At 42.2% G+C, this 54,284-nt stretch carries 34 protein-coding genes, 1 tRNA gene and 1 pseudogene; 14 read left to right on the forward strand and 22 right to left on the reverse strand.

Annotation, left to right across the window (positions count from 1 at the left end; all coding sequences use genetic code 11):
• Positions 1–83 precede the first annotated feature (83 nt).
• Both AC5JMF_RS04705 and AC5JMF_RS04710 read right to left on the reverse strand, forming a co-directional pair.
• Positions 84–2,099, reverse strand: a complete 2,016-nt coding sequence (locus AC5JMF_RS04705) for an ATP-binding protein (RefSeq protein WP_495794568.1) — start codon at positions 2,097–2,099, stop codon at positions 84–86.
• The gene (locus tag AC5JMF_RS04710; RefSeq protein ID WP_495794569.1) at positions 2,096–3,370 is read right to left on the reverse strand and encodes a Pvc16 family protein; all 1,275 of its coding nucleotides are present in this window, start codon (positions 3,368–3,370) and stop codon (positions 2,096–2,098) included. Before AC5JMF_RS04710 ends, AC5JMF_RS04705 begins: the two co-directional genes overlap by 4 nt.
• A gap of 585 nt (positions 3,371–3,955) precedes the next feature.
• On the opposite strand from AC5JMF_RS04710, the gene AC5JMF_RS04715 reads away from it, so the two are divergent.
• The 3 genes from AC5JMF_RS04715 (at position 3,956) to AC5JMF_RS04725 (ending at position 10,922) form a co-directional block, all read left to right on the forward strand.
• Positions 3,956–5,923, forward strand: a complete 1,968-nt coding sequence (locus AC5JMF_RS04715; RefSeq protein ID WP_495794570.1) for a serine/threonine protein kinase — start codon at positions 3,956–3,958, stop codon at positions 5,921–5,923.
• Positions 5,924–6,358: 435 nt separating this feature from the next.
• Positions 6,359–8,590 (forward strand): hypothetical protein, encoded by a 2,232-nt coding sequence (locus tag AC5JMF_RS04720; RefSeq protein ID WP_495794571.1) that lies wholly within the window; start codon positions 6,359–6,361, stop codon positions 8,588–8,590.
• A 13-nt stretch (positions 8,591–8,603) separates the two neighbouring features.
• Positions 8,604–10,922 carry a COG1470 family protein gene (locus AC5JMF_RS04725; RefSeq protein WP_495794572.1) on the forward strand — a complete coding sequence of 773 codons (2,319 nt, stop codon included), beginning with the start codon at positions 8,604–8,606 and terminating at the stop codon, positions 10,920–10,922.
• 477 nt (positions 10,923–11,399) lie between these two features.
• On the opposite strand, the gene AC5JMF_RS04730 is transcribed toward AC5JMF_RS04725, so the two are convergent.
• Entirely contained in the window at positions 11,400–11,951 is a 552-nt protein-coding gene (locus AC5JMF_RS04730) for a peroxiredoxin family protein (protein ID WP_495794573.1), read from the reverse strand.
• 258 nt (positions 11,952–12,209) lie between these two features.
• Entirely contained in the window at positions 12,210–12,821 is a 612-nt protein-coding gene (locus AC5JMF_RS04735; RefSeq protein ID WP_495794574.1) for a peroxiredoxin, read from the reverse strand.
• Positions 12,822–13,014: 193 nt separating this feature from the next.
• Here AC5JMF_RS04735 and AC5JMF_RS04740 point away from each other — a divergent pair, with 193 nt between their 5' ends.
• Complete coding sequence (locus AC5JMF_RS04740) at positions 13,015–15,213, forward strand: amylo-alpha-1,6-glucosidase (RefSeq protein WP_495794575.1); 2,199 nt, start codon at positions 13,015–13,017, stop codon at positions 15,211–15,213.
• 52 nt (positions 15,214–15,265) lie between these two features.
• Here AC5JMF_RS04740 and AC5JMF_RS04745 read toward each other — a convergent pair.
• From AC5JMF_RS04745 to purD, 7 genes and pseudogenes are all read right to left on the reverse strand, one after another.
• Positions 15,266–15,339: transfer RNA gene (locus AC5JMF_RS04745), tRNA-Met, on the reverse strand.
• 239 nt (positions 15,340–15,578) lie between these two features.
• Positions 15,579–17,801, reverse strand: coding sequence for a peptidoglycan DD-metalloendopeptidase family protein (locus AC5JMF_RS04750; protein WP_495794576.1), 2,223 nt, complete (start codon positions 17,799–17,801; stop codon positions 15,579–15,581).
• Between the two features lie 832 nt (positions 17,802–18,633).
• Complete coding sequence (locus AC5JMF_RS04755; RefSeq protein WP_495794599.1) at positions 18,634–19,095, reverse strand: tRNA (cytidine(34)-2'-O)-methyltransferase; 462 nt, start codon at positions 19,093–19,095, stop codon at positions 18,634–18,636.
• 525 nt (positions 19,096–19,620) lie between these two features.
• Positions 19,621–20,760 (reverse strand): glutamate--cysteine ligase, encoded by a 1,140-nt coding sequence (gene gshA, locus AC5JMF_RS04760; RefSeq protein ID WP_495794577.1) that lies wholly within the window; start codon positions 20,758–20,760, stop codon positions 19,621–19,623.
• A 108-nt stretch (positions 20,761–20,868) separates the two neighbouring features.
• Positions 20,869–20,991: pseudogene (locus AC5JMF_RS04765) on the reverse strand (Uma2 family endonuclease); the annotation flags it as partial.
• Positions 20,992–21,009: 18 nt separating this feature from the next.
• Positions 21,010–21,567 carry a recombination mediator RecR gene (gene recR, locus AC5JMF_RS04770; RefSeq protein ID WP_495794600.1) on the reverse strand — a complete coding sequence of 186 codons (558 nt, stop codon included), beginning with the start codon at positions 21,565–21,567 and terminating at the stop codon, positions 21,010–21,012.
• A gap of 380 nt (positions 21,568–21,947) precedes the next feature.
• Positions 21,948–23,231 carry a phosphoribosylamine--glycine ligase gene (gene purD / locus AC5JMF_RS04775; RefSeq protein WP_495794578.1) on the reverse strand — a complete coding sequence of 428 codons (1,284 nt, stop codon included), beginning with the start codon at positions 23,229–23,231 and terminating at the stop codon, positions 21,948–21,950.
• A 263-nt stretch (positions 23,232–23,494) separates the two neighbouring features.
• On the opposite strand from purD, the gene AC5JMF_RS04780 reads away from it, so the two are divergent.
• The 4 genes from AC5JMF_RS04780 to AC5JMF_RS04795 all read left to right on the forward strand — a co-directional run bounded on the left by AC5JMF_RS04780 (position 23,495) and on the right by AC5JMF_RS04795 (position 26,510).
• On the forward strand, positions 23,495–24,343 hold the full coding sequence (locus AC5JMF_RS04780; protein WP_495794579.1) for a TIGR02452 family protein: 849 nt from the start codon (positions 23,495–23,497) through the stop codon (positions 24,341–24,343).
• A 518-nt stretch (positions 24,344–24,861) separates the two neighbouring features.
• A complete protein-coding gene (locus tag AC5JMF_RS04785; RefSeq protein ID WP_495794580.1) occupies positions 24,862–25,116 on the forward strand; it encodes a DUF7219 family protein in 255 nt (84 codons plus the stop codon).
• Positions 25,117–25,160: 44 nt separating this feature from the next.
• The gene (locus AC5JMF_RS04790) at positions 25,161–25,442 is read left to right on the forward strand and encodes a hypothetical protein (protein WP_495794581.1); all 282 of its coding nucleotides are present in this window, start codon (positions 25,161–25,163) and stop codon (positions 25,440–25,442) included.
• Positions 25,443–25,796: 354 nt separating this feature from the next.
• A complete protein-coding gene (locus tag AC5JMF_RS04795) occupies positions 25,797–26,510 on the forward strand; it encodes a rhomboid family intramembrane serine protease (protein ID WP_495794582.1) in 714 nt (237 codons plus the stop codon).
• Between the two features lie 231 nt (positions 26,511–26,741).
• On the opposite strand, the gene AC5JMF_RS04800 is transcribed toward AC5JMF_RS04795, so the two are convergent.
• Positions 26,742–27,575 carry an SDR family NAD(P)-dependent oxidoreductase gene (locus AC5JMF_RS04800; protein ID WP_495794583.1) on the reverse strand — a complete coding sequence of 278 codons (834 nt, stop codon included), beginning with the start codon at positions 27,573–27,575 and terminating at the stop codon, positions 26,742–26,744.
• A 304-nt stretch (positions 27,576–27,879) separates the two neighbouring features.
• Positions 27,880–28,236 (reverse strand): hypothetical protein, encoded by a 357-nt coding sequence (locus AC5JMF_RS04805; RefSeq protein WP_495794584.1) that lies wholly within the window; start codon positions 28,234–28,236, stop codon positions 27,880–27,882.
• Positions 28,237–28,697: 461 nt separating this feature from the next.
• Between AC5JMF_RS04805 and AC5JMF_RS04810 the strand changes: the two genes are divergently transcribed.
• Positions 28,698–29,396, forward strand: a complete 699-nt coding sequence (locus AC5JMF_RS04810) for a class I SAM-dependent methyltransferase (protein WP_495794585.1) — start codon at positions 28,698–28,700, stop codon at positions 29,394–29,396.
• Positions 29,397–29,503: 107 nt separating this feature from the next.
• Here the strand turns inward: AC5JMF_RS04810 and hpnI are convergent, their stop codons facing one another.
• Complete coding sequence (hpnI, locus tag AC5JMF_RS04815; RefSeq protein ID WP_495794601.1) at positions 29,504–30,652, reverse strand: bacteriohopanetetrol glucosamine biosynthesis glycosyltransferase HpnI; 1,149 nt, start codon at positions 30,650–30,652, stop codon at positions 29,504–29,506.
• 80 nt (positions 30,653–30,732) lie between these two features.
• Positions 30,733–32,082, reverse strand: a complete 1,350-nt coding sequence (gene aroA / locus AC5JMF_RS04820; protein ID WP_495794586.1) for a 3-phosphoshikimate 1-carboxyvinyltransferase — start codon at positions 32,080–32,082, stop codon at positions 30,733–30,735.
• A gap of 503 nt (positions 32,083–32,585) precedes the next feature.
• Here aroA and AC5JMF_RS04825 point away from each other — a divergent pair.
• A complete protein-coding gene (locus AC5JMF_RS04825) occupies positions 32,586–33,098 on the forward strand; it encodes a hypothetical protein (RefSeq protein WP_495794587.1) in 513 nt (170 codons plus the stop codon).
• 97 nt (positions 33,099–33,195) lie between these two features.
• Here AC5JMF_RS04825 and AC5JMF_RS04830 read toward each other — a convergent pair whose 3' ends face one another.
• Entirely contained in the window at positions 33,196–33,777 is a 582-nt protein-coding gene (locus tag AC5JMF_RS04830; RefSeq protein WP_495794588.1) for a thioredoxin family protein, read from the reverse strand.
• A gap of 403 nt (positions 33,778–34,180) precedes the next feature.
• Positions 34,181–34,396, reverse strand: coding sequence for a high light inducible protein (locus AC5JMF_RS04835; RefSeq protein WP_495794589.1), 216 nt, complete (start codon positions 34,394–34,396; stop codon positions 34,181–34,183).
• 170 nt (positions 34,397–34,566) lie between these two features.
• Here AC5JMF_RS04835 and thyX point away from each other — a divergent pair, with 170 nt between their 5' ends.
• Positions 34,567–35,289, forward strand: a complete 723-nt coding sequence (gene thyX / locus AC5JMF_RS04840; protein ID WP_495794590.1) for an FAD-dependent thymidylate synthase — start codon at positions 34,567–34,569, stop codon at positions 35,287–35,289.
• 154 nt (positions 35,290–35,443) lie between these two features.
• Here the strand turns inward: thyX and AC5JMF_RS04845 are convergent, their stop codons facing one another.
• Positions 35,444–36,229, reverse strand: a complete 786-nt coding sequence (locus tag AC5JMF_RS04845; RefSeq protein WP_495794591.1) for an AraC family transcriptional regulator — start codon at positions 36,227–36,229, stop codon at positions 35,444–35,446.
• A 241-nt stretch (positions 36,230–36,470) separates the two neighbouring features.
• On the opposite strand from AC5JMF_RS04845, the gene AC5JMF_RS04850 reads away from it, so the two are divergent.
• The 3 genes from AC5JMF_RS04850 to AC5JMF_RS04860 all read left to right on the forward strand — a co-directional run bounded on the left by AC5JMF_RS04850 (position 36,471) and on the right by AC5JMF_RS04860 (position 49,623).
• Positions 36,471–45,992: a DUF4347 domain-containing protein gene (locus AC5JMF_RS04850; RefSeq protein WP_495794592.1), complete on the forward strand. Its 9,522-nt coding sequence runs from the start codon at positions 36,471–36,473 to the stop codon at positions 45,990–45,992.
• A 154-nt stretch (positions 45,993–46,146) separates the two neighbouring features.
• A complete protein-coding gene (locus AC5JMF_RS04855; protein WP_495794593.1) occupies positions 46,147–47,466 on the forward strand; it encodes an HlyD family secretion protein in 1,320 nt (439 codons plus the stop codon).
• On the forward strand, positions 47,467–49,623 hold the full coding sequence (locus AC5JMF_RS04860) for a glycosyltransferase family 2 protein (RefSeq protein ID WP_495794594.1): 2,157 nt from the start codon (positions 47,467–47,469) through the stop codon (positions 49,621–49,623).
• 28 nt (positions 49,624–49,651) lie between these two features.
• Here the strand turns inward: AC5JMF_RS04860 and AC5JMF_RS04865 are convergent, their stop codons facing one another.
• From AC5JMF_RS04865 to AC5JMF_RS04880, 4 genes are all read right to left on the reverse strand, one after another.
• Positions 49,652–50,269 (reverse strand): DNA-3-methyladenine glycosylase family protein, encoded by a 618-nt coding sequence (locus AC5JMF_RS04865; RefSeq protein WP_495794595.1) that lies wholly within the window; start codon positions 50,267–50,269, stop codon positions 49,652–49,654.
• 178 nt (positions 50,270–50,447) lie between these two features.
• A complete protein-coding gene (locus AC5JMF_RS04870; protein WP_495794596.1) occupies positions 50,448–52,076 on the reverse strand; it encodes a protein kinase domain-containing protein in 1,629 nt (542 codons plus the stop codon).
• A gap of 158 nt (positions 52,077–52,234) precedes the next feature.
• On the reverse strand, positions 52,235–52,408 hold the full coding sequence (locus tag AC5JMF_RS04875) for a hypothetical protein (protein WP_495794597.1): 174 nt from the start codon (positions 52,406–52,408) through the stop codon (positions 52,235–52,237).
• 216 nt (positions 52,409–52,624) lie between these two features.
• Entirely contained in the window at positions 52,625–54,133 is a 1,509-nt protein-coding gene (locus AC5JMF_RS04880) for a protein kinase domain-containing protein (RefSeq protein ID WP_495794598.1), read from the reverse strand.
• Between the last annotated feature and the right edge of the window lie 151 nt (positions 54,134–54,284).

The following is a 54,284-nucleotide window of genomic DNA, read 5'->3' on the forward strand; positions in this document are numbered from 1 at the left end:
TCAGCCAGAAAATTTATTTTCTGGCGAGTATCCGACTTTTGCAAGAGGTCTATTAAGTAAATCTCTTCCCCATTCTTTATTCCCTAATTTTCTATCCACCCACCAATTTCTACTTCAGTTAGTGATTTTTCTAACTTAGTATACTCCATTTGAGCGGCGCGTAATACATGTTTCATCTGCACTGATTCGTCGCCATCTGCGGCTAAAAATGCAGCGTTTAATGCGATGTTGCGAATGTTACCACCTGCGACGTTGAGCTGGGCCAATTTATTTGCATCCAAACCAAGGGTAGGGGTATTTTTGGGAAAAATGCGTCGCCAAATCTCGGCTCGTTGAGTGGTGTCAGGGAAGGGAAACTGAACAACAAAGCGAATGCGGCGCAGAAATGCTTTATCTAGGGAACTTTTGAGGTTGGTGGTGAGAATTGCTAGGCCGGGAAAGTTTTCCATACGTTGCAGCAGGTAGCTAACTTCGATGTTGGCATAACGATCATGGCTATCTTTGACTTCTGAGCGTTTCCCAAATAAAGCATCAGCTTCGTCAAATAACAAGATTACCCCGCCTTCTTCGGCGGCGTCAAAGACTCGGCGGAGATTTTTCTCTGTCTCCCCAATATATTTACTGATAACTGATGATAAATCTATACGATACAAATCTAAATGTAATTCGTGGGCCATGACTTCGGCGGCTAGTGTTTTCCCTGTACCGCTAGTGCCGGCAAATAAGCTGCTGATTCCCAGTCCCCGAGAACTCTTACTACCAAATCCCCAAGATTGATAAACTGTGGCTTGTTGGCGGACATGGGCGGTAATTTCACGCAGCAATACTTCTTGTGCTGAGGGTAACACTAAATCTTGCCAATCGGCTGAGGGAATGATGCGTTGGGCTAGTTCATCTAAACGAGGACGTGCTTGTGTGCGGCAAGCGTCCCATAAAATCCTCCCTAAGTCTTGATCTTGTGCTTGACTCAAGTTGCCGGCGGCTTCGGCACAGGCAGCGCGAATGGTTGTCGGACTGAGGTTAAACTGAGCTGTGAGGTTCTTGATTTGGCCGTTTAACTGTGGTGCTAATTCTGCTAGGGTGTTTTGCCAGAGTAGGCTTTGCTCGTTGATGGTGGGTTTGTGAACGTCTAAACTAACTACTGGGCGTTGGAGTATGTTGATTCGTTCGCGGCTGGCTAAGAATAAAAAGCAATTGACGCGCTCGATTAAACGGCTAATGATCGTATTACGGGTAGCATCGGCTAGGTCGATACGATCGCAATCTAGCAATAAGGCACTACCACTTAAAACGGCTTCCCTCTCCCATAGCCGCATAAAGGTTTCCATCTCGCTAGGTACGGTTGGTGCAACCTGAGCCGGGACTAAGTTGAGGCTGACACCTAACATTTTACTCACTGCGGCGGCGATCGCTCGCTTACTTGTGGGTTCAGCCCCGCATAACTGGATAACGGGTAAGATGCCTGTCTTTGGTGTTTGTGACCAAACCCCTGCTATTTGCTGTGCTAGTTTTTGATGGGATGGTACTAATTCTCCAGTGATTTCTACAGGTTCAACGATACCGACTAACCGCTCGTCAAGATAGTGTGTGCCTGCAAGATAGTGTAAAATTCGCTCATCAAGGCGTAGGGGAGAAGTAGTTAAGGCTCGACTATCGCCAACTTCGATTAATCGCCAGTGGCGTAATAGGGCATGGGGGGCGATCGCATCCCAGTGAGAGTTGGGCAACGCTTCCAGTGCTAAACTAAATGTCGGATAAAGACGCTGTGAGTCTCCGCAAGCTGTGGCACACAACCCAGCAAACTCCCCACTAAACTCCATAGACGCGCACATTAGCAATATATCGCGCTCAAAACTCGACAAACCAAAAATTTGACACAGCTGAGCTATAGCTGACGGTGCTGGCATTGCTGCATCAGCTGCTTGTAAAATTTGCTGCCGTAGGACATACTCTTTTTCTCTGCTCTCAATTTGATCTGGTGATCTAAAGGCATGTTTCTCTATCAAAGCGCGCATTGCACCCAGAGCTGCTGCTAGGTAATTCTGGTTTGCTTCTTCCCAATTTTGATTGATTTTTTGAGCATTTTTTGTACTCTTCATATAGTCACCTGTGGTGAATCGTATTCCCCAGATTGATTTTTGTGCAACGGGCTTTCCGCCCCATCCACTTGCACTCGCACTAGATAAGTTCCTGGCTTAACTTTATTTACAGGAATCGTGATTACATCGGTATCTTCATCCCTTGAGGCAACCAAGAAAAAATATCCTACTGGTGGATTGCTAGGTAAAATTTCATTAAGCAGCAAGACCACACGTTGCGCTTTGCCAACTTGGGGATGGAGTTTCACGTTGATTTCTGCTGAGCGTAAATTGTCGTTGCTATCTTGTATTTGAGCAACGGATGCCGTGATTTTGGGATGCAATACAAAAGCTGCAACGTTTGATTCCACCACATGATGCATTTGTCCTGTATGGCTCATTGTCAGGTGTACAACCTGCACACCCTGTACACTAGCAGATAAATTTGGTGGCACTTGTAGGCTAATTTGTGTTTCTTTAATATCTTGAGGTACGAGTAAGGCTTCTGTGTTGCTTAGTCGGACACGCGTCACATCACCGCGTAACTGTTTACCCCGAATAACTAATGTAGTACCTCCCACAATCACTTGATCTGTTTTAGACAAAGCCATCACTTGCTCGATATTTGGTTGAGATAAGGCAACCGAACTAAAACCTTCGGGGTAATCATCATGGCTACTTTCAATCAATACCATTGATGCTAAATAAGTCGCAGAAGGTCGATAGTGCGTTTGTAAGGCAGACCATAACTTGGAAGTTTCTTCCATGTTAAAAAACTCAGGAGATAGTTTGATCTGCCCGATTTGCACAGCTAAATCAGATACAGGTACACCAATCAAAGCTTGGGAGAAAACACTGGAAATATTTGTTGTGGAAGCATTTATTAAAGTATTTTCAATAATATCCGCTGTAATAATAGGTGTTTTATGCAACAATTGCATTGCGTATCCCAGTAGCAGTTCTGCTTGAAAATCTTTTGCCCCATAAGCTGATAGTAGGTAGTGCAAGTCTAGAGCTAGGGGTGGAGTTGTCGCTCGCGAATTACCATTAATTCGCGAGTGTCGCTGACGAAATTCTGGAGACACCCAATCGACGTTGCGATTTTGCGTCACTTGATAGAGAAAGAGGTTGAGTTGGGCACGCTCGTCAGCTTCAACCGAAATCCGGTCGGGTGGAAGGGCAGTTACAACTACATCACCAACACTAGCAGTAATCGGATCACTGACTAGACCATTCTCCAACAAAACTTTTAATACTGCTGTGACAGCAGCTATGGAGAGTGCATTACTCATGCTCATTCCTCATGGCAGTAGCACATATTCATTATTTACGCCAGAGCATATTAACTTAATGTTTTTTGGAAAAATTTAAACATAAGTCGGCAAAAACCATCAGCCAAGCTGGCATCTTTTTCCCAAAGTTTATGTTCAGGTGATGGCGATTCTGGATTGTGTACGATGGAAAATCAGGAGATTGGAGACTGGAGAACTCGGGGCCCCCGCTCCCGCAGGGAGTGGGGATTAGGGGTAATGGGGAAGACGCGGCAACGGGGGAGACGCAGAGAATAATCAATTACAAATGACAAATGACAATTCGCAATTCTCCAGTACCTCCATTGCTTCTGAAAATACTTGCCGAATTGGCGCTAATTTAGCATTACAAGTGGATTTCTACTACCAAAAGTCATAATTTTAAGCATTTTATCAGATGACAGACATAACTTTAAGTTGTCAATATGCTAAGCTGAGTGTAAGTAAATGAATTTTGGTAAATTATATTACTAGTCCTTCATATAATGAAGCAGACAAAAGGTTTCTGATATTAGTACTATTTTTGATAAAATCAACACTTTAAAATTATAGGATGGGTTCCACCAGATGAAATCCCCACCTTCTGCAAATTCTTGGAATGGTCGCTTTATGGGTGATAACCAGCGATACCGTTTGGAAAAACGGTTAGGCGGGGGTGGTATGGGAGAAGTTTACCTAGCAACAGACACCCGTGTAGGTCAACAAGTAGCGTTAAAGTTGCTCAAAGATACGCTGGTGGCATCACAAGAGATGAGAAAGCGTTTTGAGCGCGAAATATCAGTCTGTGCTGCCCTGCAAAGCGATCATATTGTTAAGATTAGTGACTGTGGAGTCACTCCAGAAGGCTATCCATTCTATGTAATGGAATATTTGCGTGGGCAAACTCTACGGGAACTACTGCTGCGTGAGCGACGGTTGTCTGTTGAGCGGACTGTAAAGATTATGGCGCAGGTTTGTAAGGGTCTACAGCTTGCCCATCAAGGAATAAATTTACAACGGGAAGGCACAAAAAGCATCGAGCATATCCAAGTCGTTCATCGTGACTTGAAGCCAGATAATATTTTTTTAATCCCCACAGATTTAGGAGAGTGGGTAAAAATATTAGATTTTGGTGTGGCTAAAATCCGTGATGAGTCTTCAGACCGTAGCAATATCACCAATATCACCAGTACATTCATCGGGACATTTCGCTACGCAGCACCTGAGCAAATCCAAAGTGATAAGAACTTGGATGCTAGGGGCGATATTTATAGCTTGGGGATTATCCTCTATGAAATGCTGAGTACAGCAGATCCCTTTGGTATAGGTAATAAGGGTAATAATGTCAGTGAAGCTTCTTGGGTATTGGCTCATGCTTATGAACCACCAAAACCGCTGCGATCGCAACCAGGATGTCAAGATTTGCCTGTAGAATTGGAAGCTGTAGTCTTAAAATGTCTCCAAAAAAATCCTAATGAGCGGTTTGCATCAGTAGAAGCATTAAATCAGGCTTTGCAAGCCGCAGTTAGACCTATAACTGGGTCTAATTTCCCACCCGCATCCAATAATAGTCAACCCCAGTCTCCCTTGGGCCAAGGTTCCAACCAAGAAACGATTTCTAGACCGTTGAACTCAGCAGAAACCATTCAGCGTCCGCACCCAGGTTCAAATCACGAAACGTTTCCCAGACCGTTGAACCCAGTTGACTATAACCAGCAAGCAGAAACCATTCAGCGTCCGCAACCTTTACACAACCAAGGTTCCAATCACGAAACGCTTCCTAGACCGTTGAACCCGGTTGACTATAACCAGCAAGCAGAAACTATTCAGCGTCCACAACCTTTGCCCAACCAAGGTGCAAATCACGAAACGATTCCCAGACCGTTGAACCCGGTTGAATACAACCAACCTGTGAATCATCCCCAGCCAGGGCAACCGGACGCAACATTATATCAACCCAAACCAGCACCCAACCCCAGCACTCAGCCAGGGCAACCGGACGCAACATTATATCAACCCAAAACAGCCCCCAACCCCAGCACTCAGCCAGGGCAACCGGACGCGACATTATATCAACCCAAGCCAGCCCCCAACCCCAGCACTCAGCCAGGGCAACCGGATGCAACATTATATCAACCCAAACCAGCACCCAACACCAACACTCAGCCAGGGCAACCGGACGCAACATTATATCAACCCAAACCAGCCCCCAACACCAACACTCAGCCAGGGCGACCGGATGCAACATTATATCAACCCAAACCAGCACCCAACCCCAGCACTCAGCCAGGGCGACCGGATGCAACATTATATCAGCCAAGATCAACATCTAACGCTGATACTCCACAAAGGCGACCGGATGCGACCATTTTTCAGCCCAGAAGTCATGACCAGCAACCTCAAAAAACCTCTGGAAGTCTCTTCCGTAATTTAGGAATAGCTGTTGCTGCTCTTTTGGTTGCAATATTGGCGCTCTCTCTCATATACAATTACTTGCAATCCCGTAAAGATTTAGACAACGAAAAAGGTTTGCCGAATACCAATCAGGTACAATAATTTTCGACTGTCGCGGCGATCGCATGGTTAAATTATGTCTACGAACGTGGTGTGGGCCTAAAAACCCGCACCGAACAGGCGAGACGCCCATTCCACAAGAGTTTGGTCATGTATTATTTTTATCTTGTCAAGCCAGTAGTAGTGTGATATAATGTCCGGCTAATCACTTATCATAAAAATTTCTCCGCGTCCCCGCGTCTCCCTATCCCCGCGTCAGCCCAATCATAAGTCTTTAAACAGACATGATACGACCGGCCTAAAATGCTGCGAGAAATTTTTAAGTTTATTTAGCGCTAAAGCACAACTACGAACATTTTCTACTACACTAATTGAGCCTTGCTATGCCAGTGGGAGAAGTTTAGTACTAAACTTCTCTTAGATATTATTTGTTTGTTAATACTACAAGTTCTGCATAATTCTAAACATATAATTAAAATGGATCAAAATGTTATCAATGCTAGCCTTTCTACTCAGAATTTAACCTTTCGTCCAGGCGCTTATCCGAGTACATTTGAGGTAACTGTCAACAATGACAGTAATCAATTTGCCAACTTTCAGATAGAAATCTTGGCAGCGGGAGAAATCCGCAATCCAGAGTATCGCTGGTATAAACTGGAACCAGAAGTTGCAGCAGCTAAACCTCCTGGAAGTAGTACCATATTTCAAGTTTTTATATTTAATACACCTATTCCTGGATTTGTCGGTCTGGTGAATTTGACGGTGAATATTTTTTCACCACAATTAGGACAACAGCGCAGGCTGTTAATGCGTTTGAAAATTGAGGCAGACAACACACCAACACATTTGAGTGTAGAGTTGCCTGTGCGAGAATTTCAAGTATATCCTCGCAATTGCATAGATATACCAGTACGAGTGCGAAACTTGGGTCAACAAAGTACAAATGTTGTACTACGTTTTGTAGGTGTAAATTTATCTTGGTTAGTCGGTAGTGCAGAACGGCGGTTAACGATAGACCCAGTCAGTCAAACAGAAGCATCGTTTCAATGTCAACCGCCATCGGTAGTGCAAGCACCTAGTCAAAATTATCCCTTTACCGTTGAAGCCACAAGCAGTAATGGATACCCTGCCAGTGCGGAAGGAAATCTCGAAGTTTTGCCGGTGGGTTTTATCGAATTTGCCACAACACAAAAATCTCAAACACTCCCCAGCAATGGCCGCTGGTTGCCGAATTGGAAGGCTAATACAGCCTCTTTTGATTTAATATTTAAAAATGCTAGCAACCTGAATCAAGAAATTAATGTGCAGATTCAGGGGCGAGACTGGCGCAAATGTAGTTTTAAGAAGTCGCCGGAAACAGCTAATCTCGGTTCTGGAGAGACAACCAAAATCGTTTTAGATGCCAAAACCAAACGTCCTTGGGTGGGAATAGGTAAAACACTCCTGCTGGAAGCCAAATCGGAACTATCCGACCAACGCCTGGGTAGCACAGACCCCGCAACGCAGACTTTAGAATTGCGGGTTTTGCCAATTATACCTTTATGGTTACAACTAGCAGCGATCGCATTACTAGCAGCACTATTATTATGGTTACTGAATCCAGAGGCAATTACACATACTCGCTCCGTTAACTCAGTGCGGTTCAATGGTACTGGCTTATCTGTGGTCAGTGGCTCAGATGATTGCACAATCAGACTCTGGCGACCAGGAAACAACAGCTTAGAGCCTGATGAAAGAGTAACATATCCTGGGCAACCTATTGCTTGCGATCGCCAGCAAAAGCCCAAAGGCTTAATGGCAATTACCGACGACGCCGTACAAGTCTTGCGTTTTACTCCAGTCGAAAATAATCGTCTGGCCGTTGGTTTAGATAATGGAGTCATCGAACTTAGAGATGTCCCCACAGGTGCAAAAATTAGCGAACTGCAAGACAGCAAAGACCCCAAAGCCAGAGGTGATAGAGTCTTTGACCTAGCATTTACCTCCAACTCACTAAAGTTATTCAGTGGCTATGGCAGTGGCAAAGTCAGAGTTTGGTCAAGACCATCAATTAATCAAGATTTTCAGCCAGAACCACAACAAATACTCGACATCCAAGATAGATTAAGCCTCTCAGGCTTCCAAGTTCGCGCTCTTACTCTCAGTCCAGATGCCAAAACCTTAGCTATTGCTGGCAACTACAAGCGTTTCATGTTGTGGCAGTGGAACCAAAATCAACCTGATGATAAATCTCAAGGTTTATCAGTGCAAAGTCTCGAAAAACTAGACCAAAGAGTCGGCATTCAAGACTTTGTTTGGGCTTTGGCCTTTGCTCCCAACTCACAAGAAAAAATCCTGGCCACCTCTGACTCTGCTGGTTACATCACGATTTGGAATTTAAATCAATGCCAAATTGCACCCAATCCACAACAGCAAGTAAAAGACCTAAATTGCTTACCCTTAGACCGCTGGGCAGCGTCAACAACATCAGTACGGACTCTCATATTTAGCGAAGATGGCCGTACACTAGTCAGCGGCACAGATGATGGACGAGTGGTGGTTTGGAACTTAACTTCTGAATATAAGCTAGACAAAACCAGAGCCGCAGAAGGCAAAACAATTTATAAAACCTCTAAAAAAATTAATAGTGTTGACTTAAAAACTAATCAAACAACCACAGTTGTCAGTGGTAGTGAAGATTTTCAAGTCAAGCTACACCGCATCAATTAAGGGAGTCAATAACATGCAAGCTCAGTTTAATCCACTGAAAGTGATTATCAACCCACCTGGAATACAGTTTGGAATGCCAGGAGATACTATTGAACTTCATGCTGTTGTCATCAACGAGGGAAATCAGAGCGCTGTTATTGACTTATATTTCGCCTTTGATGAGACATTTCAAAACGTCACCGGCTGGTCTAATTCTCCCAGAGAAAGTATCGCGCTAGCCCCGCAACAAAATAGCGATGAAGTCACATTTGAGTTTCAAATTCCTATTGATGCTCTCCCAGGCACCTATGACTACACTCTAGTTATAGATGCTCCTCAGCATTATCCCCAAGATACTCCAATAAATTTCTCCCGCCAATTAAAAATTCTCCTCAAAGAACAGACTGTAATTCGGATAAACGACCCGACATTTTCTATTCAACCTAACACTAACCCCGACAAGCCATTAATTTTTGATCCTAATCAACCTTTACAACTAGAGGTGATAGTTGACAACCGCTCTAATGTAGTAGACCGTTTCCGCTTAAGTTGCCCAGATTTAGACGATGACTGGTTTACAATCAGATATCCCATCACAGGATTTGAGGGATTAGGATTATTGTCTGGGCCGAATGCACTAGAACTTAACCCAGGTTCTCAAGGTCAAATATTATTGCAATTTCATCCACCAGGAGACACCCTCGCAGGAAGCTACTCTCCAACAATTCGCTTACATTCAGAAAGCTATCCAGAACTGGTACTGTTAGATTTAGTTTATATCCAAATCCCCACAATTTATCGCCTCGATATACAACTGAACACTATTTTGGGAAAAGTTAGTCGCAGTCCTGGCAAGTATGAATTATCAGTAGCGAACCGAGGTAATATTGTCCGCGAACTCACATTTGATGCTCAAAGTCGAGATGAAGACGAACTGTGTACATATCAATTTGAGCTTGATGAAGCCAGATTATTACCTAGTAAAGGCACTGACATCAATCTCATAGTCAAACCTAAATCTTGGTGGCGACGGCCATGGTTTGGTAATGGATTATCTCTGAATTTTCAAGTTGATATTCAAGACAAACAAAGTTTACCTTTACCTGATACCTTACCTCAAGGAACTTTGGTATGGAAACCACGTCCTTGGTGGCAACTTTTACTATTAATCTTAACAGCTTTGCTGTTATTAGGGGGCATAGGATATATCATTTGGCGCAGCTTAAATCCTGACCCTTTAAGATTAGAAAATTTCCGAGCCAACGCCCCCCAAATCACTGAGGGTGAGGATGAGGTAGCTTTGAGTTGGGAGATTCACAACTATAAACAACTACAAAAGCTAGTGCTAATAGTCAAAGGCCCAAAACCCGCTCAGCGTACCTATGAAGTCAAAGATGGTATACCTGTTGAACTAGGCAAAAAAAGCGCGAACGAAATACCTGCTTGTCAAATACAAGACCAACAAGAACTAGTTTGTAATAATGTGAAAACTGGAGTCAATACCAGAGGAAGTTATACCTTTGAACTCCAAGCTTCTTATCGCAAAGGATTACCAATTTTTTCCCGGCAAACTCAAGACATCACCCGCAGTACTCAAGTAGAAATAACAGAAAGACCAATTCCCGAAGTCACTGATTTTAAGACAGACAAACCACAATATCAAAAAGGCCAAAATATACTTTTAAGTTGGGCGATCGCTCGTCCATTATTACTTGCACAAGTGCAAATTGCTGGTAATAAAGATGATGGGACATCGTTTGGACAACCAATTATTTATAAATTTAGTCAAGGCAATATTCAAGACCCTAAACTCAAAAATCTTTGCAAGCAAGAAAACCAACAACTACAATGTACAAATGTTCCCATCAATGCCTCTCAAGTCGGGAAATTTACTTTTGAACTCAAAGCTATTCCCAACAACGGTAGCGATAAAGTTAATTCTAAAAAAGCGGAACCTACTGTCGAAATATCACCGAAACCCTTTAAGATCGTCTCCTTCACTATTAATGGTAGCGAGCAACCAAACGTAGTTCTTAAAGAAGGAGAATTTGCAAATTTGGCTTGGAAAGTAGGGGGAGAAGACATCCAGGTGAAACTTCTTCCCTATGGGAATGATGTGTCCCCAACAGGCTCAATTAGGCTACCAGTTAATCAAGCTTTCCCATCTGAAATTGGACTGCAAGTAAATGATATATCCGGTAAGCGACAATCCCAACAAAAAGGATTCGCAATTACAGTGATGAAAAAAGTAGTGCCAACTCCAACACCCACCCCTAACCCAATTCCACCTCTACCTTCAACCAACAATAATCCCTTAAGATCTAATCCCCTACCTCAGAAACCAGTGCGGTAAAGGTGGCGAAGTTTACTGTTGCCTGTTCCCTGCCTTGGCATAGCCTCGAAATTCTAAGCTAATCGTCATTGAAATTACATCTTTGCGTCTTTGGGTAACGCTCCTTGTATACCTACATATTTGATTGAAAAGTCTAAATTAATACTAAAATAGGCGATTAGAAATCGCGACTATACAGACAAAACCCACCTCCGTGGGTTTCAAGAACTCGATTTTCCGTGTTTTCCAAAGGAGGTAGACTTCGCTTGTGTAGTAGCGAATTATATTCGCCCAAAACTTTTAAAACATCCTCTTAATTACGAATTACGTTAGCAAAGCGGTAGCGAGTCCTCGATAGCGTTAGCGAAGCGGTAGCGAGGTACGAGCGTCAGCGTAAAGCCTACGGCATAGCTTCGCTTAGAGCGACACAGGAGCGTCGCGTCATTACGAATTACGAATTATTTAATCTCTGGTTATAGATTAAAAGAAAAGGCAAACTCAAGTTTTTGAAACTTCATTATATTGCTCTAAAAGAGTTTCTATACTGGCATTATGATCCAAGAAAGAAAATAAATGCCAGTAGCGGAGTTTACCTTCTTGATCTAATACAAATTGAGCGGGTAAAGGCGCTCCTAAAGCCTGCCCTACTTGATAAGCACGAAATACCCTACAACTAGGATCGCTCAATAAGGGCATTTTTAACCCCAAATCTCTCACAACTATTTGACTCTGTTTTTCATCAGTACTAGTAATCATCAAAACTTCTACACCGCGATTTTTAAATTGCTCATAGTTCTCATTTAAAGCTTTGATATGAGGAAAACAAAATGGGCAATATTGCTTTTCAGTAAATATCCGCGTGAAGGCAAGTAATACTGGTTGCTTACCTCTGTAGTCGGATAATTTTACTAATGTTCCATTGGTAATATCTGGCAGTTGAAAATCTGGTGTTCCTACTCCCAATCTGAGGGAATTGATCGCTGGAACTGGCAAAAAATTACGCAAAAAGCGCTCATTGAATAAGCCGCTAAAATCATTTGAAGTCAGCATTTTTTGATGGATTGGGATGGGAATTGGGGAGAGATTTTTATGCCGTCGTTTTGTGATTTATCACATGACGTGTTTGTTTTGCAATATCGCCATAGATAATCGACCGATGAAAAAACCACAGACAGACATTTAACTTAACACTAAGTATATCTATGTTTATCTGTGGTTATTATTAATTGTGTCTTAAGTGTATTTAAAGGTATCAGGGATGCAGATATTGAGATTCGGAAAGATTTTCCCAATTCACAGTTCCAATCCCTAAACCGCAGAGAAGTATACTTTAGACTTCACTGGATCAGGGTTCATTGTCTTATCCCCAGGTTGCCAACCAGCTGGGCAAACCTCATCTGGATGAGACTGAACGTATTGAATTGCTTGTAATGTCCGCAGAGTTTCATCAACACTGCGACCAAAAGCTAGGTTGTTAATAGTAGCGTGCTGTATGATACCATCTTTGTCGATGATGAACAGACCACGCAAAGCAATGCCTGCTGCTGGGTCAAGCACATTGTAGGCAGCGCTAATCTCTTTCTTGATGTCGGAGACCAGAGGATAATTCAAATCACCGACGCCACCAGACTTGCGATCAGTTTGAATCCAAGCGAGGTGGGAGAACTCGCTATCAACGGAAGCCCCAAGGATTTCCGTATTAATTTTCTTGAATTCTTCGTAGCGATCGCTAAATGCTGTGATTTCAGTAGGGCAAACAAAGGTAAAGTCTAGGGGGTAGAAAAACAGGATGACATACTTGCCGCGATAGTCGGAAAGTTTAATTGTCTTAAATTCCTGATCTACTACAGCCGTTGCTGTGAAATCGGGAGCCTGTTGACCAACGCGGAGGCTTCCTTCTATTCCGTAAGTGAGGGACATTAACCTAATTCTCCTTCGACTTATATCCGTTTAATAGCGTTGGAATTTGGGTCAAGTAAAACTCACCCATCCACGCTGTCATCCTTTTGAGTACGCAGTCCCCTACGCAGGGTTTCCCTCCGTAGGGGCTGACTCACAGTTTAATTACGATCTGTTACGACTATATCATAGTCATAACGATTTTGAGTAACCAATGCCTGATTTAGATAAAAGAGAATGGCTGCTGACCAATGGCTTAGGAAGTTTTGCCAGTGGCACAGTTTACGATATCCGCACGCGCACTTATCATGGTTGGCTATTTGCCGCCACAAATCCACCCTCTGGGCGGACTCTTTTGATGTCACACTTAGAAGCTAGTTTGGAAGTATCAGGGGGCGTTGTCGCACTGGGGACAAATTTTTGGGGCAACCGTCAGATTGAGCCGGCAGGCTACAAACTGCTACGCTGCTTTGATATTAATCCAGTTCCTAAATGGATTTGGGGTGAAGGTAACTGGCAGTTAACTAGGCAGTTGATGATGCCGTATGGCGTAGAGGCTAGGGGGGAACTAGGGGAAGACACGGGGACGCGGGGACGCGGTGAGACAGCGCTGCAAGAGGGTTTCCCTCCGACTGCGTTAGCGGGGGACGCGGAGAAATTGCTCTCCGTGTCCCCGCATCTCCCATTCTCTGCGTCTACTTCTCCCTATTCCCAATTTTGCCATCGCATTTTAATTCAGTATCGCTATGAGGGAAGTGAGACAGCAATTTTGCGGCTGCGACTGCTAATAGCCGATCGCGACTTTCATAGCCAGCAAATTGCTGCTAATTCCGACTTACATTTCTCGCAGTTACTGGGGCAGCAGCAAGTTTGTTTGCAAGCAATCAACTCTGGTCAATTTGGCACACCTTGGCATTTGCGCTGGACACAAGGAGATTATCAACGAGACACAGTTTGGTATTGGAATTATGGATTATCAGAGGAAACACAACGGGGTTTAAGCGATCGCGAAGACCTTTACAGTCCGGGTTACTTAACAGTCACTCTCCAACCTGGAGATGCAGTGACTCTGGAAGCACAAGTTGGTTTTCCCGATCCCCAGCAAAGCGTTCTCACCTGCGATACCTTTACAGAAGCCGTAGAGGCAGAAGAGGAAAGGCTAAAAAGTTATTGGTCATTAGCAATTGACAAAGGACAAAGAACCAATGACAAAGCGCAAAGTCTGGGCGCTGGCTTCCAGCGATCAGAACTTTGTAAGAGAGGACAAATCTGGCAGCAACTCCTCAAAGCTGGAGATCAGTTTATCGTCTATCGAGCCTCAATCGCTGGCCCGACCATTATTGCTGGTTATCACTGGTTTAATGACTGGGGACGCGATACCTTGATTGCCTTACCGGGATTGGCATTAGTTCCACAACGCTTTGACTTAGCAAAAGGATTATTGCGAACTTTCGGACACCACTGTCGTCACGGTTTGATTCCTAATGCATTTCCCGATGTTGATGGTGAGCCGTTTTATAACAGTATTGATGCAGCGCTGTGGTGGATTGAAACTCTAGGGCTTTATCTGGAAGCTACTCAAGACTGGGAGTTCCTAGCAGAGCAATTTCCAGTAGTGCAGCAAATTCATAAAGCCTTTGTTGGTGGTACGCGCTATAACATCCAAGCTGATGCTACTGATGGCTTAATTGGTTGGGATGCGCGTGGTGTGGCCCTAACTTGGATGGATGCTGTAATTGGGGCACAGCCTGTTACTCCCCGGCGTGGAAAGGCAGTGGAAATCAACGCCCTGTGGTATTCCGCTTTATGTTGGGTGAGTCAGTGGGCAGAACGTTTAAGCCAGTTGGAGTTTGGCGAACCAACGCGTCTGGCCAAACAATCACAGCGTTATATCCAACAAGCGCAACAAGTAAAAGCCTCACTGCAAAAGTTTTGGAATCCTCAGCTAAATTATTTTTACGATACTATAGAACCGGACGATCGCCGAAATTCTCAAGTTCGTCCGAATGCAGTTTTAGCTCTGTCGTTACACCACTGCGGCTTTTCTGTACAGCAAGGGCGGCAGGTATTAGATCTGGCAACTGCCAAATTACTCACTCCTTACGGACTTCGCAGCCTTTCTCCCAGCGATCCAGAATATGTAGGTAAGTACCAAGGCAGCTTATATGAACGCGATCGCGCCTACCATCAAGGCAGTGTTTGGAGTTGGCTAATTGGCCCATATATTCGTGCTTGGCAGCGTTTTTACCCCCAACAGCCCCTACCTTTTGATTGGCAACCTCTACTAGATCACTTTCTGTGTGATGCTTGCCTTGGCTCTATTTCAGAGATTTTTGATGGCGACTTGCCACATTTGCCCAAGGGAGCGATCGCTCAAGCGTGGTCAGTGGCTGAGGTCATCCGTCATTACTAGGGACTGGGTAATGGGTAGGATTTGTTAAGAATATTGGTAAATACTTTTTAAATGGCTCAGGTCTGACTTGAACAGACGACCCCAGGCTTATGAGTCCCGTGCTCTAACCAACTGAGCTACTGAGCCTTAATTATTCACATCGTTTATAAGCATAGCATATAAATCTGGCTACAGCCAGATTTATTGCAACTAATTTGTTTTTTTGTGAAAAAAGAGGTGGATGTGGTTCGACTTGGCTCACCAACCGGGGGATGAGGGAGAAAATTTCTCCGCGTCCCCAGTACCCCCATTCCCACACACAGTAAAAGAGGGAGTTTTTCTCCCTCAGCAAACAAAGCAATTTGTTAATTACGAACAGCTAAGAATTACACGCGTTCCGGTAGCATGGCTATTGGATTAACAGCACCTTTCCCGGATGGGTGAATTTCAAAGTGACTGTGTGGGCCAGTGCTGAAACCAGTGCTACCCATTTCAGCAATTTGTTGTCCTTGCTGTACTTCTTGACCTACTTGTACTAAAATCCGGCTATTGTGACCATAGCGAGTCAAGCTGCCATCAGGATGACGGATATCTACAAGCTTGCCGTAACCACCTTTGTTCCAACCAGCTTTTTCTACCACACCATTAGCTGCTGAAAAAATGGGGGTGCCAGTGGAGTTGGCGATATCAATTCCTCTGTGCATTCTTCCCCAACGCCAGCCATAGCCAGAGGTCAGAGTGCCTTTTGCTGGCCAAGCAAAGGCTACAATCGAGGTAGGTGAGGGAGATGTAAACTCATCAGCTGGCTTGGGCAGGTATTGATCAACTGCTGCCAAAGGCGGTACTGGAGAAACTTTAGTTCCTCGCATTCTGCCCAAGGATTCAGAAGAATTCACACCTACAGGGGGTGTTGCTATTCTTCTAGCTGGTAAATTACCAGAAGGAGTCCACTGACTACCACCCTGATTAGGCAGAAATTCTGGATTGACTGGCTCATCGCTAGTGGGGCGAATGGCACGGAATTCCGACTTAATAGGTGGCAGGACGGCGTTATAGTTAGAACTAATAGGTGTAGGAACTGCAATCGGTATCGCTACTCTATTTCGTTGACTAACGGAGTTAGAACTGACAAAGTTACTAGGCTGAGGGATAGGAATTTGCAACGCAGCGGTGTTGGTTTCGTTAGCTGTTGGTACAACTAAGTTCCCAGATTGCTGAGCGCGGTATTTTGCCTGTAACCTTTGAATTTCTGCTTGTAAGCTTTGTAGACGTGCGCTTCTGGCCCTAGCTACCTTTTGAGGTGCTTTTCTAGGTAGCTGCATTTCAGCAAAAGCTTTGGGCATTGGTGTTTCACCACCCACACCATATAGGCTAGGAACGGTGGGGGCTGTTGTTGGGAGGGTTGTACCTGTCTGAAGCTGACTAGCCGCACTTGCTGATGTCGGGATGTTAACACTGCTATTGTCAGCAATTACTGGTAATTGTGAAGCGGCAGGTAAATTCAAGTTGATCCCAGCTGTATTCACAGGTGGTGTAGCTACCTTGGGAATACTACTGGGCTGTGCAAAAGTAGGTCTAGCTGCATTGGTGCGAACTTTGGTTGCAGGGATCACCAGCTTTTGACTGATTCGCAGTTGATTGGGGTTGCTAATATTGTTAGCTTTGACTAGTTCGGCTATGGAAGTGCGGTAACGGTTGGCGATCGCTGCTAATGTATCTCCAGGCTTAACTTCATAGGCCGTTGAGGCTGAAGTTGCAACAATTGTTGGTGTAGCTGGTGGTACAGGTATTGTTACTTGCTCAAACGATGCACCTGCTTCTCTGTTTTGTTTTAATTTCGAGATGAGATTCTCTCTGTTGGTCTCAGAAAGAGTTCCTGAGCGCGCGATAAAATTTTTCTCAACAACAGTTGTCGGTTGTCCTAATTCAAAACCAGCTTTTGATAAATTTTTGGTCTCCCCAGACCGCAACTCCGCCAGACTCTTTCTTAAACGGTTCGATTTTTCTTGTAGACGATACAGTGCAAACTCTTGCTGTGCTTTGAGTTGTACGTCAACTTGATCATTGCTGATCGTGCCAGATGCCGCTACTGTTTTTGGATAAGTAGCCTCGGACGTGTTTTTCTCTGGCTGGTTAACTGTGGTATTGCTCAGTCCCTTTACTGCTTGGGGTTGCAAGTAATTGAGATTTTTATCTACTGCTTTGGAAAGGGTTTCTGATGCCGGAACTGGTACAGACATTCCACTTGCAGCAATTTGCCATTTAGCTTCAAGCCCTGGTACTTGTGAAACTGCTGTTGGTTCCACTATGACAGGATTTTCAGGCACGCTCGCTAATGAGACGGCTGGGGATTCCAGTTTTGCGGAGGCAAATTTCACCTTCACCTTAGTGTCAGGAGCAGCTGGAATTGCTGAGGTTGCCTTTTGACTACCTACAGGTGCTGCTGCTTGGGCTTGATCGCTTTGCCGAGTCACCAAAAGGCTAGTTGCTCCCATGGAGATGGCCAAGCCAATCATGGCAGCTTTTGTCCGCACCCGGCGGTTGATTTTGGGATTATTCACATTCAGATGTTCTACCGGGGCATCATCGCTGGGGGTATTTTTCAACACAGCCTTTACTCTCTTTTTAAATGCTCGTTTCAAAGACGACCTCCTAATGATCGCTAGCGCTTAACTGACCTCGATTTTTAAGTTGGATACTAGTCAATGATGTAGATCACAACGAACCATAGATCAAGATCACATTCACCAGAGATGCTTAAGCAAGATTAACTCGCTTCTCTGATTTAGACAAGTTCACACTTATTAGCAAAACTTAAGATTTGCTGTGTTCACTTGTCTTAACCACTCCTCACACTTTGAAGACGTTTGCTTTTTAACAGCTTTCCGCGCTTGTCTTGCTGCAATCGCGGGGACTAGACAAACAGATTAATCTGCCAAGTCCTCTGTCGCCGTCAAAAATTGAACTGCCGCGACCTCTGGAAAAGCTATGTCCTCTACTGTAGACATTTTCAAGATGTTTTCACCGAATCCGCCATCCCATCACGAGACTTTACGTTGATTATTCCCTAAAAGACAACCGTATGATCTCGTCGCCAGTTTTGAGCTTTTTTCCCAGGTAAGTCGAGCTAAAATAGCTCAAATACTCTATTAGACTGGGTTTCGCTACTTTTGTTTCCCAATTTAAGATGATTCAAATTCATCAAAATCTATCATTCAAATTTCGTATTTTTCCAAGTTTTATATACAAATTTCTTATATTATTTCGTCCTAGTTCGTCAGTATTTTTAGCGACAATTTGAGAAGAATGTCAAGTATCAGTATATTAACCTACATTATATTTACGAGTACAAGAGTATTTTTAAGCTGTAAAAATCACTCAATATAATTAAGTGCTGGGAAAATTCAAGTATTCTCACGTAATAAATATAAATTTTAAAAACTATTGTAAATAACCCAACTGACGCCGAGCTTCAAACAAACCGATGGCTACACTTACTGACAAATTTAAGCTGCGAACTCCAGGTTGAGCCATAGGAATATAGAGGTTAGCCGCTGTGATTGAAAGAACATCTGGTGATAAACCAGTAGTTTCACTGCCAAACAATAACCAGTCATCAGCTTGAAACTGGAAGTCTACATAATTGTAATTTCCTCTGACTGTAAAACCTAACCATCTACCTCCACGCTCCTGATGGAGGTTTTTAAAGGCTTCTAGCGATTCGTGGTAGTTCAATTTAACGTAGGGCCAGTAATCTAAACCAGCCCTTTTGAGGTAGCGATCGCTAATTTCAAATCCCAAAGGCCCAACCAAATGTAACTCAGTACCCGTAGCAGCACAAGTACGAGCAATATTACCTGTGTTAGGTGGAATTTGCGGGTGAATTAAAACTACCTTAAGCATCATCCTTATGGTTTATGTATTGTATAAAGTAATATATGAAAAATGTAAAATCTACCAATCGGCAGAGGCTATATATAGGTTTTATTAATAATTACTAAGCGATCGCCATCGATTAGATTTTTAAAATGAATTTTGGCGAATGGAGAATTGAGAATGGGAAATTTTTTTGAGTACAAAATAAATTTACATCTGTCTTGAGACAGAATTTACATTTTCTGGAGAGTATTTACTTAATCCTAGAAAACGCATTCAATTATTTCTCGTATCAAACAGTTTTTAGCTGGATAAAGGACTGACAAATAATAAAATATCCCATCGCTTTGGGCGCAGGGGAGGCAGGGGGAGAAGCAATCAACATTCATTCCCCAGTCCTCACAGGTGTAGGTATTTTACATTCAATCCGAAAAAGCCTATTTTTTCGTTTCAAAATCTTTCTCCGCGTCCCCCCGTCTCCCCGTCTCCGCGTCGATCAAAACGCAAAATATTAAAAACCTACACCTGTCAGAGTCCCCAGTCCCAAAAAAATTAAGCTACCGAAGACGAACACAATTTGTTTTCAAGTTCGATTTCGCGCTCATGGGTGGCTGCTATAGCTTGAGTGATGACTCGCTGGGAATCAAAGCCGACTGTGTATAGCTGCAACCACTGTTGGGCTTCGTTGCCTTCGCGGAGGATTTTGTGCAGAGGCGAGAGGAAACAGCTAAATCCTTGTTGTTTGGCGATCGCCCAAACGTTTTGATAGAGTTCAGCAATCCAATCTCTAGCTAAAATGGTTCTACCATCCTGCCAATGCCTCAGCTGAGCATCTAGACTGGCTGTAGCCGCTGCTGTTTCGTTGGCAGCAGTTACAGCGATGAGTTCTTCAGGCGAGAATATACTTTGGGTTAGTGGGTCAATACTAGGGTTATCTATAACTTGTAATAAACGTGCTTCTAGAAAAGCGGTGATTGCCAACAAGGCGATTGGATCTGTAACTAAATCACATATTCGCAGTTCCAGACGATTCAGTTCATAGGGGCGGCGATCGCCATTTGGTCGTACTGATGTCCACAAGTGGCGCACATTTTGCATCGTACCAGCAGCTAACTGATTTTCTACCCACTCAATATGATCAGCATGGCTAGCAAATAAAGGTACATAGCTAGGCGTTTGCGGGAATAAACCCCAACGAGTGGAGTGATAGCCAGTTGCTTTCTTATCTAAAAAGGGAGATGCGGCGCTGAGTGCGAGAAATAAGGGTGCTTCCATGCGAATTATTCGACACGCCCGCATCAATAATTCTGGATCACTGATACCTATATTGATATGAACGCTGGCGGTAACTACTTTTGTGCCGTAGGTTTGCTCAATGTAGTCGTGGTAAGGATTAGAGGGATCGGAACGCATGAAGCGATCGCTATCACCCAACGATAAAGTACTTCCTGGAATTAGAGTGTAATCTCCCAGGCGCTTGAGATAATTTCGCAACTGTCGCCGAGGACGCAGCAAGGCGCACAACAGATATTCATAGTCACGACACGGGTTTGTGACATATTCAACATTGCGGCTATCTGGCTCTCGCATAAACCCATCTAACGCCGCGACAATCTTGTCGGAGAGACCGACGATTTCACCTTGAGACGTGCCGGTGTATATCTCGATCTCAAAGCCTTTCGATAAGACCACTTTAATTCTCCTCGGCTCTCCTAATGCCTATAAATTGTATCGAATTAGACGATTTTTTGCATTGAGTTAAGTAATCTAAATTAAAAATGCTTCAATCCCACATTAAAAAATGATTAATTCTCCTGCTGCACTCATTTCCAGGTTTAAATCGCTATTGGTAATACACAATTGATAAAATTGCTCATCGGTTAAATGAGCGATCGCTTCTAGGTTTAGCACAATAGTATTCATTAAACCTTTCCTCGTGCCTTAATCTAATTCTCGGCGTCCTTCTAAGGCTCTTGCCAGCGTCACCTCGTCGGCGTACTCCAAATCGCCACCTACAGGTAAACCAAAAGCAATGCGTGTCACTTTGGTAAATGGTTTCAGTAGTTGACCTATATATAATGTGGTTGTCTCCCCTTCTATACTCGGACTAATTGCCAAAATCACCTCTTGGGGTTGTTGCTGACTCACGCGGCGTTGCAGGGCGGTGATAGTTAGCTGTTCTGGGCCGACACCATCTATTGGGGAAATTACTCCACCTAAGACGTGATACTTACCTTTGAACTCGCGAGTTTTTTCTAGAGCAATCACATCGCGAGAATCTGCGACTACGCAAATAGTAGTGTGATCTCGGTTGGGACTGCGGCAGATTTCACAAATCGGTTCAGCCGAGAGGTGAAAGCAAACAGAACACAAACCGACTTGTTTTTTGGCCTCAATTAAGGCTGCTGCTAAAGCCTCTACTTCTGCTTCTGGTCGTTTCAAAATATGCAATGCCAAACGTTGGGCTGATTTGGGCCCTACTCCTGGCAAGCGTTGCAGTTGCTCAATTAAGCGTGCTAAAGGACGTGTGTAAGCCGTTGTCTTGTCTCCAGAATATTCTCACCTTTTCTATAATGACATCTGTTTGGAAAATGGGGATTGGGGAAGGTGGGGCCTCTTATGGGTAGGTTTTTTAGATTTCGCGTTTTGGTTGACGCGGGGACGCGGGGACGCGGGGACGCGGGGACGCGGAGAGTCCCCATAACTAAAGCTAGGGGATTCAAGCAAGGAAAACATTTTTTGCCTCCACGACTTTAGTCGGGGGCTTTTGACCAGTGCTTCGACCTTGAGAAGGGTCGCGCTCCGCGTCTCCCCTTCCCCGCGTCTCCGCGTCTTCTTGGTAATGGGGATTGGGGAATTGATGATTTTCTCATCTTCGCTTAGCTTCTGGTCACTACTCGATGCCCGATATCTCTGCGGTAGTATATTCCGTCAAATTGGATACGGTCAATGCCAGTGTATGCTTGGGCGATCGCTTGCTCAAAATTTTCTCCGATGCCAGTCACATTTAATACTCGTCCGCCATCTGTCACTACTTGTTGTTGCTGGTTGAGTTTTGTCCCGGCATGAAACACAGTTACTCCTGCTGTTTCGGCTTCGTGCATACCAATAATTACTTTACCTTTTTCATATTCTCCTGGATAACCACCTGAAGCAGCAACAACAGTGGCAGCAGCCCCTTGATGCCAAGCTATGGGGGGCATTTCGCTTAACCGCTGCTGTACGCAGGCTAGGAGCAATTCTTCGAGGGGTGTTGCTAACAGTGGTAAGATTACCTGCGTTTCTGGATCGCCAAAGCGACAGTTAAATTCTAAAACTTTCAAATCCCCATTGGGGGCAATCATTAGCCCAGCGTATAAAACGCCTCGATAGTCAATGCCTTTGGCTTTTAGGGATGCGATCGCTTTCTCTAATACCTCTGTTTGCACCCGCGCCATCAATTCGGGTGTAGCGATTGGTGCTGGGGCATAGGCTCCCATGCCACCAGTATTTTCCCCCGTGTCGCCTTCACCAATCCGCTTATGATCTTGAGCTGGTAGTAAAGGTCGAATTGTTAACCCATCTGTCAGTGCTAATACTGAAACTTCTTGCCCACTTAAATACTCTTCAATCACAACAAATTCACCAGCGCTACCAAACTGCCCTTGGAAAATAGCATCGATGGCATCATGTGCCTGTTCTAATGTTTCAGCCACCGTTACACCTTTACCTGCCGCCAATCCATCCGCTTTGACGACAATTGGTATCCCTTGGGTTTTGACATATGATTTGGCAGCATTTGCCTCCGTAAATACCGCAGCCTTAGCTGTAGGGATTCCGGCTTCTCGCATTAAAGCTTTTGCCCAAGCTTTACTCGCTTCAATTTGCGCTCCCGCTCTTGTGGGGCCAAATACCATCAATCCTTGTGATTGCAGATAATCTGTGATTCCCTTTGCTAAAGGGATTTCTGGCCCAACTACTACCAGGGAAACGTTATTTGCGATCGCATGTTGGCTAATAAGAGCAAAATCATCAACCGCTAGAGGCAAATTTTGACAATGCTCCATTGTCGCTGTGCCTCCATTCCCCGGCACACAGATAACTTGCTTAACTTGTTTGGATTGCAGTAGCTTCCATGCTAGAGCATGTTCGCGCCCCCCGTTACCGACAACTAAAACTTTCACTGATTTCCTCGTGCGTTCCTTGCTAAACGAGAATGCTTTAGCGACTTCTCGCGGATCAATTCTTCGTCAATTTTCATGCTGATGCAAACCCCCGCAAGGAGTCAACCCCATGAGGGGTGATACCCCTGAATAACCAGCTGTATCCTCAAAGAAGTCGGGGATCTAGACACCGTGAATTTTCACAAATCAGATAGGATTGCTATATATATATACATAATAAATAATATTCATGAAACGCTGAGTTTAATAGGAAAGTGGGGAAGATGAAACCAATAAAACGAATCGATATAGCCCAAAATACTTTAGAAGTTCTTGATGCTGGTAGCTATGTTTCTGGTAATGGCAATCTGGTTAATATCGCTCAAGAGTTCAAGTATTGTCTTGATGGAACAAAATGCTACAGTCCTGAAAATCTCTCTGATATTGAAAAAGAAGTGCTTAAGAGTGATCCTGTTTTTTTAGAAACTGAATTTGAAGTGAGGAATGAGACTACCCTAATGGGTGCAGAACGCATAGCGAAAACATGTGAATTTCAACAAGTTGGTGTTCTGAATTTTGCTTCGGCCAAAAACCCTGGAGGTGGATTTATCAAAGGTGCCCAAGCACAAGAAGAGAGTTTAGCAAGAAGTTCTGGACTTTACCAAAGCCTGTTGAAATGCCCTGAATATTATCGTTTTCATCGCTCTCAACAATCGCTTTTATACTCAGATTGGATGATTTATTCTCCTGGCTGTCCAGTTTTTAAAGACGATGATGGAAAACTATTAGAGCAGCCGTATATCGTCAATTTCATCACTAGTCCAGCACCAAATGCCGGAATGATTCAGAAAAATCAACCGCAGGATGTAGAGAAAATACCTGGGGTTCTTCAAACTCGGACATCAAAAGTCTTGAGTTTATTAGCTGAACACGGTTGCGATGCCTTAATTTTAGGCGCTTGGGGGTGTGGAGTATTTCAAAATGACCCGGCGATGGTTGCTCAAATATTTGCATATTTCTTATTAGCTGGTGGTCAATTTGAGGGCAGATTTAAAAGAGTAACTTTTTCTGTTCTCGACTCTAGTAAAGAACAAAGGATTTTTAGTGAATTTCACAAGCAATTTTCTTACTAGGTCGAGTCTAAATATAGTAGATTGCAGTTAATGAAGTAATAAAACAAGAGACTTTCAACGCTGTTACTTTTTCTCTACAATATGCAGCTTTTGAGTTGTTTGTCTATTAACACGGTTGAATAATACTTTTTTTGCTGGATTCATGTTGCACCTCTTTGGTCGTTTCAAATTGCTTTTGTCCTGATGATTTTTAATGTACAGTTACCAATCTATATAAGCAAATGTTGTTTTTTTTGATAACGATAATTAAAAGTGATGACTATTTGCTGGTTGAGAAATAAAGGCGATCGCAAACTTTGATGTACAATAAATAATTTTTATTGAATTGACAATAAATAAAAATTGCTGTTATCAATAACGTGGCATATACTGGAACTAAATTTCATAATTACGCGTGTAAATTTTAACTAATATCAGCGTAAATACTCTATTAGATAGATGCAAAAAAAAGTTAAATATGTCTAGGATTTATCTCAACGGACTACCAAAAATGTTGACTTTAGCAACAAGGTTTATGTATGAGTAACTACCATCAAGTAGACAAACACAACTTCCTTTATCATCGCTATCAATACTCCGGTAAATTTACACCAAGTCAGCTTGTATTCAATGCCAACCTGCAAGAATTTTCTCAACGAGTTGGCTATATCTGTAATCTCCAAACTGGAGGAAAACTTTCTCACACTGAGGCTTATCAACAAATCGAAGCACTTTGGGAGCAGATAAAACAAAGCTTTCAAGGACTAGAAAATGAGACAGACGCAATCAAATAATTGCTAGCAATTCATCAATTTTTTTAATAAGACAGGCTAAATTTATGAGGAACACCAATTTTATATCCACATCTGTTGGTGAAACAACAGATGTAGAAGTTTGGCTAGCTCGCGCTGGGCTAAAATTTTCTGACTTAGGTAAAGATGCTGCCAGTAACGCAATTCGTCAGCAATGGCGAGAGTATCAAGCAGCAGTACAAAAATGTTGTGTAGTGCTGCATCAATTACCAGAAAATGTGCAATTAAGTGATATTCATGCACATTTGAGAATACCTAATAGTATGTTCATATTAAATGTAGCTGGGGAAAATCAAGCAGGTCGTTAGCAAACTTCAAGAAATAAATTAGCCGATTTTACCGAATCAAAACGACTTTCTTTCCCCTATTAAATAATTCGTAATTCGTAATTCGTAATTTCGTAATTAAGTTTTGTATCGGGGTTAAATCCCCATTACAAAACTTGCCGACTGCCGATTATAGAACCGGGGGACTTAAACCTACGGAACTAGTTAAAAGCAATAGGATATTTATTTGGAAATTCTTGTAGCGATCGCCCGATCTTCCTCAAGGATTAACCGTCCTCAATCTCAAATCTTAGCGAAATATCCACGAGGTAGAAGAAACTACTCATATATTTCAGTATTGTATAGCTAGTGTCTTAATTATCATCAAAAACGCTCGTGGTTCCAATTAGAGATAATAATCCTACACAAATCACACCCTATGTGACTTTTGGATTGATTGCCGTCAATGTCCTCGCTTTTATTTATGAAGCTAGTCTACCACCACAAGCATTAGACGGATTTTTGCACCTAGCGGCTGTCGTTCCGCAAGAACTGACTTTAAGCTTTGGTGGTGTCTCAATTAATCAACCAGTTCCAGAGTGGGCAACCTTAATCACTTCCCAATTTCTGCATGGTGGTTTTTTGCATCTAGCTGGCAATATGTTATTCCTGTGGATTTTCGGCAACAACGTCGAAGATAAGCTAGGACACGCCAAATATTTGCTGTTTTACTTATCATGTGGGGTTTTGGCAGCTTTATCCCAATGGTTCTTTGCTCAGAATTCTAACATCCCTTCATTAGGAGCAAGCGGTGCGATCGCTGGTGTGATGGGTGCATACATTCTCCGCTTTCCCCAAGCCGAAATTCTCGGCGTAGTACCCTTGGGTATTTTCTTCCCCACATTCCGTGTTCCTGCATATTTCTTTCTAGGATTTTGGTTCATCCAGCAAGCTTTCTATGGACTTGCTAGTCTCGAAACACCCACCAACATTGGTATGGAAAGCGGCGGTATTGCTTACTGGGCACATGCAGGTGGTTTCCTCTTCGGAGCAATTCTCGGCCCACTATTGGGTTTATTTAGCGACAAAGATCAGCAAGAATCTTGGTAAGTCAATGTACTTTTAACTACGAATTACGCGCTTCGCAGCGGTAGCGAGTCCTCGATAGCGTTAGCGTTAGCAAAGCGGTAGCGAGTCCTCGAGCGTCAGCGGTAGCGAGGTACGAGCGTCAGCGTAAAGCCTGCGGCATAGCTTCGCTTAGAGCGACGCAGGAGCGTCGCGTCATTACGAATTACGAATTACGAATTACGAATTACGAATTAACACTCCTGCCCCACACTCCTAGTCACGAATAGGGGAACCAAAACGCCGACGCTGTTGACGCATGACGAGGTTGTTGATGTTATACATCAACTGCGGACTCAGACGATATATCCACCATAAAACATGCACATATTTAGGAAATACTATGATTAATTGCTCGCGTTCCACCCCACGCAGTATATTTTTAACAGCAGTTGACACATCGATAAACTTGAAAGGAACACGGGCTTTTAGATGCTTGATATCAAAACTTTTACCGTAAGTACCATTTTGGAAAAGATTAGTATCAATGTAGCCTGGACATACAACCGTCAGCTTAATTCCATAATTATTAGCCTCAGATGCTAGCGATTGAGTAAGACCAGTTAAAGCATGTTTAGTTGCTACATAAGCAGTAGACAAGGGACTAGGCACTAAACCATACATTGAAGCAATATTTATGATGTGACCACTACGTTGACGTACCATGTGTTTGTATACAGCATACATAACATTGACAACACCTAGCAGATTGATATCTACAATTCGCCGCCAAACAGCTAGATCAATTTCTTGAAATTCACCCCCTACTGCAATGCCAGCATTGTTAAATACATAGTCAATACGTCCATATTTACGGATAATTGCTGTAATTTTCTCTGCCACATTCACGGAATTTGTGACATCCAAGCTAGTAATCTCTGCTTGTCCTCCCGCTTGCTGTAAATGCTTTGCGAGTAAACGTGCGTTTTCTATATTGATGTCTGCAATTACAACATTGGCACCATGCCGCGAAAGTGTTTCACATAAACCTTTTCCTAAGCCAGAAGCGCCACCCGTCACAAGAACTACTTTGCCGAAAAAGATATTCATAAATACTAACTCTGATTTAGATAGCGTTATTTTGCTTTCTGAATCACGAGCAAAATTAACTTCTCAATTTTATTGGTTAATTGAGAATTAAATATGTAAAATTATTAGATATATAGCCATTTATATGCATAATTTTTAGGACATAAATCCAAATTTTTTGTCTCAATACAAAACTTTTATTGTTGGTGTTAAAGTTAACTGGCTAATTTTACAGACATAAAAAAGGCGATCGCACTCAATTTTCTACTGGGTGCGATCGCCTTTTTATCTAAAGACAGAAGAGATTATTTCAGAATTCCAATTTCTACCTGTTTCGTGTCGCACCTTCACGAACATCACGAGCAGTTTTTTGAGCGCCTTCTACATATCCCGATCCAAATTCTTTCAAAGCTTCTGCTGACTCTTTACCAATCTTCTGAAGTCGTTCACCAGGATTACCTTCTGTTTCGCGAGCTTCTCTGTTCCATTGTCCTGTTGTTTTGGGTCTTTGAGCATCATTTTGATTTACCAGCTCGCGAACTCTCCCACTCGAAATGTCGTTATTGCGTTCTGGAATAACATTTGTGGTCAATACTAGGAAACCAACTAAGACAACAGCTAAAAAACGTTTTACTTGAAGCCCATTAAACAAGGAAATCACGTTAGAAATTAAATTCTTCATGCCAACACTCCATTGGTTGATTGTTGTTAATTTTCACAAATGATTTGAGTACAACTTCAGAATAACTATAAAAATCTTATTATTCTTCTAACAAAAGGCATATCTCAAACTAATTCGTAATGATGCGACGCTTCTGTGTTGCTAATGCTGACGCTCGTACCGACGCTCGATGACTCGCTAACATAATTCGTAATTCTGAAAGTCAAGTAGTTAAGCCGTAGGCTAACGCACCATCCGAGTACTTCGGTGCGTTAGGACTTTCGTCCATAACACACCCTACAAAATTAAAGCTTTTAATTCGCGTTGGGTGTAATTCAGAAAATCAAGGTTGTTGATTTTTTTGGTTTGGAACTGTTCCTTGATTTTGGGGAATTGGTATAATTTCGTAATCAAGGCATATACAAAAAGGCTCAGACGAACCTTTTACCAGACGTTACTCTATACCCGAAGCAATATATCTAATGTATAATCAAGAAGAATATAAATTACAAACTCAGGCGTTTTATCTCGATAGAGCATCTCGCTCAAATGACAATTCATTTGACAAAATAGCGAAACGAGTTGGCTGGGAATCCTGCACTCTTCAATATATAGGATTTGAAGTTGCAACAACATATCATGAAATTAATTGGCAAAATATCAAGAGTGTATTAGATATTGGATGTGGTTATGGAACTTTGGTTCAGCACTTAAGAGAAAATAAGAATTTTCAAGGAAATTATACAGGTATTGATATATTACCTAACTTTATTGAAGAAGCTAAAAAACTATATGGTAGCGATGAACGAAATAACTTTATCGAAGGAGATTTTTTAGCAGATGATTGGAGTAATAAATATTATGATATTGTCATTTCTTTAGGTATACTTGGTGTCAACTACGATCAGCCTAACCAATATGGAGAAAAATCAAAGTATTGTGCAAAGAGAGCCATTGCTTTAATGATGAAACTAGCCAAGCTGGCAATAAGTATATATTTCCTAAATGAAGATAATTTTCCTATCTTACAAAGGTTGACCAATTTTGATATGGCTTTTTATCAACCTGAAGAAATTCAACAAATAATTAAAGAAGTATCTGATAAAAAATATAATTTAACCATCGAATCTTTCCCAGAAGCTAATGATGCTAAAACAATAGCTAAGTTATGTTTTGTCTGATGAGTTTATCTAGAAAATAGGGAATGGGTAATGGGAATTGACAAGAGATTTTTATCACATGGGTAAGTAGAGGCGGGTTTAGCAACATCCTTGTGTCACGCCATGTTTTAATTACAAATTCGCGAAATTGTTTCTAACTTACCACCCTTAATCAACTTCAAACGCTGCCCCCGCCACTCAATTGTTCCACCCACAAAGCCACAGCACCAAATGACACAACGAATTAAATCGTATAAAGGGATAAGCCACAAAAACTTTTTGGCAGCCATATCGTGGAGTAGTTTAACTCCCACTACCCAACCCATTAATAACCGCATTGTCCAGGTGATAGCCAGCAAACTCCAGCCTAGTTTTGAACCGCCGACAGCAATTAATAAGAGCAAACTAGTAACTGTACCGTAAGTAAAAAGTAGTGCTAGATAACCCCAAGGACGAGAAACACGAATACAGCGTCCCCAACGAATTTGGCGCTGTATGGCATCAGCTAAACTACTAGTAGCTAAGACATGTTCAACCACATAGTCGGATAGTACAACTTTGTAACCTGCTTTGCTTGGTTGGTAGCCAAGTTGAAAGTCATCTGCTAAATAATCAGCGATCGCCCCAAATCCACCGATCGCTTCTAGCACTGGTTTACGTATTACAATCGTAGAACCAAAGGTAAATTTTATCCCTGCTAGTTGATTGCTAACCAAAACCCCTGCATGAAAATCAGTAGCAGTAGCGATGGCTTCTAAAGTTGTTACCCATCCTTGAGCTAGGGAACGATACAAGCAGGTGACTACACCAACACTCTCGTCTTTGAGTGGTTGGATGACTCTTTGTAAATAATCCCCTCCAACACGAATATCGCTATCTGCTATCAGCAAGATTTCATGTTTGGCGGCAGTGACAGCATTCGCTAGATTACTAACTTTGAGATTAGCCCCGATGATGCGATCGCTCACAACCAAATGAATATCCACATCTGGGAACTGCTGGATAATTTTCTTAACAACATCAATAACAGGGTCTTCGCGATCGCGCACAGCAAAAATTATCTGATATTTTGGATAGTCTTGCTGACAAAATGAGGTGAGATTTTCATCTACTTGAGCATCTAACCCACAAATTGGCTTGAGAATGGTTATCGCTGGCTGGAATTCGGGATCGATAACATGGGGATGATTTAAAAAAGCGATCGCCGCATAAATTCCGTAGCAGTAAAATAAGACAGCGCAAAGGCACAGAATTAACAGCAAGACATCAATAGTTATGGGGAATTGGGAATGGAGAAAATAAGCCAAACTCTTATAGCAGTTACCAATCACATCAGGTATAGTATGGCCCCTAGTCACTAGCTACAAATTTGTTGTAGCGTAGCAGTGAAGTTAGGGTAAGAAATAGCAGCAGCTTCTGCGCGGTGAATCGTGGTGATACCTTGGGAAACCAAGGCAGCGATCGCTAAACTCATGGCTATGCGATGATCTGTATGGCTATCTACATCAGTACCTACTAAGGGAGTACCACCAGTAATTTCCATCCCATCGGGTAATTCACTTACCTTAGCTCCCATTTTATTGAGTTGTTGGGCCATTACAGCGATGCGATCGCTTTCTTTAACCCTTAACTCTTCAGCGTCTCGAATTACCGTTGTACCTGTGGCAAATACCGCCGCCACTGCCAAAATCGGAATCTCATCAATCAATCTAGGGATGATATCTCCAGCCAGAGTACAGCTTTGCAACCGACTATGACGCACTCGTAGATCTGCTACAGGTTCGCCAGCAACTTCTCGCTGATTTTCTAGTTGGATATCCGCCCCCATCAGTGATAAGGCTTCTAAAATACCAGTGCGAGTGGGATTTACACCTACATTTTCAATGAGTAAATCCGAACTAGGTACAATGGCTCCAGCTACTAACCAAAAGGCCGCAGAACTGATATCGCCTGGTACAATTACTGATTGTCCATGTAGTTGAGCAGGCCCAGTAATAGTGACTCTATTGGTTTCTGGGTCAATGCTGAGTTCTGCCCCAAAAGCCCTGAGCATTCGTTCGCTGTGGTCACGAGACAGGGCGGGTTCAGTCACGGTAGTTTGTCCTGCGGTCATCAAACCAGCAAGCAGGATGCAGGATTTAACTTGAGCTGAGGCGATAGGGGAATTGTAATGAATGGGTTTAAGCGCTTGTCCTTGAATTGCTAGGGGGGCTAGAGAATTATCTTTGCGTCCCCAAATCAGGGCCCCCATTTGTTGCAAAGGTTTAACTACACGGGACATCGGACGCGATCGTAAGGAACTATCACCTGTTACAGTAAAAAAGCGCCCCGGATGAGATGCTAATATTCCCAACATTAGCCGCAGGGTTGTACCGGAGTTGCCAGCATTTAACACATCGCCTGGTTCTTGTAAATTTCCTAAACCAATACCCTTAACCCGTACCAGTTCCGTGTTGAGTTCAGAAATTTCTGCACCCATAGCTTGGAAACAGCCAGCAGTGCTGCGGGGGTCTTCTCCTAAAAGTAATCCTTGGATTTGAGTCTCACCTTGGGCCAAAGCACCCAACATCAGCGCCCGGTGAGAGATAGACTTATCTCCTGGTACACGGATACGACCCTGTAAAGATAACCCAGAGGTGGGTTGTTGAATAATCAATTTATGAGAAAGGTCTTCGTGAGTTTCTAGGGTTATGACAGAAGCCGACATTAGGATACACTGGCTTTTGAATACACCGAAAGTTTTGCATAATCTCCATAGCTAAGCAACAGAGATTCTTGATTCAATTGTTACTTCGCCACCCTTATTTATCCTACAGTTGTCTTTTTTAAGAAAGTTTCTCAGCTTTTACAACAACTTCTAATGTCTTAAGGTTGTAGGCTGAGAGTATTCACAAAAATCTTTACAAGCTAGACTATCATGGGCAATTCCATAACCAGAGCATGAAAATCCCTCTTCTCTAGCCCCTAGCCCCTAATCCCTAACCTCTATTTTCAAGACGGAGTTTTGGGTTAGCACTCCCCAAAAAAAGTGCTGTTTTTACTGTTTAGGCTCACATACTACGCTTTTACATGCTGATTTATCCAACTTAACAAATCAGCAGATTCAGTTAAGATTAAGCATGTTTTACCATTTAGTTGCTTACGCTGACTTGCTAGATACCTTAGTGTACATTTCATCTTGTTCAATAGCTTTTAGCCCTCATCGCTCCCATGCTGACCCATCACCGCAAGCCCGTGTGCTTATCACTGATTTCCACTGATTTACCTATCTGGTCTGTTGTCGAAACTGCCGGGACGCTGTACCAAAAAGACACAAATCGGTTTCATTTACTATTGACTGCACCACCTTTAATTAGTTGCGAAGTAGCAAGTTTTCATAGTCCAGAGGATACACTTCCTCAAAAGAGGAGTAGCGCTTACGCCCCCAGCAGTCCCAGAATTTTATGGTTGGAGATTTCCCCTTACCGGGTAATCATGACCATGCAAGGCAATGCTCAAGTAAGCTATCGCCATTTCTGGGAACAGGGTGTTTATGGCATTAGCCGTTACTGGTTGCCAATCGAGTCATTGCAACCTAACGATCCTATTCGCTTACGTAATTTTACTAAAACTCTCACCCTTAACGGACATCCCTTACCAGAGCATTTACGTTTAGAATACGAACTGTGGGCCGAAAAAGTCCAACTAGGACGCTACATTCTTAACTTAGAAATTAAGCACTGATTGTTAGGGAACTGGGAAGAGGCAGAGGGGAAGGGGGCAGGGTGCAACGGAGAGATTTATATACAACCTTCCCCCTGCTCCCTGCCTCCTCATCTCCTCAACCAAAATAACTAGGTTGATTCCCTGATATCCATTTAATATTGCAACCAACACTCGGCTTTTGCTCGGTTGTAATCAATGTATCCGCTAGTACTGCTTTTATAGCTGCGCGTAAGTCTGCACCAGTTACGGGTTTACCATTACTAGGGCGGCTATCGTCTAATTGTCCGCGATAAACAAGTTGGTCTGAACTATCAAATATAAAAAAATCAGGTGTGCAGGCTGCTGTATAAGCTTTTGCCGTTTCTTGGGTTTCGTCATAGCATAAGGGAAAATTAAACCCAAGTTCTGTAGCCATTGCCTTTAATGATTCTGGTGCATCATCTGGGTAGTTTTTGGCATCGTTAGCGCTAATGGCAACAATCCCCAAATCACTCATAGAGTAATCTTTTCCTATCTGCGCTAACTCTGTTTGCACATGCTTAACAAAAGGACAATGACGACAAATAAACATTACTAATAATGCTTTTTTGTCGGCAAAAGTAGAAAGTGAAATCGTTTTTCCAGATACTACTTCGGGTAGATGAAAATTTGGTGCTTTAGTGCCTAAAGGCAACATTGTTGAAGTGGTTAAAGCCATATTTCACCCTGAAAATGTTTACTGTTAACAGTATATTTTGACACTCCCCGTCCTGAAGTTCGGGGATTCTTGGATCGCGCTTAGTCCATCGACTTTACCCTCACCAAGCTTCACCTCGACGTGCCCCGCCGATGAGTAGAGAAAATTCCGTGCGCTCCCTAGGAGCCAAAACTTTCTCAGGATTTGCCGCCCGTTGCGAGACAGGTTCCTCCACCGAAGTGCGAGCCTCTGCCTGTGTTGCGGATTCCTCTAGTCTATCAAAAAGCCGGGAAACGAAGCACGGGGCTTGTACCCATCTTTTCGGTCACTGTCCCCTGCGATGTACTCAGCTTAGTCGTACTCCTACGCGTAGCAAGCTACGCGTAGCGTCTTTGACAAAAGAAGAAGTGTTTTTTGTTCCCTTTTATAGATTTGCCAAAACACCAAAAATACCGTGTCCTGTCAATACTTCTAAGACTATTAAAGAAACAAAACCAATCATCGCCAAACGACCGTTGAGTACTTCCGCATAATGAGTAAAGCCAGTGCGATCGCCTTGGTCATCTACATAAACCTTTGGCTCGATCGCAAAATTGTTTAGTTTGCCCTGATCGTCAACTATGGAGGCATTTGTACGCATTATCTTTATCCCCTGTGTTTTTTCATGTAAAGAAGTGTAACAAGTATATTAACTATTGTAAAGTTTCTGAATCTGCCGAAAGAGATATGATGGTGGATCGAGTTTAAAGCTCCGTTCCTTGTTCCTTCTAAGTCAGCACTCTTAGTTACAAATCCCATCCATAACAGCCAATGCATCGATTCCGAGTAGAAGTTATTGCCAAAACATCAAACCCGCAGCAAGTGATTTATGCGGCAATGCATCAAGACTATACCGATGGGTTCGTGTTTGATGAGCGCGACTCATGGCCCTCGGAGTCCCAAGCTGGCGAAATCATTATTAAGCGACTTTTAGCTGGTGAAAGGGGGCATTACGGGCCTTTAGAGCATCCCCAGATTGTTTTCAACTGTGGCTATTTTCCCCACAGCGTTATGCAGCAGGCTCGAACTCATCGGGTAGGAGTATCTTTCGATACTCAATCTTTTCGTTATACAGGTAATCAATTTATTGATGTAATAGAAGGTAGAAAAGACATAGAAGATGTTTTTTATCTACGTCCTGTTGGTTATTACACTGATAGACAAGGAAAAAAATATTACTACTCACCAGAGCAACGAGCAGCAGATTTAGAGTGGTGTTTAGAAGCAGCCAAACGATACAAAGCTGATTTTGAGGGTGGAATGTCGGAAGAACATGCAAGAGGTAAAGTACCTTTTGATTATCGTCAGCATTTTGTCGTTAGCTTTAATCTGCGGTCATTTTTGCATTTTTGTGATTTACGTAATAAAAAGGACGCACAATTGGAAATTCAAAAATTGTGCGAATTAATGTGGCCTCACTTTGCAGATTGGGCACCAGCGATCGCCCAATGGTATGAAAAGCAGCGTTTGGGCAAAGCGAGACTTGCACCATAATGTTAGATTGCATGGTAGATGCTTAGTCTAACACTTACTCAGCACTCCCAATTCTCAATTCCCTTTTACGCTCAAAACTGCCAAGAAACAGTTCCTTGCACTGTAAATGGCTGTCCATAATAAACACGATTACCTAGCGAACTTTCAAAATAATCTACGTCAAATAGATTTTTGAAGTTAACTGCAACTCTGAATTGATCTCGGTTATAAAAAATAGCTGCATCAGTCGTTTCACCAGAATATCTCTAGCATGGTAAACCCTTTCTACTACATCCGGTTTTAAAGTGTGAGGGTGGTTATGAGCATCCTTAATTTTGATTTCCTGTGCGATCAATATCCCCATTAACTCTAAAGCTTTGCCTTCCAGATACAGCCGCTTGGCGATTCCTTGATAAGGACACTTAAAAATTTGCCATGCAACAGTGTGCATTGCAGGTGTGGCAGTTCCACAACGGCAGTAATAGGTTTGATGCGATTGCCGAATCCATGGTTGCAACGCTTGAGGTAATTGTCCTTGTTGATTGGCAGCAAAAGAATATAGCAATTCCGGCTGCATGAGGATATTTACTTCCAAAAAAGAGTTTTTATCTGAACAATCACTCGTTTGTTTGGGATCTAGTCCACTTCCCACGAAACTGTATTCTCCCCCACCAACCTTTCTATATTGATCGTGATGTTCTCCCGAAAAATGAAAGTGATACTCTAACCAATCATGTTCTTGTTCTGGTTGTAGAATGATCATGCGATCGCGCATTTGCAATTTGCCAATGATCAACTCCAATCCTGGACGTAACTGAATTCTCCGCCAGTAACCTTGTCCCAACCGTCGGGGATATTTGTATACCACGTCCAATACATCATCTGGATCTGGGTGTTGGTCAGGTTCTACTGTTTCCTGAAATAGTTCATCAAAGGCTTGCTGGGAAAGGGTGATTGTCATAGCGATCGCTTCAGATCAAAACTTGAGCTATTAATAAGAAATTATCTCATTAAAAAGACACTACGCATAACAAAGCGTGCTTGAATATTCGAGGACTAAAGTCCTCACTACAGATGAAAATATTTCTTCCCACTCCCAATTTCCTTAATTTACGTACTTTCACTTACTGACAAGTATGCAAACGCCAAGTTACTTTAAAGACAAATTTTTGTTTGCACGTCTATAATTCCCACAAATACTTATGTCTTACTGTGCTGTTAATCTAGCTATTGTTACGGAAAAATTAAGTGTATCTATAAGTACTAATTCTTCAATACTTTTAATAGTAGATTCTCAAGTACAAGATTACTTATATTTATTATCCGGTGTGCAATCGGGCGTACAGATAGCAGTCGTAGATGCTCACCAAGATGGTGTCAAACAAATTACTGAAATTCTGCAACAAGGTTATGGTTGGCGACAAGTTCATCTGATTAGTCATGGTTCTCCAGGATGCTTGCACCTCGGTAATACAGAGTTAAGTTTGGCAACGATTGCTGAGTATAAATTTGCGCTACATAAATGGTCAAAGTGCTTTCAGCCTGGAGGTGAGTTATTCATCTATGGTTGTCAAGTAGCAGCTGGCAATGCTGGAGAGGAGTTTTTATCTCAACTGCATCACATATTAAAGGTAGAAATTGCTGCTTCTCGGACTTTAACGGGGAATTCTGCTTTGGGGGGTAATTGGCATCTAGAAGCTAGTACTTCACCAAACCAGAGTTACTGGATTGAGGTTGACGCAAGAACGCGGGGAGATGGGGATGCGGAAAATTTAAACCTTGCAAAGTTGCCTTGTCACAGTGTTAGAACAGGTGCAGTCAATCCTATAGCTATATTTCAACCTCACGTATTAGCAAACTATCAAGGTATTCTCGGCACTTTTGTAGTTAATAGCATTGCTGATACTGATGATGGCGACTTGGGTAATGGTATTACTACTCTGCGAGAAGCTGTCAATGCTGCTAATAGTGATAAAAATACTGCTCACCTAATTACGTTTGATTTTGAGACATATCCACAAACTATCTTCCTCAACAGTAGTTTGGGTGTTTTTGGGAATATCACTATCGATGGCGGGGATGCGGCAGATATCACTCTCGATGGTGGTAACAATAACCGTCATTTTTATGTCAGTCAATTGCAGGAATTGTCCCTGCAAAATCTCACTCTGATTAATGGTAAGGATCAGGCGGGGGGGAGTATTTTCACTGATGAAAATGCACGTCTGAATATTAGTCGGGTGACTTTCCAAAACAACGAAGCTGTCATAGATGGTAGTGGCGGCAGTGGTGTGGGGGGAGCTATTTTCAGTCAGGGAATTTTACGCCTCACGGATACTACCTTCCAAACGAATAAAGCAGCGGCGTTGGGAGGGGCTATTTATAATGCTGGTAAACCTCTCACTGCTACTCGGACTTTGTTTGCTGATAACCAAGCTGGTGGGGCTGTTAACTCGCCGAGTTTTGTGGCTGGGGGGGCGATTTTTGACGATCGCGGTAATATTGAACTGATCCAAAGTACCTTTAGCGGTAATCGTTCTACTGGGGATGGAGGAGCAGTTTTCAATAAGGGTAAACTCAGCGTTTATAGTAGCACTTTAACTCTCAACGTGGCGGATAGCGATAATAGCGGTTCCGGTCGGGGGGGCGGATTTTTTAACGATGGTGGGACGATTAGAGTTAGCAATAGTATTATCGCAGGCAATGAAGCAGCTGAAAATGCAGATGTCGCAAGAGCGAGTAGTTATTCAGGGCTTTATATCAGCTTAGGCGGTAATTTAATTGGTGAAGATACAGTCAAACAGTTCAAAGAGTACACTGATATCACTTTTATCGGTGCTGGTATTAGTGATATTAGTCAAGTTTTAGATACTACCTTGGCGTTAAATGGTGCGCCTTTAGGTTCACCATTGAGTCATGGGTTAGTCGCTAATAGTTTAGCAATTGATGGGGGGCTACCATCTTGGGTAAATTTGCCAACCGATGCGACTGGGCAACCACGAGTTCAGAATCTCAGTATTGATATTGGGGCAGTTGAGTTTACAGACACAAGCGGCACTCCCATAGCTGCTGTCAATGATGATGCATCTATAATCATCGATACAGGCTCTAGTTTTTTGACGGCGCTTAATTCCGAAAGTCAATTAGGTGCTGATGTCGCCTATCAAGGTAATGGCCAGATTGTTTATACTCTTGATCCAGATTTCCAGACTTTGGCTGTAGGAGAAACAGCGATTGATACTATCACTTATGCTGATATTGAGGGAGTTAAAACTTTAAAGGTACAGGTGACAGGTGTTAATCAAGCACCAGTAGGAGTAAATGATGTCATCAGTACGGTACTTACTTTTAATCCTTTGGTAAATGACACTGATATAGATAGTAGCGATCGCCTACGCATTACTAGTATTACTAGTCCAGCTACCAATGGGCAAGTAATTATCAATAATCCTGATACGCCCGATAGCACTATTACTTATACACCCGACGCAGGGTTTACGGGTAGCGATACTTTTACCTATGCTCTGAGTGATGGTAATGGTGGTACTAGCACAGCTCAAGTCACAGTTAATGTTGGGACTTCTAATTTAGTAATTGTCACCACCAATCAAGATATTGTAGATGCCGGGGATGGGGTGACATCTTTACGAGAAGCGATCGCCACCTTAAATGGTTTGGGAAGTGGCACAATCGGCTTTGACTTACCTGGAGAACAAACCATTGCCCTAACCCAAGGACAGTTAGACATTCTCCCTAGTAGCAATATTACGATCCAAGGCACAGGTGCAGATGCTTTAACAATTAGTGGTAATCAACAATCTCGGTTGTTTTTTGTTGATGTTGACGCCCAACTCACACTCAATGGTTTAACTTTAGCCGATGGTATAGACCGTGCCAATAATTCTACCTTTCCTGGCGTTTCTCAAGGTGGAGCAATTCGCAACCATGGCACGTTGATTATTAATGATAGTGTATTGCGAGATAATCGCTCGGAAACAATAGGGGGAGCGATCGTTAATGGTAGCAGTGCTGGAGATATGGGTGAACTGCCCGTATACAATGCTAGTCTTACTATTAATAACACCCGCTTCATTAATAACACTACCAAAGACCAAGGTGGGGCAATTTATAACGGCTTTACTGGTAATGGTGGCACTGTCAGTATTAACAATAGTAGCTTTGAGCAAAACCGCGCTCAAGCGATCGCTGGGGCAGTCTTTAACAATAATGGTGGTTTAACCATTAGTAACACCAACTTCGGTTACAACTTTGGTGGCGATCAAGCCGGGGCTATCTATAACAATGGTGGGACGAATCCCAGCGCCATTTTGACAGTTACAGACGGTACTTTTGTTCAGAACCTAGCTGACAGAGAAGGTGGGGCAATCTTCAATACCGGAACTGCTAGCTTGACAAGGAACAAGTTTCTGTATAACCGGGCTGATAATGCAGGTGGTGCAGTTTTCAATGCTAATAGTACAGCCAATCTCACCGTTACTGATAGTCAGTTTAGCTATAACCTGGCTGTAGCAGACCGTCTAGCTATTGCTGGTGTTGGTGGGGCGATCGCTAACTCCGATGGTTCGTTAACGCTAACTCGTAGCATTCTCGACCACAACTATTCTCAAAAAGAAGGCGGTGGGCTATTTACCACCGGCACTGCGGCTATCAATGTTAGCCAAAGTAGTATTCATGACAATATTGCTTATGAACAAGGCGGCGGGATTGCGAGCAATGGTAGCAGTGATAGCGTTGTTAACATTGCTAACAGTACAATTAGCCGGAACCAAGCAGCAAATAATGGTGGTGGTATTGTCCTCAATTCCGGCAAACTGAATTTAGATAGTGTGACAGTTGCCTTGAATGTGGGGAATGGTGATGGCGACTTCCGGGGCTTTGGTGGGGGAATATACACCAATTCATCCTATGACAGTACACCTAAAGTTACAGTCCGCAACAGTATTATTGCAGGTAATATTGATTACAGTGGTATTGCTCCTGATATCGGGCAATCAAATTTCACCAGCACCACCTCTAGTTTTAAGAGTCTGGGCAACAATTTAATTGGTACTGATCGCCGTGCCACTACCAATGGCTTTTTCTTAGATGCTAGCGATCGCACTTTTGCCAGTGCTAGCATTACAGATATTACTCAAGTACTTAATCCTAACCTATCTGGTGACGACATCCCGACTCATCAACTGGTTAATGGTAGTATAGCCCTCGACAATGGTAATACGACCCTAACTACAGATCAAAGGGGTAAAAATCGCACAGGCACAGCAGATATTGGTGCTTATGAAGTCCAGCCAGATGATACTATACCGCTAGCTGGAACACAACTCAATAGTTATTTTTTACCGCCAGTTTCTACATCAGACACAATTATTACTAAACTGACGGTAAACAGTACTGCCGATACGGATGACAATAACATTAATAATGGTGTCACAACTCTGCGGGAAGCAATTAATTATGCTAACCGCACCGTAGGCGATGTAGAAATTAATTTCGATTTAGATTCTGGTTCTCATACCATCACGTTGGGTAGTGAGCTTGTCATCAGTAGCAATATTCAGATATTGGGGTCGCCATTAGACGACATCACAATTGATGGGAATGGCACTACTCGTTTATTGAGAATTGATAGCAACTTTAATGAACCGGAAGTTGCCGCTGTTCCCAATCGTCCCTTACCAAGTGTCATCTTGCAAAATTTAACCCTGGCTAATGGGTTAGCCGATCAAGGTGGTGCAATCAATAATGCTGGCAACCTGTTTATTAATGGTGTCAAATTCCGCAATAATCAAGCTACTAGCGGTGGTGGGGCGATTTATCATCGCAGAAATGATGGTAATCCGCTTTTAGGTGTTATTAACAGCGAGTTTAGTAACAATACAGCGGCAGATCAAGGTGGGGCAATTCTGCTAGAAGCGATCGCATCTATTCAAACTAGCACCTTTACAAAGAATACCGCTAATCAAAAAGGTGGTGCGATCGCCGTCACCGATGGACAACGCTATGATGCTTATCCCTACTCTCTAGAGCTTGCCGATAATTACTTCTCTGAAAATACAGGGATTAATGGTGGTGGTGCTTTATATGTTACTAACAATGCACGTGTCAATGCTCTCAATAGTAACTTTGAAAAGAATGCTTCTACTGCGGGAGACGGCGGTGCTGTTCTTTTAGATGGCTACAACACAACCTTAATTACAAAAGATAGTCGGTTTGCCGAAAATACTGCCAAAGGGACAGGGGGTGGCATTGCTAGTCAGTCGGGTGTTTTGTCCCTCGCCAATACTACGGTTGATAGTAATACAGCTGATGGTTCTGGCGGTGGTATCCATCAACAAGGTTCTGGTAGCTTAACTCTCACCAGTACCACTATTAGCAAGAATAATTCTGGTGATCAAGGAGGTGGTGTTTACACTGACAATATCCTATCCCGTGTTGTCAATACAACCTTTAGTGCTAACCAAGCCAAAAATTCCGGTGGGGGTATTTTCCAAAAGAGTACTAAACTCACCCTGACTAACAGCACTTTAGTTTTGAACGTTGCCGACTCTGACGCCGATGGTACGGGAGTTGGAGGCGGCATATTTAATGATTATTCCACCGCAAAAATAGCTAATACAATCATTGCTGGGAATCAAGGCAACTCTGCACCTGATGTAGGCGAAACTTTGTTAGATGGGGGTTATGGCGCTAGCATTTACATTAGTCGAGGCAATAATTTCGTTGGTGTGGATAGTGTCGGAGAGTTTAAAGAAGCCACAGATCAAACCTTCGATAGTACGGGACTCACCAATATTAATCAGCTGCTCGATCCTACCTTAGCTGAGAATGGAGTAGCAGGTGGTTCTCGACTTACCCATGCACTATTAGCGAATAGCCCTTTAGTTGATGCTGGCAATAATGCCTTTGCACCCATGGTGGCTAAGGATGAAGGTGGTATAGATGCCACAGGACAACCCCGGATTATTAATTCTGTAGTTGATATTGGTGCAACAGAATTTCAGGGTAGCGTTGGTGTTTTTCTAGCCACAACTACAACAGACGAAGCTGTCACCTTCAATTCTGGTTCTACTACGGTAGAGGCATCATCTCCCATCACTACCAAACTTGGTGGTACAGTCATCAATCATGGTACAGGCTTCTTCACCTACAAACCGGCAGAGAACTTAAGCGATTTAGCCAGCAATCAGAATGCCTTAGATAGCTTTACCTACAACGATGCAGATGGACTCCAGACGGCAAACATCTTAGTCAATGGCATTGTGGACACATCCACAGGGTTTACAGTTCCTGATTTGGTAGGCAGTAATGTCTTATTAGTCACAACTACAGAAGACGGTATAGATTTTACCGATGGTCAACTATCCTTGCGGGAAGCTGTGCAGATAGCTACCTCTGAGGCTGGGGATTGGGTTATCGGTTTTAATTTAGACATAACCAGTTCCCAAACAATTACTCTCACCGAAGGTCAACTGTTAGTCGGTCATAAGTTGCCCAATAACATCAAGATTGTAGGGACAGGAGCAAAAAATCTCACTATTAGTGGGAATAATGCCTCGCGTATCTTCTATGTTGAACGCGGTTCGACTCTCGAACTGAGTGGGTTAACCATTGCAGATGGTATGGATGGGATTGAGCAAAGTATTTCTGGCTCGATTAGTGTAGATCAAGGTGCAGCCATTCGCAACCAAGGCAATCTGATTATCAATGATGCTGTATTCCGCGATAACTACAGCAAAACTATCGGTGGGGCGATTCTGAATGCGGCTAATCCTGGTTCTAGTTTGGCTAATCCTGGTGCTAGTAGTAACTATCAAGCAACTCTGACGGTTAACAATACGACGTTTATCAACAACTTCGCTAAAGACCAAGGTGGGGCTATTTATAACGGTTTCTCCAACGGTCAAGAGGGGTTAGTAACAATTACCAATAGTCGCTTTATCCGTAACGTCGCAGGGGCAATTGGAGGCGCGATTTTTAATAACGCTGGGGCGTTAACTGTCAGCGATAGCACCTTTACAGAGAATGATGGTGGTGGACAGGCGGGGGCTATTTATAACAATGGCAATAGCAATTCTTCAGCAACTGCAACGATTACTGATACTGAGTTTATTCGTAACTTAGCGGAACGAGAAGGTGGAGCATTATTTATTACAGGAAATACCACAATCACGAACGGCACTTTCACAAGCAACCGGGCTGATACTGCTGGGGGGGCTATCTATGCAGCTAGCAACGCTAATTTAACCATAACTGATAGTAAACTGACGAAGAATATAGCTCTAGCCGATCGCAGTGATAAGAGTGCAGGGATTGGTGGGGCGATCGCCCTTGCCCAAGCAACCCTGAATATGCAAGGAACAACGCTCAGTGATAATACGGCTCAAGACGAAGGTGGCGGTATTTTTAGTACTGATAGCACCTTGAATATTACTGGTAGCACTATTAGCACCAACACCGCTGGCGATGACGGAGGCGGACTCTCGAACAATTATGGGACTGTCAATCTCACTAATAGTACAATCAGTGGCAACATTGCCAATGATAATGGGGGCGGTATTTTCCAAAGTTCAGGCTTAACGCAGCTGTTAAATACCACTGTGACACTGAATATGGCGAATGTTGACGGTGAACCCGATGGCATGGGTGGCGGTATTTATAATAAGCCAAGTGCATCATCTGAAGTTCGCCTGCAAAATAGCATCGTCGCTGGCAATTACGATTTTAGTGGACTAGCACCAGATATCAATCCTGGTATTGATGGGGTAGCGGTTGTTTACACCAGTCAAGGTCATAATTTCATCGGTGTTGATTCTCCAGGCGCATTCACTGCTACAGGCGATCAAACTTTTACTAGTGCTGGCATCAGTGAAATTGAGCAAGTTTTGAACCCAGTTTTGGAAAATAATGGTGGTCAAACCCTCACCCATGCCTTAGTTAAGGATAGTCCGGCTTTGAATACGGGTGCAAATCCGCCGGTCGCTGGCATCACAACAGACCAACGCCTTGCACTCCGCATCGCTGGCGAAACGGTGGATATTGGTAGTTATGAAGCTTTGGTTTTAGATGCGATTAACGACAAAGCCAGTACGCAGGAAAATACACCTGTAGTGATTGATGTTTTAAGTAATGACATCAGCATCAACGGTATCCCCACTATTGATAGTTTCCAAGCTAGTTCTGCCTTGGGGGGAATGGTCACTCAAAATGACGATAATTCTTTCACTTATACAGCTCCTCAATCGATTATTCCCAATGATGTAGTCAAGGATACCTTTACTTACACTTTGAGTGATGGTACTAATACTGATGAGGCAACTGTAACTGTAGAAGTCACGGGTGAGTCTAACCCACCAGCGCCTGTAGCTGATGAGGTAACTGTAGCTGCAAATCAATCGACACAAATTCAAGTCAAGGAGTTATTAAAAAATGACCAAGATTTGGATTTATCTGGCTTATCCTTAACTCTAGAAGATTTGCCTACTTATGGTTCAGTAATCCTGAATGATAATGACACGCTTGATGATTTGGAAGATGATTTCATTACTTACAATCCCAATCAAAACTTTGAGGGTGATGATGTATTTTCTTACAAATTAGTTGATAAGTTTGGTTTTAAAAGTGCAAAAGCTAATGTTAACTTGCGGATAGTCGCGTCAAAAATTGTACACGAAGACAACAATTTGTTTTCTGTGATTGGGGTTGATAAGGTGAAGGTGAAATTCACTGTCAGCCAAATCAAGACTAATCAAGTTAATGAAATTGGTGTGTTTGTGGTTGATGATGCAGAAGGTCGAGTTAATGGGTTACTTCCTGGTTCTCCGGGATATTTGCAAGCTGCATTAAATCCTAACCGTCCTCAGCCTGCCAGAGTGATTTTCTCAACATTGAGTCACAACCTATTTCCTCAATTTAACTCCGAACAATTATTGAGTTTTAATGCAGGCGATCGCTTACAATTCTACCTGGTACAAGATAGTACGACAGATTTGGTGATTGCTGGTAAAAGTGATCGCGTTTTGTTGGGAAGTGCGGTTAATGCTAATGGGGAGTTTACTACTCTCACGACTGAAGAATTCAACGATGGGAATTTAACAATCCGTTGGCAAGACCAATTTAATAATTCTCTCAGCTTTGATAGCCTAGAAATTAATTTGCAAGTTACTAATGAAGATGCCCCTATAGGTACTAATCTTCAAGGATTATTTCAAAGTGAAGTTATTGATTTACGAGAATTTGATGGGCAAGTTTTAACTGCTCAATTTACAGTTTGGCGGGAAGCAAGTTTGAATAATGTCGCTGGACTTTACGTGGTAGAAAATGCTCAAGGATCTGTCCGCGATGAATTTGGTGTGTTAGTCAATCCTGGGGATGCTCGTTATATAGAAGTGGCAATGCAAAGACGAGTAACTGATTTGGAGTTAAAAGTTAATAATCAGTCACACACAGTTACTAATGTTCAAATAGAAGGAGGAGATATTTTAGCGCCTTTCTTGATTATTGATGGCACGATTAATCAACTTATTGATGATAATGCTAGTAATAATCCTAGTATTTATTTCCCTTATTTAGGAGCTAATACTGATGGATTTGATCATCTGCGGTTGTTGGGCAGTAACCATTTTGGTTTTGAAGATTTACCGGGGGGTGGAGATGGAGATTACAACGATATTGTTTTTAAGGTAGATTTATCACCTGTTGTTTAATGGGAAGTATCTCACGTAGTAACGCACTGCTATAGATTAATATCTTTTTGTCTTACGCAAAGACGCAAAGACGCAAAAAGGTAAAAAATATATTTCTCCTCCACTCCCTACTCCCCACTCCCCACTCCCCACTCCCTATTTCTATGGAGGTTTAGTGTTTATTAAGGTTATATTTCTTAAGTTACCAGTTCCAAAACGTACAAGTGTTTTTAAATCAACTCGGTTGGTGTTGGCCCTTGGTGTGATGGGGGTTGGTTTGACTTTTTTTGTGCAGCATCTTTTGAGTATTCGTAGCAGTCGAGCTTATATCAATAGTGATATTGTGTATATTCGTACACCGATTGAGGGAAATTTACAATTAAATAATCACTATGTTCCTGGTGAATGGGTGGAACCTAATAGGGTTTTGGGTCATGTGAAAAACCCCAGAGCTAATACTTTAATTTTACGTAGAGAAGAATTAAAAACTCAATTAAGTGTTGCTCAAAAATCATTGCTAAGTCTTCGTGAGCAAGCTAGTACTTATGAACGAATTTTAGGGCAACTTGATCATAAAATTAAGCTATATGAGCAGCAAATATTACAACAAAAACAGTTACAAAATCAACAAAAAAAATTAGAATTATCACAAACTGAAAGGTATATTAATCAATCTCATGCTGAGCTAGAAAGGCAAAAAGAAGAAGCTGCGATCGCCCAAAAGGAAGCACAACGTTATCAACAATTAGCTCAAGAAAAGGTAGTTTCGGTAAGTCAGGCTGAAAAACTGCAATCTCTTGCTAAACAATCACAAGAAAATGTGAAAAAGGCTTTTGAGTCTTATCAGCAATCTTTAAGTCAGTTACAAGTTAATGAGGCTAATTTGTCATCTGTACAAATTAACTTTATGTTGAGAATTGGTGATACAGAAAATCGTCAACAGCAATTATTGATTCATCAACAAGATTTAGCTAAGGAACTGATAGCAATTCAGCAAAAAAAATTAAGTACTAATGGGGAAATTCAAGCGATTAATAATGAGTTAAGTAAGATTGAGAAGCAATTAAAAATAGATTCGGTGACAGCGATTAAGGCTTCTATTGCTGGGCCCATTTGGTCAATTAAATCTCGGAGTAATGAATATCTAGAACCAAATGAGGAAATTTTAACAATGGTTAATTGTCAAAACCGTTGGGTTGAGGCTTTGGTACCAGAACAAAGTGCGGCACAACTATCATCGGGAATGGCTGTACAAATTAAGTTGTTGGGGGAAACTCAGCGGCGATGGCAAGGCAAGATTTTGGCTATTCGTGCCGGTGTCGGACGCATGAATGCGGGGGAAGATGTGGTTGGTTTACTCAAGGATTTACCTAAGCGTCAAGTAGCTTTACGCATCGGGGTGGAGTGGTCTGAACCTGCGAATTCCCAAGAGTTTTGTTACGTGGGACGCAGTGTTGAGGTGGTTATTCCCCGCTTTGGGAGGAAAAGCAACTAGGTGGAACTTAAAGGTTTATGGTGGTTCTGTTTAACTCTGTTGCTGGTGGTTGGGTTTGGTGTCTTTGGTTTAGAGATAGACTTATCAGAATGGGAAATTGAATTAAGTGCTTGGTTGGAAGCTAGCCATAATTTTTTTGCCCCTACAGAAGTGGGATTATTGCAGATATGCTTACCTACTGGTTTTAGTGTAGTGGCGGCGATATTGCTGCAATATTTTTCTCCGCAACCGGGGTATTGGAGTCGATTGATCGCGGGGATAATTGCGATCGCTTTAGTGACACAATATATGCTGTGGCGGCTGTTGGGTACTCTGTATCTACCTAATTTTTGGATTGGTAGCTTGAGTGTGTTGTTTTTTTTAGCTGAGCTACTGAATTATATCAGTACTATCAGCTTTTATGCTCAAACTGTGTCGGTGCGCGATCGTTCTCAAGAAGCTGACTATTTATCGCAAGCAATTATTGATGGCACTTATCAACCAACTGTTGATATTTTAATTCCCACTTATAACGAATCTCTAGATATTTTGACGCGTACAGTCATCGGTTGCCAGTTAATTAATTATCCACGTAAAACAATTTACCTTTTAGATGATGGTTGCCGTCCAGAAGTGCAAAAGCTTGCTCAATATTTGGGTTGTTTTTACATTGATAGAGTTGACCGTTCTCATGCGAAAGCAGGTAATGTCAATCATGCTTTGAAACTCACATCAGGAGAATTGATTACTATCTTTGATGCTGATTTTGTACCTGCTCAAAATTTTTTAGAACGCACGGTTGGTTTTTTTCAAAATTCGCAAGTTGCGCTTGTTCAAACTCCACAAAATTTTTATAATACTTCTTCCTTTTTGTTAAATTTAAGAGTCGATCATCTGATTGGCAATGATGTCGATTTATCTTTTCAGTATATGGAAGCTGGGAGAGATGCTTTAGACTCACCTCTATGTTCTGGAACTTCGTTTATCATTCGTCGTAATCTATTAGAAGAAATTGGCGGGATTCCTACTCAAAGTATTACTGAGGATTTTTACACTTCAATGCAACTCCTCAACCAAGGCTATAAAGTTATTTATTTAAATGAGTTAATCTCTGGGGGAGCTGCACCAGAAAATATCAGTGCCTATATTAATCAAAAATTGAGATGGGCACAAGGAAATTTACAATTATTTTTCTGTCCTCAACATCCACCTTTGTTTTACTCAGGACTGACTTTCATACAGCGTCTTGTTCATTTCTGTGCGATCATTTTTTGGTGTACTGCCATCACTCGTTTATTTTATTTACTTTTACCTGCATTCTCATTAATTTTTGATATCTTTGCGATTAATCCTACTATTCCTGGAATTTTAATTTTCTTTCTTCCTTATTATATCTTTAATTTATGTATTTTTAATTGGCTCAATGGCGGTTTACGTTCAATTGTTTGGTCAGATGTATTTGATATTTTGATGTGTTTACCAGTGACTATCGCTGTATGTAAAACCTTGATTTCGCCATTTGGAGTTAGATTTAAAGTTACTCCCAAAGGTGTAGTTTTGTCAAAAATCAGTATTAATTGGCAGCTTGGTATCCCTTTAATATTAATCGCAATTTGCTATTGTATTGGCTTGTTACGCCACTTTTTAGGAATTGCAGATCCATCTGATGAAGCTGCTAGTTTAGCAATTACCTTAACTTGGAGTTTTTATAATTTAGCATTATTAAGTGTTTGTATTCAGTCAACAATTGAAGTTCCCCAAGAACGCCGATTTTTAAGATTTGAACATAAGTTGACCTGTCAATTAAAATTATTATCAGAAATACTAGAAGGTCATACTCTTGACTTATCAGAAGGAGGAGCTTTAATTCAAATTCCTAGCACAATGCCATTATCTCAATTACCAGAAACAGCTAAATTGTATATTCCGGCAATTGCAGATACAGATTTTAAAGTCAAAATTGTCAGAAAATTTAGGCATAAAGAACAAATTTATCTAGGATTAGAATTTAGTCAACTTTCACTAATGCAAACTAAAAATTTAGTTAAGTTTCTTTTCTGCCTTCCTGATAGATGGCAACCTACAAGAACCAAAGAAATAAAAGCAGCAAGAGCATTTCTACAAACAGTATTTCGATTCTATCCCCTAGCAGAAGCCAGAGGACAATTAAAGCATTAGACCTCTTGCATAAATTAATTATATAAAATTACTTACTTAAATAATAGTGCCATAATAAACGCGTTGCTACTGCTCTCCAAGGTCGCCATTGCTCCGCAATACTTTCTATTTCCTTTGGTTTAGGTCGCTTCTCTAATCCTTTAAGTTTTTGAATCGCTAACGCTAATCCTAAATCTCCCGCCGGGAAACTATCACGTCGCCGCATTGCCATCAACAAATATATATCAACAGTCCAATCTCCAATACCTTTAATTTTTTTCAAAGTAGACCTGATATCATCATCATCCATCTTGTGGAGCAGATGTAAATCAAGTTGTCCAGAAATGATAGAATCAGCTAGCGATCGCCCATAAAGAGCTTTTTGTCTACTGAATCCAATTTTTTTAATTTGTTCATCATTGAGACTGACAAACTGCTCTGGAGTAATCGGTGATATAGTTTGTTGCAACCGCTCAAAAATCGCTTTAGCTGATGCTATAGATACTTGTTGTTCTAATATGATTTGAATCAGCGTTGCAAAACCTGGTTCGCGTATCCAAAAAGGAGGAAAACTCAGAGTTTGGAGAACTACTGCTAAGTCTGAATCGCACGAAGCAATCACTTTCAAACCATGAGCAAAGCTTTCTTCTGTCAAGATTTCTGACACTATTTCATCCCCAAATTTAGCTCATTGATGGCTTGTCATCAGCACTTTAGTGCTTAGAAAACAAGGATTAAAATCCTGACCCTCCGGGTTCGTTAGTCGCTCATGGGGGAAACCCCCAAGACCGCGCTAACTCACTACGAACTTACTGACTCAGTACTCTGTACTTAGGAATGTTTATCTATTTTGTACCACTAATAACCCATCTGCTATTTTCAGCATCCCATAAAAGGGAAAAACGCACAGAACTAGTAACGACTTTCTTCGTTTTGAGTAGATATTTTAACTGAGCATTAACTGTAGCTGTTTCTGCATTTTCTTGTATCAAACTAACTTGTTCAACATCTACATTTTGTACCTGTCCTCCCCACCAGTCGATATAAGAAAGATATCCATTTGGATGCAGGCGGCGATTGCTTTGGTAGCTAGGGGCTAGCTGATTCCATGCAGTTTGATACTGACCTTGATTAATGGTTGCATAATAACTTTGTATAGCTGCTTCTGGTGATGTCCGCTCAACTTCTGGCTGTGGTGGAGAAGAAATTTGAGCAGATGGGGTAGGACTTGGGACGCTAGTATTAGTATCTGGTTGCTCAGTCGGTATATTATCTCGTGGTTCGTTATTTGTATTCGGTGGTGGGGTGTTAATATCTGGTTGCTCAGTCGGTATATTATCTCGTGGTTCGTTATTTATATTCGGTGGTAAGGTGTTAGTATCTGGCGATTCGTTGCGATTTGACGAAGATACTGATGAGTTAGTTGATTGGACAATTGGTTCAGTCGATTTGCTCAGAATCAAACCAACCACGATCGCACCACCTACTAAACCACCTACAATCAAACTACCAAGAAGGATTCCCTTGTGCCCACTGCCTTGATTCACAGTCCCAGGACTTACCGCAACTGTGTTTGGCATTGTTACCGGGGGTGCGACATTGACTGTTGGTTGAGTTTGAGCATAAGGCATTGTTGGTGGAAATGCGGCTGCCGTCCCGGAGTACAACGCTTCTAGCATTTCTCTAGCGGTGGCAAAACGTTCTCGCGGATGGTAGGCGATCGCTTGGTCTATCACTCCTGCTAAAGTAGGACTGACACTCAAAGCGTGACTACGCCAAATAATTTCTCCGCTACGTGAATCTGTCTCTAACTCTTGCGGTTGTTTGCCTGTTAGCAAATAAATCGCTGTGATGCCTAAACTATATAAATCACTCGAATAAACTGGCCTACCCGCTGCCTGTTCACTAGGCATAAATCCTGGTGTACCAATCACAATCGAACTGGTGGGATTGCCTTGGGAATTCACGACTGTTCCCATAGATTCGCGCACCGCACCAAAATCGATGAGTACTGGTTTAGCATCGCGCTGACGCAGGATAATATTATCGGGCTTAATATCGCGATGAACAATCCGCTTATTGTGTACGTTTTCTAATACTGGTAATAAATTTACTAATAATTCTTTGACAGCACTTTCGCTAAATAACCCTTGTCGGTGAACTTTTGCCGTTAAGGTATCGCCTTCAATCCACTCTTGGACTAAGTAGAATTGCCCTTCCAATTGAAAGTAAGCATACAAAGTGGGAATTTGGTCAGTAATACCGCCCAAATCCTCTAAAATTGCGGCTTCTCGTTGAAACCTTTCCTGCACCAACTGATAAATCTGGGGGTTATTATGAATCGGTCTTAGCTGTTTAATTACACAGCGACGTTTGGAGGGCATTTGAGTATCTTCCGCAAGGAAAGTTTCTCCAAAACCACCGCCGCCCAAAGTCCGAATAACTTGATAGCGATTGTTTAGCAGTGTTTGCATAAATTAACGCCACTAAATAATTACTAATTCGTAATTCGTAATTCGTAGTTACAGTTATATAGCAACTAGCTTTGTTTATGGAAACAAATAAATTTATTACTGATTTAAAGCCCCCAACTTTAACCTCAAAGTATTAATTACGAATTACGAATTATCAATTACGAATTATTCTTATGGTCTTCTTGCTCGTTTTGCTTGGGTTTTTTGCGCTGATCGAGTTGCTGATCTATGGTTTCTCTGATTTTTTGTTCAGCTGCATTCGTTGCAGAAAATCTAAAGCGATCAGCAAGGCTACTAAATATGTTGCTAAAAAATCTTTCAATTTCTTGCATGTTTTTATTTCTCCAAATTTAAAGTTTAATTTTGGACTCTACTAGTAGCTAACAGTAATATACTATACCCGTTATAGTTCCAATTATTTGTTTTCCCCAACTAAATTAAGATATCGTCGTAATTCTTAATAATTTTAGTCTGCTTTGATTTTTGAACTGACTTGTGTGGGTGGGGAGTAGGGAGTGGGGAGTGGGGAGTGGGGAGTAGGGAAGATACTATTTAAAATATCTTAAATTATATCGATTTTGGTATTTATTAATATATTCAACATTTTGCCGCTCTATTTTTGATAGTAATTTAGTGGGAAATTGCTTAGGTGAATACAAAGGACGATACCAAGATTGATTATTAAAATAAGCTTGTAAGCCCGGAGTATCAAAACGGCGACCATGACGGGCAAAAATTGAATTTCGCATAATATCTAATTCCAAACCGTCTTTACCATTTAAATCAGCATCAGTGACAAGTTTTTGAGAAAGCCATGAATAATCACCATTGGCATATGAGATAATAACCGACGGCGGAGATTGTGGAGTAATTGATGCAGGTTTGGGTGGAGATGGTGGGGTAATTCGCGGAGATTGTGGCTGAGATGGCGGAGTAATATTTACAGGTAAAGAACTTGAGTTATTTGATATTTCGGGTGTTGGCGATCGCGCAATATCAGGAGATACTAATGAAGGTGTTTGTTGTGTCTGTGACTGAATTTCTGGAGACTGTGGCTTTGTGAATACCTGAGTTGTAATTACTGCTGCACCAACTAACCCACCTGCAACTAAACCGCCGATCAAAATACTGCTACGATTATTTTTTAGAGTCCTAGATTGGGGAGTAATAGGAATAGTGGGAGGTATTGGCGTGGGTATTTGAGGTACTGGTTGTGTCGGTGGTATGGGATTTGCTGAACTTTGCAGAGCATCTAGCATCGCTCTAGCGGTAGGATAGCGATCGCGGGGATGATAAGCGATCGCTTGATCGATAATCCCCGCCATCATCGGGCTAATATGACTAGCATACTCTCGCCAGACAATCTCACCAGTCTGCGAGTCTGTTTCTAGTTGTTGTGGTTGTCTACCAGTCAGCAGATATATGACAGTCATCCCCAAACTATATAAATCACTCGAATAAACTGGTCTACCTGCTGCTTGTTCGCTGGGCATAAATCCTGGCGTACCAATTACAATCGAACTGGTAGGATTCCCTTGGGAATTCACAACCGTTCCCATAGATTCGCGCACCGCACCAAAATCGATGAGTACTGGTTTGCAATCATGGTGCCGCACAATAATATTATCTGGTTTAATATCACGATGAACGATTTGCTGAGAGTGAACATACTCCAGAGTGGGTAATAAACTTATCAATAATTCTTGGACAGCACTTTCAGTAAAAAGACCCTGTTTTTGCAGTATTGCAGTTAGAGTATCACCTTCTACCCACTCTTGAACTAAGTAAAACTGCCCAGCAGCAGAAAAATAAGCATACAAAGAAGGGATTTGAGCAGTTTTACCGCCGAGTTCTTCTAAAATTGCCGCTTCTCGTTGAAACCGTTCCTGCACGAGTTGGTAAATTTGAGGATTATTTTGAATCGGTCTTAGCTGTTTTACCACACAGCGGCGTTTTGAAGGCATATAAGTATCTTCTGCTAGAAAGGTTTCGCCAAACCCACCAGCACCTAATGTACGGATAACTTGATAGCGATCGTTCAGTAGCTGCATCGTCATAAAAATTTATTTTTTGAAAAAACACCCTCTTAAGCAATTTAAGGTTAAGAAGGATGACACGCCCTAAGTTATTAATGCGACAAATTAAGGTATTTTTCTAAGAGGCTGTTTGAAAAGTCAGGTAGTTTGTAAAAAAACTCTCTCAGTGTAA

This window comes from Desmonostoc vinosum, assembly GCF_059505385.1.

Bases quoted from the DNA above. Each gene is read 5' to 3' on its own strand.
- AC5JMF_RS04705 (WP_495794568.1), bottom strand. From the start codon at position 2,099: ATGAAGAGTACAAAAAATGCTCAAAAAATCAATCAAAATTGGGAAGAA.
- AC5JMF_RS04710 (WP_495794569.1), bottom strand. From the start codon at position 3,370: ATGAGTAATGCACTCTCCATAGCTGCTGTCACAGCAGTATTAAAAGTT.
- AC5JMF_RS04715 (WP_495794570.1), top strand. From the start codon at position 3,956: ATGAAATCCCCACCTTCTGCAAATTCTTGGAATGGTCGCTTTATGGGT.
- AC5JMF_RS04720 (WP_495794571.1), top strand. From the start codon at position 6,359: ATGGATCAAAATGTTATCAATGCTAGCCTTTCTACTCAGAATTTAACC.
- AC5JMF_RS04725 (WP_495794572.1), top strand. From the start codon at position 8,604: ATGCAAGCTCAGTTTAATCCACTGAAAGTGATTATCAACCCACCTGGA.
- AC5JMF_RS04730 (WP_495794573.1), bottom strand. From the start codon at position 11,951: ATGCTGACTTCAAATGATTTTAGCGGCTTATTCAATGAGCGCTTTTTG.
- AC5JMF_RS04735 (WP_495794574.1), bottom strand. From the start codon at position 12,821: ATGTCCCTCACTTACGGAATAGAAGGAAGCCTCCGCGTTGGTCAACAG.
- AC5JMF_RS04740 (WP_495794575.1), top strand. From the start codon at position 13,015: ATGCCTGATTTAGATAAAAGAGAATGGCTGCTGACCAATGGCTTAGGA.
- AC5JMF_RS04755 (WP_495794599.1), bottom strand. From the start codon at position 19,095: ATGCTTAAGGTAGTTTTAATTCACCCGCAAATTCCACCTAACACAGGT.
- AC5JMF_RS04780 (WP_495794579.1), top strand. From the start codon at position 23,495: ATGAAACCAATAAAACGAATCGATATAGCCCAAAATACTTTAGAAGTT.
- AC5JMF_RS04785 (WP_495794580.1), top strand. From the start codon at position 24,862: ATGAGTAACTACCATCAAGTAGACAAACACAACTTCCTTTATCATCGC.
- AC5JMF_RS04790 (WP_495794581.1), top strand. From the start codon at position 25,161: ATGAGGAACACCAATTTTATATCCACATCTGTTGGTGAAACAACAGAT.
- AC5JMF_RS04800 (WP_495794583.1), bottom strand. From the start codon at position 27,575: ATGAATATCTTTTTCGGCAAAGTAGTTCTTGTGACGGGTGGCGCTTCT.
- AC5JMF_RS04805 (WP_495794584.1), bottom strand. From the start codon at position 28,236: ATGAAGAATTTAATTTCTAACGTGATTTCCTTGTTTAATGGGCTTCAA.
- AC5JMF_RS04810 (WP_495794585.1), top strand. From the start codon at position 28,698: ATGTATAATCAAGAAGAATATAAATTACAAACTCAGGCGTTTTATCTC.
- aroA (WP_495794586.1), bottom strand. From the start codon at position 32,082: ATGTCGGCTTCTGTCATAACCCTAGAAACTCACGAAGACCTTTCTCAT.
- AC5JMF_RS04825 (WP_495794587.1), top strand. From the start codon at position 32,586: ATGCTGACCCATCACCGCAAGCCCGTGTGCTTATCACTGATTTCCACT.
- AC5JMF_RS04830 (WP_495794588.1), bottom strand. From the start codon at position 33,777: ATGGCTTTAACCACTTCAACAATGTTGCCTTTAGGCACTAAAGCACCA.
- AC5JMF_RS04835 (WP_495794589.1), bottom strand. From the start codon at position 34,396: ATGCGTACAAATGCCTCCATAGTTGACGATCAGGGCAAACTAAACAAT.
- thyX (WP_495794590.1), top strand. From the start codon at position 34,567: ATGCATCGATTCCGAGTAGAAGTTATTGCCAAAACATCAAACCCGCAG.
- AC5JMF_RS04845 (WP_495794591.1), bottom strand. From the start codon at position 36,229: ATGACAATCACCCTTTCCCAGCAAGCCTTTGATGAACTATTTCAGGAA.
- AC5JMF_RS04850 (WP_495794592.1), top strand. From the start codon at position 36,471: ATGTCTTACTGTGCTGTTAATCTAGCTATTGTTACGGAAAAATTAAGT.
- AC5JMF_RS04870 (WP_495794596.1), bottom strand. From the start codon at position 52,076: ATGCAAACACTGCTAAACAATCGCTATCAAGTTATTCGGACTTTGGGC.
- AC5JMF_RS04875 (WP_495794597.1), bottom strand. From the start codon at position 52,408: ATGCAAGAAATTGAAAGATTTTTTAGCAACATATTTAGTAGCCTTGCT.
- AC5JMF_RS04880 (WP_495794598.1), bottom strand. From the start codon at position 54,133: ATGACGATGCAGCTACTGAACGATCGCTATCAAGTTATCCGTACATTA.